We start from the raw sequence: 57671 nt of genomic DNA, 5'->3' as shown, positions 1-57671 counted from the left end.
TGTTCATTTGACAATAGTGTATTTTCTCCTTGCTTTATTGTTATATTATTCTCTAAAGCATAATCTACACATTCTTTTAATGTCCATTTTTTTTCTTGAGAAAAGCTATTAAAAGAGACAGCTGCAAATAAAACAGCACCTGCTAGTAGTTTATTAATTTTCATCATTGTTATCTTTTGATGCTTTATTCCACACTTTAATTTTATCGCCTTCTGCAACACCTTCTACTATTTCTACATTAATTCCGTCAGAAATACCTAACTCAACATATTTTTCTTCGTATGAGCCGTCGTCTTTTTTAATTTCAACATAAGGTTTTTCTGTAATTCTATTAAATTGTAATAACGCTTCTTTTATTACTAGAATACTATCCTTGCTTTCCATTTCAATTTCAGCATTTGCACTATATCCTGCTCTTATTTTTGTAGATTGTTCTACTTGTACATCTGCTTTAATAGTAAATTGTACGGCTCCGTTTTCTTCTAATCCCTTTGGAGCTACAAATGTAAGTTTTGCAGGAAACTCTTTTTCATTTATCGCTCCTAAAACTACAATAATTTCTTTGCCTTCTTCTAGTTTTCCTACTTCAGCCTCATCAACTTTTCCTTCAAAAATCATTTTGCTCATATCTGCTACTAAAGCAATTGTAGTACCTTCGTTAAAGTTGTTACTTTCTATTACTTGATCTCCTTCTCTAACAGGGATTTCTAATACAGTTCCAGATATTTGGGCTATAATGTTTGTGTTTGCAGAACTGCCTCCTGAAAGCGATCCTTGTCTTATAATTTGATAATCATTTTGTGCTTGGTTTAGAGATTCTCTTGCTTGGTTTAGAGATAGCTCACTGTTCTCAAAATCTTGTTTTGATATAACGCCTTTATCAAATAGGGTTTTGTTTCTATCATAAAGTGTTTTTGCGTTGTTGTAAGATAATTGCTCTGTTTTTATTCGACTGTTTGCACTTACCAAACTTTGTTCATTAGGCACAACTCTAATTTTTGCTATTAAATCTCCTTTTTTTACAACATCACCTTCTTCTACCATAATTTTGTCTACAATACCAGAAATTTGAGGTTTAAGTGCAATTTCTTCTTCTGGATTAAGCTTTCCAGTAGCCACTACTTTTGTCTTTATAGACGTGTAAAAAGGTTCTTCTACTTTAAATTCCTCTACTTCTTTAGAGTTGGAGTCTTTAAAGTATTTTATTACCAAAACAAATAGCACTAGTAGTACTATACCAATAATTATTTTTACTGTTTTATTCATTTTAAATTTATGATTGATTATTCTATTCTTCTCTTAATGCTTCTATAGGTTTTATACTTGTGGCTTTGAACGCTGGAATAAGCCCTATTAAAGTGCCTAAAACTACCAAAATAATAAGAGCCACAAAAACAACTGTAATAGAAACTGATGCGTTTACAATAGCTGCGTCGTCGCCTTGCCCAAAAGCAGCATCCATAGCAATAAGTATCCAGCCGCCACTTATTATTCCCATAAAACCAGCTAATAGGGTAATAAAAACGGCTTCTACTAATATTTGTCGTTTTATTTCATAAGGTGTTGCGCCTAATGCTCGCCTTACTCCTATTTCTTTGGTACGTTCTTTTACTGTTATAAGTAATATATTGCCTATAGCAAATACACCTGCTATAAGTGTTGCTATACCTACAAACCAAGTTAAAAATTGCATTCCTGTTAAGAAACCTGTCATTTTAGCAAATTCGTTTCCTAAATTAAAACTTCCAAAAGCTCGGTTATCTTTAGGGTGAATACGGTTTAAGTTTTTAAGTAATAATTTAGAATCTTCTTCTATTTGTTTTATATCAAAATCTGGTTTTCCTGTTATCATCATCCAGCCTATACGATCACCTTGATTGTATATTTGTTGGAATGTTGTAAATGGAATATGCATATCTGATGATGGTCCCATATTCATATTACCATCTTCAAAAATACCAATAACCAAAAAGTTCATTTCATTGATTTGAATGAGCTCTCCCATGGCTTGCTCATCTTTTTCAAAAAGTTGTTTATAGACATTTTCAGAAATAACAACTACTTTTCTGTTATTATCGATATCATTTTGATTTATAAATCGCCCATGGATAAGCTTTTTCTTTTGTACTTTATCTAGAAGAGGATAATCACCATTGATACCAAATGTTCCTGATAAAAAATTGCGAACTACAGTTGCCTGGTTTTGATTTCTAGGCACGACAAACTCAATTCCTTCTATATTCTCTTCTACTTTTCTGGCATCAGACAATGATAACATTACTTGTTTTCCTTCTTGAAAACCTTTGAATGGTTTACTTGTATTTTGCCCCCAAATAAAAACACTATTTGTTGCAAAATCTCCAAAAAGTCTATTAAATGCATTCTCTAAACCTCGAGCAGAGCCTAATAAACCTATAAGCAATAAAATGCCCCACCAAACGCCTACCATAGTAAGTATAGAACGAAGTTTGTTTTTGCTTAAACTATCAAAAACCTCTTGCCAGGTATCTCTATCTGTTAAAAATTTAAACATATTAGTCGTCTCTTAATGCTACAATAGGTTTTATTTGTGATGCTTTTTTTGCTGGTAAATATCCTGCTATAGAACCTGCTAAAATTAATGTGATAGTTGCACCTATTATCAATGAAGGTTTTACGCTTGGATCTTTTATAAAATATGTTTCTAGCATAGGTCCTGCCCATTCTAAAATACCCATTCCTACTAATAAACCAACATAACCAGCTATGGCAGTAATAAGAATAGATTCTATTAAAATTATAGAAATTATAGATTTTGGCGTAGCACCTAATGCTTTACGAATACCGATTTCTTTAGTACGCTCTTTTACTATAAAAATCATAATGTTACTTATTCCTACAACACCTGCTATTAGTGTACCAAAACCTATGATTAAAATTATAATTCCTAAAGCTCCTGTCATTTGTCCAACATTTTTGTTGGCTTCAGCCATGTTTTGAATTCTTATAGCTCTTTGATCTGAAGAAGCCACATCAAAACGGTCTTTCATTTTATTGGTAATGGTTCTACCAAAACTAATGGCTTCGTCATAATCCATTTCAGGATTATAGGTCAAGTTAATTTGATCTATATAGTCATTATTACCATAAATACGCTGCGCAGTAGATACCGGCATGTAAATTAAACGCTCTTCGTTATCGTTTCCTTCATCAGTGAATATACCTACAACTTTATATTGAATGCCATTAAGGTTTATATACTTTCCTAAAGCTGTTGTTTTAAGAAATAAGTCTTCTTCAACCAATCGGCCAATAACTACAACTTTAGATTTTTCATCTATATCACGCTGATTGATATAACGTCCTTCTTTTATAGAGGTCATTTCTAGATATTGATGATCTGGATGAACGGCTCTTACAGAGTAGCTATTTTTTTCGTTTCTAAATGTTGCAGTAACATTTCTATAAATTCGTGCTGTGATGTATTGTACTTTATCTGAAAACTCTTCCTTTACATAGTCATAGTCTTCATTTTTAAACTGAATACGTCTGCCTGCTTGTAATCCTTTATGTGCCTTTGCTGTTCTGCCTGCGTAAATAAAAATTGCATTATTAGCATCATCATTAAAGGCGTCAGAAAACGTGTTTTCTAAACCTTTGGCTAAACCAAATAGTATTGCAAATAATAAAATAGCAAACGCCACTGTAAATCCTGATAATAGACTTCGTGTTCTATTTTTATTTATACTTTGAAATATTTCACGCCAAAGATCTAAATCAAACATATTGTTCTGCTCTTACTTGTTCTACAAAAGCATCTTCCATAATAACACCATCTTTTAAACGAACAACTCGCTTACACATGCTTGCTATATCTTCTTCGTGAGTTACCATGAGTATGGTTTTACCTTCATCATTTAATTGCTGAATAAACGCCATAATTTCATGAGACGTTTTAGTATCTAAAGCACCTGTAGGCTCATCTGCTAATAATAATTTAGGATTTGCTGCTAAAGCTCTAGCAATTGCAACACGTTGTTTTTGACCTCCTGATAACTCATTAGGTAAATGGTGTGCCCAATCTTTTAGACCTACTTTTTCTAAATGAAACAATGCCTTTTCTTGTCTTTCAGAACGTTTCATACCTTGATAATATAATGGTAGCGCTACGTTTTCAAGAGCGTTTTTATAGTTTATAAGATTAAATGATTGAAATATAAATCCTAGAAATTTATTTCTATAAATGGCTGCTTTCTTTTCAGTAAGGTTTTTAATAGGAACTTCGTCTAGAATGTAATCGCCTTCATCTGCTTCGTCTAGCATTCCTATAATATTTAGCAATGTAGATTTTCCAGAACCAGAAGATCCCATAATTGCAACCATTTCTCCTTCTTTTACAGAAAGATCAATACCTTTTAATACATGCAAACTAGAATCTCCTATTGGGTAAGATTTATGTAGTTTTCGGATGTTTAACATACCAAATATTTTGATTGATTGTTTAGTCTTATACACATTAGACTATAAACAGCCTAGAATGTTACAATAAAAATAAATAATATTTATTGAGAGGTGTTTTTATAAGTGTTAAACATTTAATAAAGTACATTACTGTTTTTCAAACTGAACGCCTATTTTCATCATTGGATTTGCGTAGTAATAACTTGTTTTACCAAAGGCTTTCCATTTCATTTTTCTTGTCATATGTGTCCATAATTGCCCTCTGTAACTTGACCAAGTAAGTGCTTCCTCATTATAAGTTACAACCAAGTTTGGCGCAGTGAGATACATAGTTTTTTTAGGCTGATTAGGTTTTGGATTTATTGCCTCTATACAAGCACAAATTCCTGAATTGGAAAACGGAATATAAGTCTCATTAAGATTTATAGTTACCTTCTGGTTTTTATTTTTTGGCTTTATGATACTATCAAAACTTGACAGTGGCTTATCTGGAATGTTTTTGGCTTTATTAAATTCATAAAATTTAATTCTATAATATGTAGGAAACATATCATAACCTTCTCTAGGTTTTTTCTTTTTAAGATCAAAAGAAACCCATGATAGCTTGCCTTTTTTACCTTCTTTGTTTTCTATATACAAGCATCGCTCATAACCATAAGGCACAGAAGATCTAAATTTTATTTTACTACGATTAACTCCTAAAGTTTTTACTGATGTATAGGTCTTTTTTTTATTGGAAATAAGAACTTCATCTAAAATAGATTGCGATTCTAAAAGTATAATCTTTACAAAGCTTTGATTAATTAGAGAGTTTACTGGAATTTTTTTAGTCTGGTATCCTAATTGAGAAACAAATATTGTATCACCTAAATGTTTACTAACATTAAAATTAAAAACTCCTAAACTATCAGCCGATGTGCCTATGTTTTTATTCAGAATACTTACATTAGAATATGGTAATGGCTCATTATTTACAGCTGTGATTCGTCCAGAAATGTTTTGTGCTTGTATATTGTTTAGTACAACTAACCCAAAGAAAACACAAAACAGATATTTCATTATTTTTTTTTGGTTCTAAATTTTCTGTAAATAAAAAAACCTATTCCACCTACTAAAATATAGGGTATTGCCATAAGGTAAATAATACCATCATTAATTCCTTTTGCTGTGGCTTGCCCTTCTTCACTTTCTAAAACAGCACGACACATAGCACACTGCGCATTGGCACTAACAAAACTTATTACTGTAAAAACAAGAACTAATATATTTCGCTTTAAATTATACATAGTAAGGAGAGATCATAACATAAACAATTACACCTGTGGTAGCAACATACAACCACAACGGGAATGCTATACGTGCTATTTTTTTATGACGCTCAAAGTTTTTAGTTATTGCACGCACATAAGTAATTAACACAAAAGGTATAATAATGATGGATAACAAAATGTGTGTTATCAGAATAAAATAATACATGTATTTTACAATACCTTCGCCTCCAAATTTTGTTGAATCACTAGTCATATGATAAGCTACATACATAGCTAAAAAAGCAACTGAAAGCATAATGGCAAATTTCATTAGCTTTTCATGAAGTGCTTGTTTTTTTGTTTTTATTGCCCAAAAAGCTATAATTAACACTATTGCTGTGATTGCATTAATGGTTGCATAAATAGGAGGCAAAAATGTTAAAGGCTCAACATTAGGGATTTTAATTCCAAATAATACAGCTACTACAATAGGTATTAGTACTGACAATACAACAATCCATTTATTGTATTTTTTTTCGTCTTGAAGTGTCTCCTGATTATTCATTTAATAGTTTTTTTATGTCTTCTTTTAGCATGGTAATTTCTTCTTTTTGACCGTCTTCATCAACCTTTTCTTCTTGACTAATAACACCAGAATAGAAAATTTTAGGATTATCAAAGTTGTCTTTTCTTGATCTTATGAAACCATTTTTATCAATAAGTGCAAAATTTCCAGAATGCTCAAAACCACCATCAATGTTTTCATTTTCGCCTACATAGATATTAAATCCTTGATTAGCTAATTTGTAAATAGCTTCTTCATCTCCTGTCATTAAATGCCAATTAGGATTTGTAATACCATATTGGTCTGCATAAGCCTTTAAAACCTCGGTTGTATCATAATCCGGATTGATTGTAAAAGATGCAACACCAAAATTTTCGAACTCTTTAAAAGCATTTTGAATTTGTACTAAATTCTTATTCATTTTAGGACAAATTGTTGGGCATGTTGTAAAAAAGAATTCAACAACATAAACTTTACCTAAATAATCTTTTTCGGTAATTGTCTTTCCGTTTTGATCTGTAAAAGTAAAGGCTGGCACTTTTTTAGGTTCCCCGTTTATTTTAATAAACTCTAAAGCAGAATCATCGCTAAAGTTATTATCTTGACCTTGGCTCATTCTATCGTTACGAGTAATGTCATTGTTTTTTACTCTATCAATAATTTTTGGAATAAAAATAATTCCAAATACTAATATGATAAATGCAATGCCTACGTATGAATAATTTGTTTTATCGCTCATGATGTGTTTTTAAATCGTTTGCTCTTCTGGTATTTGAGTCAAAATTCCCTTTACGTTTTTGTCTATATTCTGTAAATAAAACGCGCATATCTTCACTCATTTTATTTTTAAGTTCGGCTACTTCTATACAATTATATGAATATAATGGATATATAGCTGCTTGCTTTTCTATCTCCTTATCTGTACGATCATCTAGACGACCTCTCTGGTTTAATTCCTTATCAATTATAAAAACATTACTTGAAGAAAGATTGTCATCTAGTTTAAAATTAGCATTTAAACTATTAAAAAAAGCCTGAATAGATTGCCCATCTGCAAATGCAAATTGCCAATACTCTAATGCCTCGTACTTCATTATTTCTTGCTTTAAACTTGCTAATTGATGTTTTGCCTCATTAGGTAAAACAACAACTATTTTAAAGGTTTTAAAACCTTTAAACTTATCGTAAACTAGTTCTTTAAGGTTTAAGGCTTCGGTAAGTCTGGATTTTGGATTACTACCAAAAAAGCTTAATACGGTTAAGTGATTTTCTAAATTTACAGGCAAGCCTTCTTCTGTTGAAAAATTAACAAGCTCGCTAACTTGAGGTTTTACAACATCTAGCGCATTGTAATTATGCTTTGCTGGATATAGAAACAATAAAAATGTAACTGGAAGAAAAAACAAAATTCCTAGTATCAGATTTCTTTTTACTTGTTTTGATATCATGTAAGTATATTTTTATTTACATATAAATAAACACTATATGTTTTGCTTTTTAAGAACAGCATAAAGTGTTTGTTATTGATATGCAAAAATAAAAAAAGGCGGTTTAAAAAACCGCCTTTTTTATCTATTTAACGTTGTTCTATTATTAAAACCCGTGTTGTTTTATGTATCCGTTTTCATAAACGCTCTGTACATAACCACCTTCTTGTAATAATATGAAAACTAGGTAACAAATTAAGAATACAGCTGTCCATACAACAACGCGTCTTAATCCTGCTGTTTCATCTCTCATGTGCATAAAATCCCAAGTGATATAATATGCTTTTACTATTGTTAAGATTATAAAAATCCAATTAAGAATTTTCATTCCAATAAAGTGCTCATTTAAAGCTTCAGGCTTATAGATACCTAAAACTACTTCAATCGCTGTGATAATAGAAAGTAAAATTAATACTCCCCAAATTTTTTGTTGATTAGATTTGAATTTAACTAATCCTCTAAATATTTCTAATTTATGTGCGTCTGCCATTTTGAATGATATTATCTAATTAATTAAACTAGGTAGAAGAATGTAAATACAAATACCCAAACTAAATCTACAAAGTGCCAATAAAGACCTACTTTCTCAACCATTTCGTAGCTTTTTCTTCTTTCGTAAGTTCCAATTATTACGTTAAAGAAAATAATAATGTTTAACACGACTCCTGAAAGTACGTGGAATCCGTGAAATCCTGTGATGAAGAAAAAGAAGTCTGCAAATAAAGGAGAACCATACTCATTATGTTGTAAGTTAGCTCCTTCAACAATAACAGCTCCATGATTTTTAAGTTCTTTAATAGATTCTTCTCTTGAAAGTACTGTTTTATGACCTTCTTCATTAAGCAACTGTGTTCTTACTAAAACATTTTCATTTGCAACAACACCGTTTATAACCTCATCTACAGTATAAGCTGGCAATTCAGTTTCACCAACAAACCAAATACCATTTTTACGCTCGTGAGTTGTTCTTTCTTTATGCTCAATTAATGCTACATCTCTTAATGCGACTCTATGTCCATCTGTATCTACCAATTGAAGAATGTTTCCTCCTTTTGTTTCAATAGCACCATAATCTCCTTTAATAAATGTTGCCCATTCCCAAGCTTGAGAACCAACAAATATTACACCACCAATAATGGTTAAGAACATATACAAGGTTACTTTAGCCTTGTTCATATGATGACCTGCATCAACAGCAAGTACCATAGTTACAGATGACATAATAAGTATAAATGTCATAAACGCTACGTAAATCATAGGTAATTCTTGCCCATGTAAAAACGGAACGTGAGTAAACACTTCATCAGCTATAGGCCAATAGTCAATAAATTTAAATCTTGAAAACCCGTAGGCAGCTAAAAACCCAGAAAACGTTAAAGCATCAGAAACGATGAAAAACCACATCATCATTTTTCCATAACTCGCCTTTAAAGGCTCGTTTCCTCCACCCCAAGTTTTACCTTCTGTACCAGTATTTACAACTGTAGTATCCATATGTTTGGTTTAGTTATTAAAAGTTGCACAAAAATAATCATTTTATTTTTCTAAAGAAATATCCCTTGCTAAATTTTAAAGACTCTAAATAAGATATCGCTTTAGTTGATTATTTTATAATATTATTTATTTAAAAAAGTATAAAAAGAAAAATAAGTATAACCACAGAATATCAACAAAATGCCAAAATGTTGCAGCTAGTTCAAACCCTAACATGTTTTCTGCTGTGTATTTATTTCTAAAATGGTTTATAACTACTACTAACAAGCAAATTAAACCAACTACAACGTGCAATATATGCACAATTGCAATAAGATAAATGTAAGACATTGTTACATTACTTGTTGGGCCTGTAAAATTATATCCTGCTTTGATGATATCTCTAAATCCAGAAAACTGGTTGTAAATAAAAATAATTCCTAAAGCAAAAGTAACTAGCAACATACTCGTTGCTAATGGTCTATTGTTATTTTTTAAAGCATATTTTGCTACAAGTAGTGTTACACTACTTACAAGCATAATAACAACACTTATCATAAACGCTTCAGGCATTTCAAAATCGCTTAACCAATCTGGTCTGGTGCTACTTACAACAAACGCACTTGTCCAGCCTGCAAATGACATTACTAATGAAATAATGCCAAACCAAAGCATCATTTTTTTTGCTCTACCTGTTTTTTCTTGTATTGTTCCTTGGGTTAAATCCATGGTTTTTATCTTAAAAATTTATCTAATACGTATACTATTTGAAGTAATGTGATGTAAGAAACACTAGCCAGCATAAGTTGTCGTGCTGCTACAACAGTCATTTTTTTGTATAATTGAATTGCGTAATATAACATACCTAACCCTAGCAAAAACACAACAATAGCAGATATTGGCGTTAAATATAATCGGCCTGTAAAACCAAATACTGGTACAATTGAGACTAAAATTGTCCAAACAGTATACATGATTGTTTGTACGGCTGTACCTTTGTCTTGCTTTCCTGTTGGCAACATAAAAAAGCCACCTTTCTTATAATCGTCAAACAAAAACCAACCTATGGCCCAAAAATGAGGAAATTGCCAAAAAAACTGAATTGCAAACAAAGTGCCTGGCTCAATACCAAAATCATTTGTTGCGGCAACCCAACCTAACATAAATGGAATTGCTCCTGGAATAGCTCCAACAAAAACAGCTAGTGGTGTTTTAGTTTTTAACGGTGTATAAGCACATGTATATAAAAATATAGAAATAGCACCAAACATAGCTGTTTTAGGGTTAATAACATACAAAATAGCTATCCCTAAAATTGTAAAAACACAAGCAATTACAAATGCTGTAGATACTGACATACGCCCAGAAGGAATAGGTCTGTTTTTTGTACGTTTCATTAACGCATCAAGATCTTTTTCTATAATTTGATTGAAAGCATTAGAGGCTCCTACCATAAAATAGCCGCCAAGTGCAAGCAATAATAAAGTCTGATAGTTTACTGTTTCAATACCTAGTAAATATCCAGCTAACGATGAAAACACGACACTTACAGACAAGCGAATTTTTGTAATTTCTTTGAAGTCTGAAATTAGTGATGGTCTTGCTGTTGAAGTAATTGTTTTACCCAAAGTGATATCTTGCTTTATCGCTGATTATATTGCGACTGCAAAGATACTTTGAAAAGTTAATTCTACAAATCAAAATACCAATTAAATAAATCGGTACGGATTCCAAAATTAAACCAAACCGTATTAGATTTAAAGGTTGATACTGTTTGCGCTTCAGGATTAAAGTCTCTAAAAGTTACATCAGCAAAGATTCTTAAGTTTGTTGCTGGGTTTATAACATAACCTGCTTGTAAGTTTCCAAAAAAAGTGGTTGTATTATTACCTTGACCAATAACTACACCTGTATCATAAGGTCTCTCATTATAATTACGGTAAATATCTCCACCGTAACTAAAGTCGTCTAAACCGTCATTAAAATCAAAACCACGCTCGCCAACAACAAGTTTTGCATTACCAAACCAACGTTTATAATGATAACGTCCTATAAGGATAAACTCACTAAAGTTTGCCCCCCAAAGATGCGCCATAGATTGGTTATTATGCCCATAGTTTAAAAAAGTAGTATTATGAGAGTATGTATAAGGTCTTACACGGTTATACTCTGCTTGAAGCATTAAATTTTTTAGTTTAAAAGCATTATAATATTTTATTCCTAATTGGTACCCGTTTTTATTTTTCCAACTTTTATTTCCTGAAGATACATCACTCAACGAAAATTCGTCCAAAATAAACTGCCCATAAACATTAATGTTATCATTTATTTTATATTTCGCTGAAAGCCCCATAATAGCATTTCCTGAATCTTGGCCTGTTTCAAACTCTATTGCTCGGTAAAATATAATAGGATTAATATAATTGATATCAAAACCTCTATTAGCTGTTTTAGCCCAAATAACAGATTCAAAAAAACCAATATTTAATCGTTTGGTAGCATTCCAACTTAAAAAGTGTGTTGCCATATACTTACTTAAGTAAGCCCCGTTTATATCAGTAGCACTTGGTCTTACGTCTTTAAGCCACATCCATGTATTGGTATATTTTATTTTCCAAAAGGTGGTGTTCAGTTTTAAAAAAGGCGAAGGACTTGCTACATCACTAACAAATAAGGACCTATAACCATCGCCAATAAAGTTTTTACCGTGACCAAACTGTACGTTAAAAAACGATACTGGTGTGTAAGATAGATAAGCTTCAGCTACTGGATAATCAAAGGCATCTGTATTAAATCGTTTTGCAATACCTCTGCCCGGCACAATACCTGCTTCATCAACGGCTTTTATTGATTCAGCATATTGATTATAGTATTCAGGAAAGCGGCCTTGACTTTCAAAAACCGATGCATAAAAATTAAATTTCTTTCCTAAACCTCCTTGAATATTTACGCCTCGAGTATTATTATATGTTGTTCCAAAACTTGCATCAGTGTCTTTTCCTACTTCAAAATCAAAAATAGGGTCTATTGCAAACCAATAATGTTTAGCCTCAACACGTACCAAGCGTTCGTTCCATAATTTTCTTGACACAAAAGAATCTGATCCTTTTTTTAACGAATCTTTTTCTGCTTTGAAATCATAATATCTTGAAACATCTTCATAAACATAAGGCTTTGAAGCTGTATGGCTATTAGTACCAACTAAATTTACGCTTCGGTCAAATCTAGAATAATAACTGTGTGTAAACGGAATATTTAGCTGACTTTCATATTCTTTTCTTGAGTACGGCTTCAACTTTTTATTTACACTATCATACTCGGTTTTTGAAGCTTTCTCTAACGCTGTTAGTTCATTAGGATCTGCTGGTGATTTTGACAAATCTTGGGTTGTAACAGCTTGGTTTACCAACGGAATTTTAATAGGAATAGAATATTGCTTAAATGTTGGGTTACCGTTATAAGTTGCAGGCTTTATTTTAGGCAATTCATCAAAAACACGTTTAGCTTCTTCTTTAAGCGATTCGTATACAGCATCAACATAAATAACTCTAAAATTTCCTTCTTTATCAACTTCAAAAAGCACAACGACATCGCCTTTATAGTTTTCTGAAGTTACCGTTTCAGGAACATTAAACGTATTAAATATATGTGTGAAAATTTTATTATCGAAACATGATTGCAACATCTCAATATCTACATTTTCACACTCGGAAAATGTTGGTGGTTTTTCGTATAAAAAATTGGTTTGTGCTAAAAAACTATATTGAATAAATAGAAAGCTTATTATTACAAATTTCTTCATGTTGATACGTATGAATTTGAATGTTGAAAGATACTATTTTTTTAATAACAGCCATATAAAAAGCCGTTATCTAAATACTTAATAACGGCTTATAAAAAATAACATTATGTAATAGCTTTAATTTCGCACATCAAACCGAATTGGTAATGCATAAAGTACTTCTACATTTTTTTCACCATGTTTTCCTGGTGTCATTTGAGGTAGTTTTTCTATAACCTTGTTTGCTTCTTTTTCTAATTGTGGATGTGGTGCTCTAGACTTTATATCTACTACGTGTCCGTTTTTATCAATTTTAAAAAGCACATTGATTCTTTGAATTCCTGAAAGCCCCAAATCTTGTGCTAAATCAGTATTAAATTTTTTTTGAACGAATTTTGACATTTTTTGAGACAAGCATTCGCGTCGTTCTTCATTTGATATTGCATATTCGCAACCAGGAAAAATTGGCACTTGTTCTACTAGCATAACATTCATAGGAGGTAGATCTACCGGTGGTTCGTAAACAGTAACACTTCCTGGGTCGAGAACTGGTTCATCTGAAGTTGTTTGTGGAAAAATCTCGGATTCCTCTTGAGAATCATCATCATTGTCAACAACGTCTGGTGTTAGATAGGGATCATAACTACGCTTTGTTTCCTGTTGTTTTTCAGGTTGCTCTTCATAAACCGCATACGTTTCATTATAAACATAAAGATCTTCTTGTGGAAGGTCATGAATAACTTCTGCTGCGTAAGTTTTTGTTTTAAATGTCATTTGAAACAACCCATAGGTTACAAACAGAGACAGTATTAGTCCTATTTGAAAATAGAGCGTTGAGTTTTTTTGTAAATTTGCATCATGCTTTTGTGGCTTTTTTGTACGAGACTCATTTTGGCGAATGAGCTCGTGATTCTTTTTAATAGAATTCATAATAATATAGTTTAAATGTTAATATTATTATAAAATCACAATAAGCATACCAAAAAAGAAATCCCGTTATAAAGTTTATAACGGGATTTTAATTTTTTACAAAAACGTGAGTATTTACTGCACTTGGAATTTAATTGGTAAGTAGTAAGGTACTCTTACAGCTTTACCTCTTTGCATTCCAGGTTTCATTTTAGGTAGCATATTTACTACACGTTGTGCTTCTTGCTCTAATTTTGGGTGTGGAGCTCTTGACTTAACATCTACAATGTTTCCGTTTTTATCAATTTTAAAGAATACACTAATTTTTTGTACTCCTGATAGTCCTAAATCTTGAGCTAAATCTGTATTAAACTTTCTAGCGATAAACTTATTTATCTTTTCGTTCATACATGCTTTTTTAGCATTGTTATCTCCTTTTTCACATCCAGGAAAAACTGGTACATTTTCAATAATTGCAAAAGGTACTTCAACGTCTTCTTCTACTTCTTCTACTTCTACTTCTTCTACTTCTACAATTTCTTCTTCTTGACTTGTTTCTGTAGATTCTATAACTGTTTCTTCCACTTCTTCTTCGTCTTCAACAACCTCAATAACTTCTGGTGCTGCTGGTGGCGGTGGTGGCGGTGGTGGTGTTTGAAGTGTTTCAGTAATTGGAACTTCTTCTTCTAATTCTTCATCTAGGTTTAATTTACCTATATCTACAGTTACTTTGTCATAGGTTTTATAATTTATAGCATAGTTTGCTAAAAATAACATTAATGCAAGACCAATTGCAAAAAACAGTGAACTGTTTCTACCTACATTTGCTTTAGGATTTTTTTTAGGTTCCATATTATTCTTTTTTTCCTGATTGCTAAAATAACCATTTATCTGGCAAAAAAGCAAACGATTATTATTTTTTAACTTCTGTTTTTATTTTATATAACAGTATTATAACTGCTATAAGTACTCCTACTGTGTTTGATAGGATGTCAAAAACATCAAAAACTCTTGTGCTTGTGAATACTTCTTGTAATACCTCAACTATTATACCAAAAATTATTGCTGCTACACTAACGTAAGCTAAAGCTTTTATTGGCTTTAGTTTAAACTGCTTTTTTATAGTGTAATACCATAGTGAGGTTAAAATGGTATAGGATAAAAAATGAAAAATTTTATCACTATATGATGGTGCTACATCGTCTACGCTATCAAAATCAATAGTGATTAGGCAAAGTGTTGTGAGCACAATGGTATATCCTATTGAAATGAGTAACGCAGATTTATTATGCACCTATCAAATCTTTATAATCACTTGCAGACATTAAGTTATCAAACTCTGAAGTATCAGAACACTTTACTTTTATCATCCAGCCATCTCCATAAGGGTCTGAATTTACTTTTTCTGGTTCGTCTTCTAGAGATTCGTTAAACTCTATTATTTCACCAGATACTGGTAAAAATAAATCTGACACGGTTTTTACGGCTTCTACTGTACCAAAAATCTCTTCTGCATCTAGTGTTTCGTCTACTGTTTCGACTTCTACATAAACAATATCTCCTAGTTCGCTTTGAGCAAAATCAGTAATACCTATTGTTGCTACATCACCATCTATCTTAACCCATTCGTGGTCTTTTGTGTACTTTAAATCTGCTGGAATATTCATTAGTTGTATTTATTAATTTCTGTTCACAAATGTATTTATTCAATTTATAAATTCAAACAAATAATACTAACTGTTTTATAATTTGTGATTCCTTTTTACTTATTAGAAAAATTAATTCCCAAAATTATAACGCAAGGTTATTCCTGAACGTATTGTTGTTTGAGGAAATGCTGTTGAAATGGCATACTCTGAAAAAGCGTAATCAAAATAGAAAAGCGCTGTTAAACTCTTACTGAATGAGTAATCGGCAGAGAATTTGGCAGACCATATTGTTTGTCCAGATGTTATTTGGTTATTGTCTACATCTAAATATCTAATGATTGTTTTGTTATCACGACGAGAAACATCTGCTTTCATGTTTATATCACTAACAATAGTTTTTCTTGGTCCAGCTAATTTTGATTTAATTTTTACGTCTTTCACTCTATATCCTAGTCCTAAAATATATTCGTTACCTTGAACTTCTGTCATTAAATTGTTGTCAAAACTTAATGATAATAATCTGTCTTTTTTCATTTCTGCAAGGATCTTGATTGAGTTATTCATCTCCATATCTATTCGCAGAAGTGGGCTAAACATTTCAGATAAGTTTATGTTACTGTATAGAGTTTCGTTTTTATAATTACCGCCTTGGTTTATGGCGTTTAGTGGCTGATCATCATAAGCTACACTAAAATCTATTGGTTTATAATCTAAATTTGACCTGTATTGATTTATAGTGTAATTAGAACGATAACCATGAACTAATGAAAAACGCTTAAACCTATCTTTAAACCATTTTAAGTTCATTAACCCTGTATACTTAATATCCCAGTTTGGTATTGGGATATCTCGTAATGCAGATAATTTTACCTTACCGGCATCTTGTCCTGAATATGCTGCTAAAAATGCAGGTAATAAAACAGACTGACTTGTTTTTCCAAATCCTTTTGGAAATCCGTTAACGTCATTGTTTTCAAAATTGTTAGGGTTATTTAAATCAATACCTCTTTCTTGTGCTAGTCTACGAGCTACTAAAAGTCTGTTTTCTTTAAACTCATTAAAGGCCTTTGATTGCGCTTCATCACTACTACTAAATGCTGTTTTTATTAAAACAGTAGAGATGTTGAAGTTTCCGTAAGTATTAGGTGTTAATGATTCGTACTCATATTCACCATTGAAATTATTTACACGATAGTTTTCGGTATAGTTTTCAGAATAAACTCTGTTTCCTACTAAATCTATTTGTAAATCATTAAGCGGTTCAACATTTGCTGAAAAGTCTAATTGTTTGGTTCTATTTGTTGTGTATTGCTCATTAAATTCTGGGTATAATGTCAACCATCCTTTTCTTGCAGCTTCTTCTCTTACATCTCTTTGACTACCAAATGTAAACCCTGTAGTTGGTTTTAATGTTCCTATAAAGCCTGGCGATTGTGTGTATCCAGGTAAATAGGTTCCGTTTGTTTCAGAATAGTTTAACTGAATTCGCTTAACACTCGTTAATAAATCTATACCTGCATTTAAGAACTTGGCACCTGTATTTTTTGATTTTTTAGGGGCAGCATCTTTATTGTCTTCAGCTCCAGGAGGCATTGTTTTAGAGTTACGTCTAGCTGCTAGAGAAGCAGTTCCACCTCTTCTTATGTTTTTCTTTTTAAGACCTATATAATTATACAACTTACTCATATTTAAAGTTGTATTAATGTTATGCTGATTTGCGTTTGAAATTGTATTTCCTAAATCGTATGTTTTACCATCTACTTCTAAATCACCGAATAAATCTGAACCTTTTTGCCATTGAAATTCTCCACTATAAGAATAAGTAGCATTTATAAAGTTAAATGTTGGTATCTTATTTATTGGAATTTCATAGTTAATTCCTAATTGTTGATATTGACTATTTGGGTCTCCAAAATCAAAAAATCCGTCCCAAATGTCTAGTTCAGGGTCTTGCTTTCCGTTTATAACATCATCTATAAAATAGTTTCTAACAATATTATTATTTGATGCTGTAAAGTTTAATTGCAAAGATTTTGTTAGGTTATAGTTTAGTGTGTAACCAAAATCAAAAGTATAGTTACGTCTAAAAAGTTCTTCAAGTGCAATGTTTGCTCCTGTTAAATCTGTGTCTCTAAATTTTTGCTTATTATACTGCCTGTTAAAGTTTGTTGTAATTGTGAAGTTAGACGGCAATAAGTTAAGATTAAAATCTTTTAATAGTTTCCAGTATTTACCAGTAAATAATGAATCATTTTTCTTAAAAGGCTCAATATTTACAGGCTCAAAATTATGTGCATAGTTTACTCCCGCTCTTAAGCTCTTGTCTACAGAGTTTTCAATTTCAAAATCTCTATGCTCTACCTTATTATAAGAATAGTTGAATGTTAAATTTTCTACATCATAGAATCTAGGTTTTGCATCTCCTGTTCTGTTTTTCTTAACTCCTATAAAGTTTATACTTTTTCGTTTTGTATAATCTTCTGATTGTTCTAAAATTTGATCTTCTTCAGCACTAGAGTTTGCAGCATCTAATCGAGATTCTAAAGTTAAATCTTTATAAAACTGATCATATTTTGGTGTTATTGTTTCTTCTCCTACGCCATAGTTAAAAGGAATTTGAATACCCCATTTTTTTGGTAATAATTGTCCAACATTCACATTTGTAACAACATCATATTGAACAACATCTTCTCTACTACGCTCATTAGGGCCTTGCTCTATAGTTCCAAATCCTGCTGTGCTTTGTCTACCAGTAGCACTTACTGTAGCAAAATCTGCTATGTTTGAATCCATGCTTAAAATAGCGGCCCAACCGCCTTCATTATCTAATTCAGCTAATCGTAATTCGTTATACCATAAGGTTGCACACTCTTCTGTAGTTGAAGCATTTTTAACACCTACCATTAAGGTTCTAATGTCTCCAAAGTTAGGATTACCTTTTATAGCTACACGTTGTTGTCCTATAACATAAGGTGCATATTCATTTACAGAATTTGCACTAATAACTTCGTTTACAACATCATAAAAAGTTGCATTAGGACTACTTATATTACCATCACTTATTGCTCTAGCTTTTATATCTTGAAGTACTTTTAACGGAATATTAATCTCGTTTTCAGTTGGCCATAATGCCGCACTAGAAATACCTTGAGAAACTTTTAACGGAACTTCTATTTGATAATAGTTTTGAGTTAAATCGTTACCCATTCTTATAAAACCTACTAAATCGCCATCTGCTAATCCAGGAGTTTCTCCTGGTTCTGCATGCATAAACATTCTCAATCGCTTGTATTGACGCATATCTACACTAATATTTTTGTAAACAGCTCTTGCATCATGAGATTCTAAATCGCACACATTTGCTACTAATGATTGCTCATTTTGACGAATTACAGTATTGTTATTAAACAACTCTTCTGGTGTAACTCCTGGAGGAGATTGATAGCTACCATCATTTTCAAGTGTACTAATAACTCCTATACTAAAATCTGTATTATCTAATTCAGGGTCGCCTAAATCTTCATCAAGTGTTTGTGTGTAACGTCTCCATTCGCTTCTTACTAAATCTAATGTTCCAAAACGAAAAACAGTTGCCTCTGAAAACTCTTTAAGATACATACGAGCAAAACGAATAGATCTTAAATCTGAAATACCTCCTATAGCATTGGTAAATTCGCTAACAGGGATTCTAAATTGGTACCATTTTGGGATTACTGTTTGACCATTAGGTAAAACTCTAAATTCAGAATCTTTTATATCTACAACATAAGGGTTGTTTATATTTAATGATGCTGGTGTGATATCTAACTCATACTCAAAATAACTATCTATTGTATTCATTGTATTATCACGGTTTACATCTTCTACATCTGGTTGTGTTGTTGCTCCACGATTCGTATCAGAAAAAGTATCTGGTGAATTGCCTTCTACACCATTGTATCTTTTATAACGATCAAATACATTACCAGAAGCATTTAAGAAATAAGCATAATTATCATTAGCAGGATCAGGTAATGCTGCATAATTAGGAAATGCTTGTTGTTCTTCTGCATCATCATAACCATCATAACCTACATCTTGATTTGCACGTTGTTGTCCTGTTGTATCAAAGGCATAAATCAATGATTGGTTTTGTGGGTAAACTGTTCCCCAAGATGATTGTGGTAACATAGCTGCATTTCCATCATCTGGCAAACCGTTTTCATACAGTTTTCTACCATCTTTTATAATATCTTCTGAAATATTCCCTAAATTGAATACTAATTTTCCTCCTGGATTTGCACCATTTTCTTGATATGGATCTTGTAACCAAAACTCAATATATTCAACATTGGCTTGTTCAAAATCAGTAGAGGTTAACTGTCTTGTTATACCTGCCCAAGAATTTTCTGGGTTTGTTAGTGTGTTTGAAGGAATATCAACTCCTGTTGTTTGAAAGTTATAAGGACCTCTTTCTGATGGATAATACGCTAAATCTAAAGTGTATAAAACTGTTGTTTGCCCTTGAGCTATATCTTGCTGTGGAAATAATTCATTTATAAAAACACGGCTGGTAAAAAGACTTGAAATATCTTCGTTTGAAATTCCTCCAGGACTTTGATTACTGTAAAAAATTGGATCAATTGTATACCAGTTTAATAAAGCTCTTCCAAATCCGTTTTGAATTCCTAAATCATCATCTCCTGGCACACTGCCTGGAAGTAATCTTGGTCTACTTGAAAGAAACCATGATTGCGGGGATTTTAAATCAATATTATTTTGTGTTCCTTCAAAATCATCAATATATGATGTTGCTTCTCCTTGAAAATCGGTTCCTTTTGGTGCTCCTGGAGCTAGATAGGCAAATTCTCCTCTTAAAGAAATATTTGAAGGTACATCGGTATCTATATTAGGTAATTTGTTGACCATTCGTGTTAAGAAAGGCACTTCGGTAGAGTAATTACCATTTAAACCAAATATGTGGTTATTAATTGGCTCTTGACTATAATTTGCTTTTTGAGTTATTGGTCGTTCATTTAAATGTAACCATGTTGCCCCTAAAACAAAATTCTCATTAAATTTATGTTCTACATTAATTCCTGTAAAACGTTTGGTTTGTTGCCCAAAAATCGCATTGTTTTCAGTAGATACTTGAATAGGTGTATTTGAAGCTTTTAATGCTTCATCTAGTATTTGAACTGTTCCTAATTGGTAATTTACTGTATAATCTACACCTTCTACAAGTGTTCTTCCTCCTGCTGTAACATTTACTGAACCTCTTGGTACGTTAAAAGCTCCTATTGAAATACCATCACTACCTGAAGATTTGTAACGCCCTTTTATTTTAAACTTATTCTTATCTGCTTCTTCTAAAGCAGCTGTTTTAGTTTCTTTATAAAGAACATCAAACACATATTTTGCTTGGTTAGGGTTATAAGTAGCATCGTTGTTATAATCTTCAGTCCCTGTAGATAATACCTCAAATAAATATTCTCCAAAAGGTTCTGCTTTTGTGAATATTATTTTTCCGTTTTGAGGTAGCACAGTAATGCCTGAAACAAAATCAAAGAAACCATCACCACCTTGTTGCGGATCGTTATTAAAGTTTAATCTATCTAAATTAAACAGCCTTAATAATGTTGTATTCTCTATTAAATCGTCACTTGATGTTGATGGCGTAATCGGGTTACCGTTTACATCAACGCCAAAAGTTCCACCTACCGGCGAAATAAAATTTAAAGGAGATGCTTCGTTGTAAAAAATATTTAGTTTAAAATCTTCTTGACTTAATTGATATGCTCCAGTATCATAAATGTTTTTCATCATCAAATCCCAAATAGGTTGATTTACATTTGTTACTGGACTTTTAAGTAATTTAACTATTAAGCTATTGTTAGTCACAACAGGTATTGTTCCTGTTCCTCCTGTATTATCTATTCCTGTTGCGTCTACTCCATCATTTGCAAATTCTCCTACTTGGTATACTTGACCTCCCACAGTATATTGGAAAGCAACACCTAAAACTTCATCATTATTTAATCTCTGATTTAGAGAGATATAACCAAGTTGCGAGTTTAATGTATACTCTTGTCCTTCTTGTAACTTTCTGGCATTTTCTAATTTTGCATAATCAGAACCTTCATTAACGCTAGCTGATAAGCTACCAAAACCTTGTTGCGCTGTTGCTATATCTCTTATTGCTGTTGTTAGAATAGATCCTGAACCTATTCTTGTAGGGTCAAAATCATTATTGCCATTGTTTGGATAAGCATTTGGTCCTGCATTGATAAAGCCTCCAGGAATTGGGTTTAAGTAAATATTATTGGCATTAGGATCTGGATTTGATTCACCTAAATCTTGTAATGCAACAACATTTCTAACGTTTTCTGTTTGATTGCTTCTATTTGTAACCCAAACTTCAACTCTGGTTATTTGTACATTGGTATTTATAAACGGATAGTTTTCTAATGCTTTATCATAGTTATCTCTAAAATAATGCGCTAAAAAGAAGTGTCTATTCTCATCGTAATCTCTAGCAAAAAAGTCAAATTCTTCTAAAGTACCGCCACCTTGAGCTACAACAGTTCTGGTATCAGATTTTTGTTCAGAAAACACACCGGTAATAGTTGTTTTTCCAAATTGCAACTGTGCTTTTACACCAAATAAACTTTGTGCGCCTGTTATTAGAGAACTGTTAAGAGGCATACTTACGTTACCAACTTCAATTTTCTGGATAATATCATCTTCTGTTGGTGTGTATTCTAATTTTATTAAATTTTGAAAGTCAAAAGTAGATTCAGTATCATAATTGGCTGTTACTTGCAACCTAGTACCTACTTTACCTAATAAGCTCAAGCTAATTCTCTGATCAAAATCAAAAGTAAAGCTACTTCGGTTTCTTGGTGAAAATGCTGGATTATCTTGTTTTGTAAATAAAATTCCTAAATCCATTTCTACAGATCCTTGCGGAATTACCTCTATGGTATTACTACCAAAAATGGTTTCAAAAAAGCCTGAATTCACATAAAATTCTGGAAGTAAATTTTTTTGTTCTTCTTCAGCTCCTTCTTTTTTACCATCAAAAGCATCGGTTTTTTGCTTATAATATTCTTTTAATTTCTCTTTAATAACTAAATCCTGAAATTCTTCTGGTGTAAGAATAATTGGGTAGTTTATATTGAAATTACCAACGGTTTCTGTATAAATATATCTATCTGTTATTGGGTCATAAGTGTATTTAGACTCTATGCTGTTAGGGTTAGGCATTTGTAAATTACCTAAACTATGTCCTGTTTTAATGGAGTCTTGAGCTACAGGCTCTTGAGACCAAGCAATAGATGTAAGCAACAATATAAAAACAGTGAGTAAGCGTGTTTTTTTTGATATACAAAAATTATAGTTGGTTGTAGTATTCAAAATATATTATAAGTTTTTTAATGCTTGTTTTATGATTGTTTCCACGTCTGCATCTGGTTGCGTTTTTAGGATTTTATCCACAACGCGCTCTGATTGCTTTTTTTGAAAACCTAAAACATCTAAAGCAGATAACGCTTCATCTTTATTTGTATTGCTTTGCGGAGTCGAAAGTTCATCAATATCATAAACTTTCAAAATTTTATCTTTTAAATCCAAAATTACTCGTTGAGCAGTTTTAGCCCCTATTCCTTTAATAGATTGAATTAAAGCAACATTTTCTGTGGCAATACCTTCTCTTATTTCTTTTGGCGATAATGATGAAAGCATGGTTCTTGCTATACTAGCTCCAATACCGCTTACTGAAATTAATAGTCTAAAAATTTCTCGTTCACTTAATGATGAAAAACCAAATAGGGTATGTGAATCTTCTTTTACTTGAAGATGTGTAAATAACTTTATATTCTCCTGATCTGGAATTTTTGAAAAAGTATGTAAAGATATATTTAGTAAATAACCAACTCCATTACAGTCTATCGTAACATCGGTTGGGTTTTTCTCTACAAGTTTACCTTGAATGTGTGTAATCATCAACTAACTATAATTAAACCTCTCAAATGTAATAAAATTATTCACATTATTGAGGCTTACATTATTAACGTTCTTTTTTGGTGGTTTTTAAGTATTCCTTTTGCTGGGCATCTATTACAGCTATAGCAGTCATGTTTACAATTTCATCAACACTTGCTCCTAGTTGTAAAATGTGAACTGGTTTTCTCATACCCATCATAATTGGCCCTATTGAATCTGCCTTGTTTAGTTCTTTTAGTAACTTATAGGTAATATTAGCCGATTCTAAATTTGGAAAAATTAAAGTATTTACCTTTTTGCCTGCTAATTTAGAAAACGGGAATGTTGCTTGTAGCATATCGCTGTTTAGTGCAAAATCTGTTTGCAACTCACCATCTACTAATAAATTAGGGTGTCTTTTGTGTAAATAAGCAACAGCTTCACCTACTTTGGTTGCTGTTTGATTTTTTGAAGAACCAAAATTAGAATATGAAATCATAGCCATTACGGGTTCCATACCAAACATTTTCACAACTCCGGCTGTCATTTGAGCTATTTTGGTTAAGTCATTCGCAGAAGGATTTATATTTATTGCTGTATCACTTAAAAACATAGGACCTCTTTGTGTCATTAACACATTGGTAGTTGCTAATCTGCTTGAACCTTCAGCTAATCCTATTAGCTCTAACATTGGTTTTACTACAGATGGATAATTTCTTGAATATCCTGATACCAAAGCATCAGCATCACCTTGATTTACCATCATAGCTGCAAAATAGTTACGCTCTCTCATTATTTTTTGTGCAGAATATAACGTAACGCCTTTGCGCTTGCGTTGATCCCAATATACTTTAGCGTATTCGTTTTTTCTAGGCTCTTCTTCGTCTGATTTAGGATCAATAATTGGAACATCTGCATCAAACTCAATTTCTTCTTTTAAGAGCTCTATCGTTTCTCTTCTTCCTAATAAAATTGGAAAAGCAATACCTTCATCATGAGCTATTTGAGCAGCTTTTAAAACATCTAGCTGATCTGCTTCTGCAAACACCACACGTTTTGGGTTGGTTTTTGCTCTATTAAGTAAAAGTCTTACAGTTTTATTATCAGAACCTGAACGCTCTAAAAGTTCTTCTTCATATTTTTTCCAATCTGTAATTGGCTCTTGTGCAACACCGCTTTCCATAGCTGCTTTTGCAACCGCTGGTGGAATTTGAGATATTAATCTAGGATCAAATGGTTTAGGAATAATGTAGTCACTACCAAATGTTAATCGTGTTTCTCCGTAAGCTATATTTACTTGTTCTGGTACTGATTCTTTGGCTAAACGTGCTAACGCAAGTACAGCAGCCATTTTCATTTCTTCGTTTATTTTTGTTGCACGAACATCTAAAGCGCCTCTAAAAATAAACGGAAAACCTAATACGTTGTTTACTTGATTAGGATGGTCACTACGACCTGTTGCCATAATAATATCTTCTCTAGTATCTACTGCTAAATCATAGGCTATTTCTGGGTCTGGGTTTGCCATAGCAAATACAATTGGGTTATTAGCCATGGATTTTAGCATCTCTGGAGATACAATATTTGAAGTTGATAAGCCTATAAATACATCAGCATCTTTCATGGCTTCATCAAGCGTGTCAATTTTTCTATGAGTTGCGAATTCTGCTTTTTCTTTAGTTAAGGTTTCTCTGTCTTTTCTTATGACACCTTTACTATCTAGCATAACCATGTTCTCTAATGAAGCTCCACATGATTGATAAAGTCTTGAACATGAAATTGCAGCTGCTCCAGCACCACTAATAACAATTTTTACATCTTCAATTTTTTTATCAGCTAGCTCTAACGCATTGATTAATGCTGCTGCAGAAATGATAGCCGTTCCATGCTGATCATCATGCATAACAGGAATATCTAATTCCTCTTTTAATCTTCGTTCAATTTCAAAAGCTTCAGGAGCTTTAATATCTTCTAGGTTTATACCACCAAATGTTGGTGCAATATTTTTTACTGTAGCAATAAACTCTTCTATGTTTTCTGTATCAATTTCAATATCAAAAACATCTATATCTGCAAATATTTTAAAAAGAAGTCCTTTACCTTCCATTACAGGTTTTGAGGCTTCTGGACCAATATTTCCTAATCCTAAAACAGCAGTTCCGTTAGAAATTACAGCAACTAAATTTCCTTTAGTTGTATATTTATAAACGTTATTTACATTTTTTGCTATTTCTAAACAAGGTTCGGCAACGCCTGGTGAATATGCCAATGACAAGTCTCTCTGACTTGCATATTTTTTTGTAGGTACTACTTTTATTTTACCTGGTGTTGGTTTTGCATGATAAACCAATGCTTCTCTTCTCCTGCTCTGTTTACTCATAAAAATGATTTAGTATCAAATACAAATGTAGTAAACTATCAATTAATCACTATGGTTTAAAAACTTAATATTTCGTGTTAACCCAGAATACTTTGTTCGCTTTACTGCTGATTTTTTAAAGACTTTTTTAAATGTTTCTTCGGTAATTTCTTCCCAATCCTTTTTGGTCATGTCTAAAAGTTCTGGATGTGGATTGAATAATGGCTCATTATGCGGTTTTGAAAACCGGTTCCAAGGGCATACATCCTGGCATACATCACAACCAAACATCCAATCGTCTGTTTTGTTTTTAAACTCTGAAGGTATGTTGTTTTTTAACTCAATGGTTAAATACGAGATACATTTACTACCGTCTACAACATAAGGTTCTGTAATGGCTTGTGTTGGGCATGCATCTATACAGGCAGTACAACTACCGCAATGGTCTGTGGTTGGTGTATCATAATCTAATTCTAAATCTATGATTAACTCTGCAATAAAATAAAACGAGCCAACTTTTTGTGTTAATAGGTTGCTGTGTTTTCCTATCCAGCCCAAACCACTTTTTGCGGCCCAAGCTTTGTCTAAAACTGGGGCTGAATCTACAAAAGCACGACCGTGAACATCGCCAATTTCATCTTGAATAAATTGCAATAGATGCTTTAACTTATCTTTTATTACAAAATGATAATCGGTTCCATAAGCATACTTTGATAGTTTGTAGCTTTCGGTGTTTTGAGTTTGTGAAGGGAAATAATTAAGTAGTAACGACACTACACTTTTAGAGCCTTCTACAAGTTTTGTTGGATCTAAACGCTTATCAAAATGGTTTTCCATATAACGCATTTCTCCATGCATATTGGCGTTTAGCCAACGTTCTAATCTTGGTGCTTCAACTTCTAGAAATTCTGCTTTACTTACACCGCATGACAGAAAACCTAGCCTTTTAGATTCCTCTTTTATAAGCTTTGTATATTTTGATTTTTGGCTATTCATTAAGCTCGAGGTTGAAACCTAACAATGGCGTTTTTAGGCTTAAGCGTTATTAATGGATTTATTTCTATTGTGTCTTTAGTTGGATGTATTTCAAATTTATACAACATTTCAGAAATAGCTATAATCATTTCATACATAGCAAAATTGTTTCCGATACACTTTCTTGGCCCTGCTCCAAATGGAAAGTATTGCGATGAATAATTTTTAGCCTTTTCGGGAGAAAAACGATTGGGGTTAAATTCCTCCGGGTTTTCCCACAGGTTTTTATGTTTATGAATTTCTATGATAGATAATAAAATGCTACTCTCTTTTTTAAACTGATAGTTTTTAAAACTATCATCTTCTAAATTAACACGGTCAATAAAATACGCAGGCGGATACAACCTTAAAGTTTCTTCAACAACCTGTTTTGAGTAAGAAGACATAGAAATAGCAGACATTATATCGGTATCATGTTGCTCTAATACTTGTTTGTATTGTTGTGCTACTTTTTTTTGCCAGTCAGGATGTTGCGCTAATAATTGCACTGAAAAACTTAAAGCGTTTGCTGTTGTTTCATGACCTGCTACAAACAAAACTAATATTTCATCTATTAACTGCTCATCACTCATTTGTGAGCCGTCATCATAACGTGTTTGCAGGAGCATATCTAACAAATCGTTATACACAGTTGAAGAATTCCTACGCTTATCAATAATAGCTTGTAAAATATCTCTAGAAGCTTTTGTTCGCGACAAATGCTTTTCTATAATCCCGAAATGTTTAAAATACCACGACAAGTAAGGTTGCCTTAATTCCTTGACTAACATCTCTTGATTTTCTTCGGTTACATCTTGAAGTAGTTTTATTTCACTTTCAGATGCTGCATTGCTAAACAATGCTTTTACAACAACTTTAAACGCTAAATTGCTAAACATTGGTAAAACGTCAATGTCTTTATTAGGCTGAATACGTTTTAACTCATCAATAATGGTTTCTTTAATAACCGTTAGTAAATGCTCAATGTGTTTTTTATGAAATGCTGGTTGAATAAGTTTTCGTTGGGTTCGCCAATGGTTACCTTCAGCGGTAAGAAGCCCTTTTCCTAAATACTTAGCAAGGTCTTTAGTTTGAATTGGTGATTTTTTATAATTTTTCCAGTTTTTTTGTAATACATATTCTGCTAATGCTGCATCTCTAGAGAATATTGCATAGCTTTTGGAACCTATATTTAATTTAAAAGTATCGCCATAACGCTCAAAGTTTTTATGATGAAATGGCAATGGGTTATTAAGTATAGATACTGCTTGTCTTAAAAAAGTAAAGGTTGAAACTTCTGGTATGTTTTTTACAACACTCATTTAAAATAAACCTCCTTGAGTACCACCTTTTATTCGACCAAGATGCTTGTAAGCTTGTTCTGTAACTTCTCTTCCTCTAGGCGTGCGTAAAATAAATCCTTGTTGAATAAGAAAAGGTTCATAAACTTCTTCAATAGTTTCGGCACTTTCGCTAACAGCTGTTGCTAGTGTTGTAATACCAACAGGACCTCCTTTAAACTTATCTATTATTGTTAAAAGTATTTTATTATCCATCTCATCAAGGCCATGCGCATCAACATTAAGAGCTTCAAGAGCAAACTTGGCTATCTTAATATCTATACGTCCATTTCCTTTTATTTGAGCAAAGTCACGAACACGACGTAATAAAGCATTAGCTATTCTTGGTGTTCCTCTACTTCTTCCTGCAATTTCAACTGCAGCTTCCATAGATATTGGTACATTTAATATAGAAGCACTACGTTGCACAATAGTAGTTAGCAACTCTGTATTGTAATATTGTAATCTACTTTGAATCCCAAAACGTGCTCGCATTGGTGATGTTAATAAACCAGATCTTGTAGTAGCTCCTACTAAAGTAAAAGGGTTTAAATTGATTTGAACGGTTCTAGCATTTGGCCCAGATTCAATCATAATATCTATTTTGTAATCCTCCATAGCTGAGTAAAGATATTCTTCAACTATAGGGCTTAATCTGTGAATCTCATCTATAAAAAGAACATCTCTTTCATCTAAATTTGTTAGTAGACCTGCTAAATCTCCTGGTTTATCTAATACTGGACCTGATGTTATTTTAATACCTACATTAAGTTCACTAGCTAGAATATGTGCTAGTGTTGTTTTTCCTAATCCTGGAGGCCCATGAAATAATGTATGATCTAAAGCTTCATCACGAAGATTTGCAGCTTTAACAAACACCTGAAGATTTTCTAAAACTTGATCTTGACCTGTAAAGTCATTAAATGACAATGGCCTTAATCTTTTTTCGACATCTACCTCTTCTGGCGTATAATTATGATTTGTAGGGTCTAGATTTTCGTTCATAAAAACAAAGATAAAGAAAAAGCCTTTCCGTAGTGGAAAGGCTTTTGAATATTATTATAATAAAGAATTTTAATGTTGTAATTCTTCTTCTCCTTCTTTTAAAGGTACATCTTGAGGAACAAAATCTACATCATGTCCTGGTTTACTATAATCATAAGCCCAACGGTGTACATGAGGAATTTCTCCAGGCCAGTTACCATGAATATGCTCAACTGGTGTAGTCCACTCTAAAGTTGTAGATTTCCAAGGGTTCTTTGTTGCTCTCTTACCGTAGAACATGCTAACAAAGAAGTTGTATAAAAATACAACTTGGAAAACCGCTCCTACTATAGCAAATACAGTAATAACTACGTTTACATTTGCTAAATCGTCAAATAATGGAAATGCTGAATTTGTATAATAACGTCTTGGTAATCCTGCCATTCCAATAAAGTGCATTGGGAAGAATACACCATAAGCACAAATTGCAGTTACCCAGAAGTGAATATAACCAAGATTTTTGTTCATCATGCGTCCAAACATTTTTGGATACCAATGGTAAATTCCAGCAAACATACCGTATAGTGCAGATATACCCATTACTAAATGGAAGTGAGCAATAACGAAATATGTATCGTGAACGTTAATATCTAAAGCACTATCACCTAAAATAATTCCTGTTAATCCTCCTGTTATAAATGTAGATACGAAACCTATAGAGAATAACATGGCGGTGTTCATTTGCAGATTACCTTTCCAAATTGTTGTTATCCAGTTAAAGGCTTTTACCGCAGATGGAATTGCAATTAATAATGTTGTAAAAGTAAATACAGATCCTAAAAATGGATTCATACCTGAAACAAACATATGGTGACCCCAAACAATTGTTGATAAAAATGCAATTGCTAAAACAGATGCAATCATAGCACGGTAACCAAAAATAGGTTTACGTGAGTTTGACGCCATAATTTCTGATACCATACCCATTGCAGGTAGAATAACGATATATACTTCAGGGTGACCTAAAAACCAAAATAAATGTTCAAATAAAACTGGAGATCCTCCTTGGTAGTGTAATACTTCTCCTTGAATGAAAATATCTGATAAGAAGAATGATGTCCCGAAACTTCTATCCATGATAAGTAATAACGCAGCAGATAATAATACTGGGAATGATACTATACCAATAATAGCTGTTACAAAGAATGTCCAAATTGTTAAAGGTAGTCTTGTCATAGACATTCCCTTTGTTCTTAAGTTTATTACAGTTACTACGTAGTTAAGAGAACCTAAAAGTGATGAGGCAATGAATATAGCCATAGATACTAACCATAATGTCATACCCATACCAGAACCTCCTTGTGCCATTGGTAAAGCAGATAAAGGCGGATAAATTGTCCAACCTGCAGCAGCAGGTCCAGCTTCTACAAACAATGAGATAATCATTATAACACTAGATAAGAAAAACAACCAGTAAGATACCATGTTAAGGAATCCAGATGCCATATCTCTTGCTCCAATTTGTAACGGAATCAATAAGTTACTAAATGTACCACTTAATCCAGCAGTTAATACAAAGAATACCATTATAGTACCGTGTATTGTAACTAATGCTAAATAAATATCGGCATCCATTACACCATCTGGAGCCCACTTACCTAAAAGAGCTTCAAATAATACGTTAGGTTCTTCTGGCCATGCAATTTGCATACGAAACATAATAGACATTAAAACACCTATAACTCCCATAATAGTACCTGTAATAAGATACTGTTTAGAAATCATTTTGTGATCTTGACTAAAAATGTATTTAGTTATAAATGTTTCTTTATGATGATGTCCGTGGTCGTCGTGTGCGTGTGTATCTGCGTGTGTTGACATAATCTAATATATAATACTTTTAAAAAACCGTTATTAATTACTTAAGTAAAGAATCTTTGAATTCTTTTTGTTCTTTCATCCAAGCTTCAAACTCTTCTTGAGTTTCAACTACTATTTTCATTTGCATGTTATAGTGAGATTTTCCACATATTTTATTACAAAGTAATACGTAGTCAAATTCGTAGCGATCTAATGGAGCTTCTCCTTTTGTAGCTAGCTCTTTGCTTTTTTCTACTCTAATTTCATTAATATGTTGAACTTTCTCTATAATTTGAGGAGTTTGTCTCATATCTGCTGTAGTAACAGTAGGTGTAAATCCAAACTGCGTTATCATACCTGGTACACAGTTCATTTGTGCTCTAAAGTGAGGCATATAAGCAGAGTGTAACACATCTTGAGATCTCATTTTGAATAACACTGGTCTTCCTACAGGCAAGTGAAGTTCTTTAGTGATAACATCATCTTGAGCGTTAGGATCAGATTCATCAACCCCTAATATGTTTGCATTGTCAAGATTTATTAGTCTTACGTTTGCTTTTCCTAAAGTATTGTCTTCTCCTGCATATCTTGCTGTCCAACTAAATTGTTGTGCATATAATTCTACAACAATTGGATCTTCATCTTGGTCTATATTCATAATACTTGTCCAAGTAAATAATCCATAAATTATTAAACCTGCTAAAACAATTACTGGTATAATTGTCCAGATAGCTTCTAATGTATTGTTATCAGCATAGAATAATGCTTTTTTTCCTTTTTCACCTCTGTATTTGTAAGCAAAATAATGAAGTAAAAATTGTGTAATTGTTTGAACTATAAATATGATAACTAATGATATAATCATTAAGTTGTCTATTTGAGGTCCGTGTTCTGAAGCAGAGTTAGATAATAATGGTAAATCACCCCATTTAACAAAACATACAATGGTTATAATGTATATGAAAGCTAGGAATCCTAGCATTAAATAGGCGTTTAATTTATTATCGTAGTCGGTTGCTACCGAGCTATCACTTGATGAGCCCACTTGAGCTAAATCAAATATTTTTACCATTTGCCAAATGGCAACAGCTATGAAAAGTACTATTATAATTGTTAAAAAAGCTGTCATTGTCTTTTCTCTTCTTTAATTAATTTTTAATAATGAAAATGTTCACTCTCTTTAATAAATGGGTTTCCTTTTGCTAGTAAAGGGGCTTTTGTTAATGCTGTAAATACTATAAAGATAAACAAGCCTGCAAATAACAAAATTGAACTAATTTCAGGAATTCCAATAAACCATCTATCTCCTACAGTTGCAGGCATTATCATATTAAAGACATCTATATAGTGACCAAATAAGATAACAATTCCTGCCATAACAATAAACCATGGCACACGCTTATAATCACTATTCATTAATACTAATAATGGGAATATGAAGTTTAATGCTACCATACCTAAAAATGGTAATTGGTAATCATTGAATCTTGTAACAAAATATGTTACCTCTTCTGGAATATTTGAATACCATATTAACATAAATTGAGAGAACCATAAGTATGTCCAGAAAATACTAATAGCGAACATAAACTTTCCTAAATCATGAATATGACTATCGTTTACAAACTCTAAATAACCTCTAGATTTTAAGTAGATAGTTGTTAATGCAATAACTGTGATACCACTTACAAACATACTTGCAAATACATACCATCCAAAAAGTGTACTAAACCAGTGAGGATCTACACTCATAATCCAATCCCATGACATCATAGATTCCGTATAAATATAGAATACTAAAAATGCTGCAGATATACGGAAGTTCTTTTTAAAGTTGCTGTTGTCATTTACATCGGCATTATCTTGAGCGATTGAAAATTTACGAGAAAAATGTCTGTATAAAGCCCAACCTGTAATAAAAATCAAACCTCTTATTGCAAAACCAGTTATGTTTAACCATCCTGATTTTCCTTGTATTAACTCATCATGAGCTACTACTTCTGGATCCATCCATATGAATATATTGTAATGACCTATAGTACCTGATGCAACTGCAATAGCTAATACAATAATTGCTCCTGGTAACATGTACGCAGTAATAGCTTCCATAACTCTAAATAAAACAGGAGACCATCCTGCTTGTGCTGCATATTGAATGGCATAAAAAGCAAGTACACCTAATGCTATCATAAAAAAGAAGAAAGCAGCTACATATAATGCAGACCAAGGTCTGTTTGCTATTTGATGCTGTACGTGTTCAACATGTTTTTTATGTTCATCAACATGTGTTTCAGCTGAATCATTATGATTATTTGCTTCGTGTGAATTTGTTACTGCGTGTTCTTCATGACTTGTTGAAGCGTGAGCAGTGTCTTCTCCGTGTCCACCACCATGATGAGATGCTTCAGCTGCAAGAATGGTTTCTACGTCTTCAAAAGATTTATGAGATGTCATAAAACCATAAATAACACCTATTGCTCCAATGATCATTAATGCAATAGAAAGTGTCTTTAATTTATTTGAGAATGTGTACATATCTATAATATAATCTTTATCTATCTTACTTTTCTAGTTTCGTTTTCAAATCTAAAACGTAAGCTACTACTTGCCAACGCTCTTCTTCATTTAACTGATTTGCATAAGAACCCATAGCATTTTTTCCATAATAAATTACGTGATAAATACTTCCTTCTGTAATGGCTCTTCCTACGTCATCATAGCTTGGTATACCAAGTATTTTTTCTCTCTTTACAAGATTACCTTGTCCATCTCCTTTTGTTCCATGACAGATAGCACAATAAATATTGTAAAGCTCTTTACCTCTTTCTAAATCAATTTCGTTAGAGTCTAACGGGTTTAGTAGTGTTGCTTTAGCAAGTTCAAATCCTTCTGTTGTGTTTTCTATTTCGTAAGGTGTAAAACCTCTTGGAATAGTACCATCAACAGGAAGTTGAGCTTCTACACCGTTTTTAAATGCTTCAGATTCTGAATATGTTTCATAACCAACTGGTTCATACATATTAGGCATGAATTGATAGTTTGGTCTTGAGTCTTTTTTACATGACACAACCGCTACTAATACTAATGCTATAAATGAAATTTTAATTAAGCTTTTCATATTAATGTGCTTCTTCTTTATCTACAATATTAATTTCTACTGCTCCAGTTTCTTTAAGTAAGCTTTCTAGTTCACTTTCATTATTATGAACAGCTATTTCCATTAAGAAATGATCATCTGTTGTTCTAGGGTCTGGATTTTCTGCCTTTTTAAATGGCCACATTCTACTACGTAAATAAAATGTTATTACCATTAAGTGAGCCGCGAAAAATACTGTAAGCTCGAACATAATAGGTACAAATGATGGCATGTTTTCTATATAACTAAAGCTTGGTTTACCTCCTATGTTTTGAGGCCAATCTTCAATCATGATAAAGTTCATCATTGTAACAGCAACTGTTAAACCTACGCAACCATATAAGAAAGCTGTTATAGCTATACGTGTTGGTGCTAATCCCATTGCTTTATCTAATCCGTGTACTGGAAAAGGTGTGTATACCTCTTCTATATGATGTTTAGCAGCTTTTACTTTCTTAACTGCAGCCATTAGTACATCATCGTCAGTATAAATAGCGTGTATTACTTTTGATACTTCCATTATCTACGCTTGATTTATTAATGATTTTGCTTGTCCTGACCAATCATCACGTTCAGCTCTTCCTGGGAAAGAACCTGTAATTTCGTCTAACAAGTCATATTCTTTTTTGGTCATCTTACTTACTTGTATAAATGTGTATATACCTATGCTATTTAAGGCTTCTTCCATTTTTGGTCCTACTCCATTTATCTTTTTTAAGTCATCAGCTGTTTGTGTTGTAGAATCAAATGTTCCTATACTAGCTAACAAGCTGTTTACTTTTTCAGAGTTATCTACTTTAGATGTAGTCTCGGTTTTTTTAATTGCAGCACCTGAAGTTCTTGCATCAGCTCCTGTACCTACTAAACTATCACCTCTTTCTCTAATATTTTTATAACGTTCTCCTGAAGATTTTAAAATTGTTTTTACTTCAGCTTGAGCTATTACAGGGAATGTTCTTGAGTACAATAAGAATAGTACAAAGAAGAATCCTATAGTACCTATAAAAATACCTATATCTACAAATGTTGGTGAGAACATAGTCCATGAAGATGGTAAGTAATCTCTATGTAATGATGTTACAATAATTACAAAACGCTCAAACCACATACCTATATTTACTACAATAGAAATAAAGAATGAGAACATAATACTTGTACGTAGCTTTTTGAACCACATAAACTGCGGAGAGAATACGTTACAAGACATCATCATCCAATATGCCCAAGCGTAAGGTCCTGTTGCTCTGTTTAAGAACGCATATTGTTCATATTCTACTCCAGAATACCATGCAATAAACAGCTCTGTTATATAAGCTACACCTACTATAGAACCTGTAATCATAACTACAATGTTCATTAGCTCTATATGTTGTACAGTAATATAATCTTCTAGGTTACACACTTTTCTCATTATAATAAGAAGTGTATTTACCATGGCAAATCCAGAGAAAATCGCACCTGCAACGAAATAAGGAGGGAAAATTGTAGTATGCCATCCTGGTATAACTGAAGTTGCGAAGTCAAAAGATACAATAGTATGTACAGAAAGTACAAGTGGTGTTGCTAAACCTGCTAATACTAATGATACTTCTTCAAAACGTTGCCAATCTTTTGCTCTACCTGTCCAACCAAAACTTATTAAAGAATAAATTTTCTTTTGGAAAGGTTTAACTGCTCTATCACGAATCATTGCAAAATCAGGTAATAAACCAGTCCACCAGAAAACTAATGATACTGATAAGTACGTTGAAATCGCAAATACATCCCAAAGTAATGGTGAGTTAAAGTTAACCCATAGTGAACCAAACTGGTTTGGAATAGGTAATACCCAATATCCTAACCAAGGACGTCCCATGTGTATGATTGGGAATAATCCTGCTTGTACTACAGAGAAAATTGTCATTGCTTCTGCAGAACGGTTAATTGCCATTCTCCATTTTTGACGGAATAAAAGAAGTACAGCAGAAATAAGTGTTCCTGCGTGACCAATACCTACCCACCAAACAAAGTTAGTGATATCCCAGGCCCAACCTACGGTTTTATTTAAACCCCAAGTACCAATACCTGTTGATACGGTATATAATATACATCCAATTCCCCAAAGAAAAGCTACCAGTGAAATTCCAAAAACTATCCACCACTGCTTATTTGCTTTACCTTCAATTGGTCTTGCTACATCCACAGTAACGTCGTGGTATGATTTTTCGCCTGTAACTAAAGGTCTTCTAATAGGTGCTTCGTAATGAGACGCCATAATTTGTTTATAATTGTTTCTTAATAATTCTTTTGTTAAGCTTCGGTTGTATTTCTAACTTTAGTTTGATATACAACATTTGGTTTTGTTCCAACGTGTTCTAATAAGTGATATGCTCTATCATCATCTTTTAAATGTGAAACCTTACTTTCTTTATTGTTAATGTCACCAAAAATCATTGCCCCACTACTACAAGCAGCTGAACATGCTGTTTGGAATTCATCTTTACCTACTTCTCTACCATCACGTTTAGCATCAAGCACTGTTTTTTGAGTCATTTGAATACACATTGAACATTTTTCCATAACTCCTCTTGAACGCACTACAACATCAGGGTTTAGAACCATACGTCCTAAATCATCATTCATATGGTAATCAAACTCATCATTTTCACTATATAAGAACCAGTTAAAACGTCTTACTTTATAAGGACAGTTGTTAGCACAATATCTTGTACCTACACAACGGTTATATGCCATATGGTTTTGACCTTGACGTCCGTGTGAAGTTGCTGCAACAGGGCAAACAGTTTCACAAGGTGCGTGGTTACAATGTTGACACATTACTGGTTGGAAAGCTACTTGAGGATTATCTGCTGGATGCTCCATTTCGCCAAAACCACCAAGTGAACCTTTGTCACCCCAAAGTCCTGAAAACTCATCTTTCTTCACATCATCTTCAGCAAAAGTATCTTCTGAAGAATAATATCTATCTATACGTAACCAGTGCATATCACGGCTACGTCTTACTTCTTCTTTACCTACAACAGGAACGTTGTTTTCTGCATGACATGCTATAACACAAGCCCCACATCCAGTACAAGCATTTAAATCTATTGAAAGGTTAAAGTGATGTCCAATTGAACGATCAAATTCATCCCAAAGATCAACATCTGGAGATGTCACAGGTGTTTCTTCATGATCTAAAGACACAACTGGTATAGCATTCCAGTGATTTTTATCTTTGGTATTAAATATTTCTAATGTTGTTTCCTTTACAATATCTCCACGTCCCATTAGGGTGTTGTGTAACTGAACACAAGCAAATTCGTGCATTCCAGATGCTGGAGATACACTTACGCTCTGAACTGTATTAAAGTCTTGGTACAGTGTGTAAGCATTTACACCTGTTTTCATCTCATCTTTTATACCTTGTGTTCTACCATATCCAAATGATAATCCTACAGATCCTTTGGCTTGACCTGGCTGAATAAGTACAGGAACATTTTTTAATGTTTTTCCGTTTACAGTAACATCAGCATAGCTTCCGTCTAATGCGCCAGTTGCTACATGCTCATTTTTAAGTCCGATTGCATCTGCATCAGCTTTAGATACTGTTAAATAGTTATCCCAAGACACTCTAGATATTGGATCTGGGAATTCTTGTAACCATGGGTTGTTAGCTTGTTGACCATCTCCCATTCCTACTTTAGAGTAAAGCACTAACTCTAATCCTTGTACTGCTGTAGAAGATGCTAATGCTCTAGCTGCTTCACCTCCAGAAGGTGCCGAAATTGACGTAGTCTCTTCTGAAGTTTCTTCAGATTTTTTAAGACCTAAACCTTCAGCAACATCTTCTATAATTCCTCCTACTAAAGTTTTGTCATCACTCTCTGAAGCTGTACTAGTGCTTGATGTTGTAAATCCTTCAGCTACAAAAACACCATCATGTAATGCTTTGTTAAAAGATCCTCCACCTAAAACACTTTGGTTCCATGTTTGTTTTATGTAGTCATGATAAGACATGCTACTACCATTCCACTTAAGCAATGCTTCTTGGAATTGTCTTGTATCAAATAATGGGCGAATTGTAGGTTGCATTAATGCAAAGTGCCCTTTCTTGATTTCAACATCACCCCAAGATTCTAAATAATGTGGTGCTGCTGCAATATATTGTGTTTCAGAAGCTGTTTCATCTGCTTTCAATGAAAAATCAATAGATAGCTCTGTGTTTTTTAATCCTTCAGCAAAATCTGCTGCATTTGGTAATGTATATAATGGGTTAACACCACTCATGATGATACCACCTACATTTCCAGCTTTCATATCAGCAACTAATTTAGCAACTGCTTTATCGTTACCTTGTCTTGTTTTAATAGGCGATGAAGCATCAAAGGCTTTACTGTTTAAGTAACTATTTATTTCAAGAGCAACTGTTTGCGCGTTTACATCTTGAATTCCTGTTACAACAACACCTTTACTTCCTGCCTTTTTAAGACGAGATGCAGCTTTTTGAACTGCCTCATCAACATGTGCTGGTAACTCACCAGAAACAGAACCTCCTACTATATAACTATATAGTTTAGCTAAAGCTACTTTTTGCTGACTTGGCGTTAATGGCACTCTTTTATCAGCATTTGCTCCAGAAAGGGACATGTTAGACTCAAACTGTGTATGATGAGACATTACTCCATTTTTAGGAATACGTCCTTTTGCATACCCAGAATCAAATCCACCACCTTGCCAATCTCCTAAAAAGTCAGCTCCAACAGAAACTATGGTCGTTGCTTTTTCAAAATTGTAACTAGCAAGACCACGTGTACCATATTTAGCTTGGTACGCATCCAAAGCTGCTGATTCAGACACAGCATCGTAAACTACATGACGTACATTACCATACTTTGCTTTGAATTCAGAAATCAACTTGCTTGTTGATGGACTTGCAAATGTTTGCGTTAGCAATACAATTTGTTTTCCTGCTGTTTTTAAGTCTGTTAATTTTTGATTTGTTTCAATATCAAATGCACTCCAAGAAATCGCATTCCCTTCTTTCATTGGACCTTGAACCCTCATGCTGTCGTACAATCCTAAAACAGATGCATTAACTCTAGCATTAGCACTACCGTGAGTAGTTGCCAAAGTATTATTCTCTATTTTAATTGGACGTCCTTCTCGAGTTTTCACTAAAACACTTGCAAAATCATATCCATTAGCAATTGTAGTTGCGTAGTAGTTTGCCACACCAGGAATAATTTCTGTAGGCTGAACCACATAAGGAATAGACTTAATTACTGGTCCTTCACAGGCAGCTAAAGAAGCTGCAGCTGTACTAAAACCAACATACTTTAAGAAATCACGACGTGTTGTTTTAGAACCTTCTAACGACTCTTTATCACCTAAAAACTCGTCAGTTGGAATTTCTTGAACAAATTCGTTTTGTTTTAGCGTCTCAACAATAGAGCTATTCTCGTTAAGCTCTTCAACACTTTTCCAGTATTTCTTGTTTGATGACATATTATATAATTGAATTACTTCTTAATAAATTAATAATGACATTTACCACATTCCAATCCACCCATTTGAGCAGCTGTTAATTGGTCTACACCATACTTTTTAGATAACTCTTCGTGAATCCTAGTATAGTATTCGTTGTCTTTTACTTTTACGTTTGTTTCTCTGTGACAGTTAACACACCAACCCATTGTTAATGGCGCATGTTGCTCAACTATTTCCATTTCTTGAATAGGACCATGACATGTTTGACACTCTACACCAGCAACAGTAACGTGTTGTGAGTGATTAAAATAAACAAAGTCTGGGAGGTTGTGTATACGAACCCATTTAACCGGTTGAGAATTTCCTGTGAATTTTTGATCAGCATCACTCCATCCTGCAGCTGCATATAATTTTTGAATTTCACCATCATAAAATTCTTTAGAATACTCTGGAGACGTTTCACCATTATACTCATAAATTGATTTATGACAATTCATACATACATTTAATGACGGAATTCCCGATGTTTTACTTACTCTAGCAGAAGAGTGGCAATACTTACAGTCTATGCCATTATCACCAGCGTGGATTTTATGAGAAAAATGAATTGGCTGAACTGGTTGATATCCTTGGTCTACACCAACTTGCATTAAATACCCATAAACAAAATAAGCACTTGTCAACATTAAGAAAATTACAGTAACTAATACTAAAAATTGATTTTTCGCAAATGCTTTCCAAAGCGGTAATCTTTTATCTTCAACTGGCAACTCAACACCTTTAGCTTCAGCAAAACGCTTTAATGTACGTGTTACCAAAATAAGAGCCATTGCTAATAAAGCAAATAACAACGCTAGCGCACCTAAAATAAGCTCATTAGACCCAGCACCAGAGTTTGCACTTGTTGCCTGACCAGCTACAGCTCCTTCAGGTTTTGGAGCAACCGCAGGTTCTTCAGCAGTATAAGCTAAAATATCATCAATATCTTTCTCTGATAACTGAGGAAAAGCAGTCATTGCAGAACCACCATACTCATCAAATATTTTGTTTCCGTATTCATCACCTGCCTTTATCATAGACGAACTATTATGAACCCAATCATAAATCCACTGTCTATCAAGGCCAGCTTCTTCTAACCTTGACTCCACTTTACGAAGCGCAGGCCCAGTCATTTTCTTGTCAAGCTTATGACAAGAAGCACAGTTGGCATTAAATAATGATTTTCCATTTGCGGGATCTCCTTCTTGAGCAAAAAGAGAAGTTGAAATTGTTAGCAAAAAAAGAACACTTAACTGAAGTACTTTCCTACTTAACTTACGGTGATTCACCTGTTTCATATTATTGGTTGAATTAACTTCTAAACTTTGGTATGATTTTTTCATCTAATAAAATAAAAAAACACAGTTATAAAATCTCTCGCAAAAGTAACACTTATAGTCGATTTTAGAAATGTTAGATATGTGTTAATTTATAATTTAGAGGAATTCTAAATAACAATTTAGTACAAATTTAAGTTTATAAGACATACATTTGCATTAAATCCTATTGAAAATGATAATATTGAGACAAAAATTCACGAAGTTTTTTGCTTTTGCTGCACTAATGTTCTACTGCGGTAGTTATGCTCAAAATGGAAGCTTATCTATTAATCAAGATCAGAAAATAGATAAATTACTTGCTATTAAAAAAGATATTAACACTTCTGAAAACGGTTCTGACCGATATAAAATTCAGATTTTTTCTGGAAATAGAGATGGCGCTAATACTGCCATAAGGAGTTTTAAAGATGCATTTTCTAAATGGAAAGCTACTGATGTTTATGAAACACCTAACTATAAGGTTTGGGTTGGGAATTTTAGAAGCCGTTTAGAAGCAGATAGAGCTTTAGTTGAAATACAAAAAAAATTTCCAAATGCTTTTAGGTTTAAGCCCAAAAAGGAAAAAGAAATTGAATAAAAAAAGCGGCAACAGCCGCTTTTTTTATGTTATTATTCTTTAATAAGCTTTTGATAAAAGACGTTATTATCATAACTCTCTAACTTGACAATATATATTCCTGATTGGCATTTAGAAATATTTATTTCCTGTAAATTATCATTGATTTTCATTACTTCTTTTCCATTAAGTTCAAAAATTTGTACCGACTTAATATAGTTATTTTCATCTTTTAATGTAACAAAATCATTTGCAGGATTAGGATACAATGACACATTAGCTGATAACAATGCATCATCTGTATGTAAAGTAGTGTCTTGTACATCTCCAGATAGAATAGCATTACTGGTTGACAAACTACCACCACAAGCTGACTCGGTTACAGCTGTGTTTTCAACCCAAGTTCCTAATAATAAACTAGGCGGATTTGGAATTGAAGCTTCAGTGTTATAATAAATTAGATATGAACTAGAAAAATCGCCATTGCCATCATCAGCAATAAACTCCCAACGTGTAGAAACTTCATTCCAAAAAATTTGAAATTCACAAACACCTATTCCACCACAATCTTGACTTCCATCAACTGGATTGGTTATAAATATATTTCTTCCTGTAGTATCTTGACCATCATTTACGAATGTATAATTTTGATCATCAAACAAGGGATGACAGCCATTAAACTCTATTTGTGCTTGACTTGATATTCCTATTAGAATAAAAATAAAGCATATTGTAATATTCCTCATGGTATGTAATTAATTTCTACTTGGATATATTCCTTGAACACAAATAACATAACGCACTCCTAAATAAGGCTGTTTGTTATTTATTGGAGAATTCTGTCCTTGACTTGATATCATATTGCTATTCATTGTGGTTGGTGTTCCTGATGATGCATATTCTTTATCTAACAACTTTGTTCCTGCAGGAAAATTACCTGTTGGGTCTGAACTTGTACCATCTTCAACAAACGCATTAACAGCATGGCTATGTGATGGCATTTGAGCTACTGTAAGCACATTGCTTTCAACACCTCCAACTTCACCTTGAACAACTGGAGACAAGCCATTGCCATGACCAATACCTACAGGAACACGACCCCTTAAATCCGGCAATGCAAATGTTGTAACACCATCTCCTCCATAAGTTGTACCAAGTAAAGAAAATAATGCTGCATTTTGATTTATTGGCAATAATTGTCCTTCACAAGACATCCAGCCTCTTTGATTAAAGTTTACAGCTGTTAGTTTAATATCTCCTAGATAAGCATCTTGAGCCTGAATTGTGCTACTTAAGCAAATAAATAATAGTAGTGTAGTAATAGTTTTTTTCATGGTTAATAGTTTATATAATTGATTATCACTAAGGTACAATATAAAATAAAAAGAGCGGCCTGATGGGTCGCTCTTTTTTCTTTATAAAAAACTGATTATTTCAATTTCTTTTTAACTTCTACTTCTCTAAATGCTTCAATAACGTCACCTTCTTTAATGTCGTTGTAGTTCTTAATTTGCATACCACAATCATAACCTTTAGAAACTTCTTTTACATCATCTTTAAATCGTTTTAGAGACGCTAACTCTCCAGTATAAATAACTACACCATCTCTAATTAAACGCACTCCAGCATTTCTGTAAATTTTACCTGAAGTAACCATACATCCTGCAATACTACCAATTTTAGATACTTTGAATATTTCTCTAATCTCTGCATTACCTGTAATTTCCTCTTTAAGCTCTGGAGAAAGCATTCCTTCCATAGCGTCTTTAAGGTCATTTATAGCGTCATAAATAATAGAGTATGTTCTGATATCTATTTCTTCTTTATCAGCTATTTGACGTGCATTACCCATTGGTCTCACATTAAATCCGATAATAATAGCATCTGATGCTGATGCTAATAAGACATCACTTTCTGTAATTGGCCCAACACCTTTATGGATGATATTTACTTGTATTTCTTCAGTTGATAATTTTTGGAATGAATCTGTAAGTGCTTCAACAGATCCGTCCACATCACCTTTAAGAATTATATTCAACTCTTGGAAATCACCTAAAGCAATACGACGACCAATTTCGTCTAATGTAATATGACGTTGAGTACGTACTGATTGCTCTCGCTGTAATTGTGTGCGTTTTGCTGCAATTTGTTTTGCTTCACGCTCGTCTTCAAATACATTAAATTTATCACCTGCTTGTGGCGCACCGTCTAATCCTAAAATTGATACTGGTGTAGATGGTCCTGCTTCTTCAATATCTTTACCTCTTTCGTCATGCATAGCTTTTACCTTACCACTATTTTTACCTGCTAAAACATAATCTCCTATACGTAATGTTCCAGCTTGAACTAAAATAGTAGATACATATCCGCGTCCTTTATCAAGATAAGCTTCAACAACAGTTCCTTGTGCTGATTTATTTGGGTTTGCTTTAAGCTCTAATAATTCAGCTTCTAGCAACACTTTTTCTAATAATTCTTTAACACCTGTTCCTTGTTTTGCTGATATATCTTGAGATTGAATTTTACCACCCCAATCTTCTACTAATAAATTCATATTAGCAAGACCTTCTTTAATTTTATCAGGATTTGCAGTTGGTCTATCTATCTTGTTTATTGCAAATACAATTGGTACGCCTGCTGCTTGAGCATGAGAAATCGCTTCTTTTGTTTGTGGCATGATATCATCATCAGCTGCAATTACAATAATAGCAATATCTGTTATTTGCGCACCACGTGCACGCATTGCAGTAAAGGCTTCGTGACCTGGTGTATCTAAAAATGCGATTTTTTGACCGTCTTCTAATTGTACGCCATAGGCTCCGATGTGTTGGGTAATTCCACCTGATTCTCCTGCAATTACATTCTCTTCACGAATGTAATCTAAAAGTGATGTTTTACCGTGATCAACATGTCCCATTACAGTTACAATAGGAGCTCTTTCTACTAAATCTTCTGGCTTATCTTCAACCTCTTCTATAGACTCTTCAATATCAGCGGTTACAAATTCTACTTCATAGCCAAATTCTTCAGCTACAATAGACAGGGTTTCTGCATCAAGACGTTGATTCATAGTAACCATCATACCTAGCGACATACATGCTGATATAATTTGTGTTACAGAAACATCCATCATGGTAGCTACCTCACTAGCTGTAACAAACTCTGTCACTTTAAGAATCTTGCTTTCTGCTGCTTGACTCTGTAAGTCTTTTTCAGTTTGTTCTCTGTGCTGGTCTCTTTTCTCTCTACGGTATTTTGCTCCTTTTCCTTTGTTAGATTTACCTTGAAGTTTTTCAAGTGTTTCTCTTACTTGTTTTTGTACTTCTTCTTCGCTTGGTTCTTCTTTAACAATATTACGTCTTCCTTTTCCTGAACCAGGTTTTCCTTTAAACCTGTTATTGTTTCCAGAATTTCCACCTCCTGTATTGTTAGGTCCTCCAGCTTTACTTATACGACGACGTTTTCTCTTGTTATTAGAGTCTTTATCGTCTTTTTTCTTTTCTTCTTTTTTCTTTTTAGGCTTATTAAATTGAGATAAATCAATTTTGTCTCCTGCAATTTTTGGCCCTGTTAACTTTTGATATTTTGTTTTAAGGGTTTCTTCTTCAGGCGGCTTTTCTTCTGTTTTAGGTGTTTCCTTTTTAGGGGTAACAACCTCTTTTTTAGGCGTTTCTTTTACGGTAGTTTTTGCAGAATCGTTTTTCTTTTCTTTCGGTTCTACTTTTTCCTCTTTTTTAACGTCCTTTTCTGGCTGATTAGTTTGGCTTAAAGTTTCTTTTTCAGTCTCTTTTGGAGCGTCCTTCTTTTTAGAGTCCAAGTTTATTTTACCAACTTGTTTTGGTCCAGAAATAGATTTTTTGGCTTTTATAACTTCAGCTTCTTTTGCTTCGGCTTCTTTTCTTGCCTTTTCTTTTTGTTTTTCTTTCTCTTCAAGTTCGCGCTCGCGTTGTACTCTAAGGGCTTCTTTTTCTTTATGCTTGGCCTCACTAACTTCTTTAGACGCCATTTTTTTGCTAGCATCTGTTTGAAATTCATCAGAAAGTGTTTCATACACTTCTTGAGTGATTTTTGTAGTTGGTCGCTTCTCTATTTCGATGCCTTTTGAATCTAAAAATTCAACAGCACGATCTAAAGAAATATTGAGCTCTCTTAATACTTTATTTAATCTAATTGTTTCAGCCATAAATTGCCTTTAATATAACCTAAAATCTATTTATTCTTCAAATTCTTCTTTAAGAATTCTTATAACCTCATTAATTGTTTCTTCTTCTAAATCTGTTCTCTTAACTAAATCATCAACATCTTGCTCTAATACGCTTTTTGCTGTATCTAAACCTACTTTGCTGAATTCTGCAATAATCCAAGGTTCTATTTCGTCTGAGAACTCTGTTAACTCTACATCTTCTTCTGCTCCTTCTCTAAACACATCTATTTCATAACCGGTTAATTGACCTGCTAATCGTATGTTGTGTCCGCCTCTACCTATTGCTTTACTTACTTCTTCTGGCTTAAGTATTGCTTCGGCACGTTTATTTTCTTCATCTATTTTTATAGATGTTACTCTTGCTGGGCTTAATGCTCTTGTTATGTATAGTTGTAAGTTGTTTGTAAAGTTAATTACATCTATATTTTCGTTTCCTAATTCTCTAACGATACCATGTATTCTAGATCCTTTCATACCTACACAGGCTCCTACTGGGTCTATTCTATCGTCATAAGAATCTACTGCTACTTTTGCTTTTTCGCCTGGAATTCTTACTACTTTCTTTACTGTTATTAAACCATCAAAAACTTCTGGTATTTCTTGTTCAAATAGTTTTTCTAAAAACACTGGAGATGTTCTAGACATGATAATAGCTGGCTTATTTCCTTTTAGCTCAACGCTTTCTATAACTCCTCTTACATTATCTCCTTTTCTAAAAAAGTCTGATGGTATTTGTTTGTCTTTAGGTAAAACTATCTCATTTCCTTCGTCATCTAATAAAATAATTGCTCTATGACGAATATGGTGTACTTCTGCAGTGTAAATATCTCCTATTAAGTCTTTAAACTGCTTGTATATGTTTGTATTATCGTGTTCGTGAATTTTAGAAATAAGGTTTTGTCTTAATGCTAAAATTGAACGACGTCCTAAATCTATTAATTTTACTTCTTCAGATACATCTTCACCAACTTCAAAGTCTGGTTCTATTTTTCTAGCTTCACTTAAAGATATTTCTTGATTAGGTTCTTCTACTTCTCCATCTGCTACAACAACACGGTTTCTCCAAATTTCTAAATCGCCTTTATCTGGATTTATAATGATATCAAAATTATCATCATCTCCAAATTTCTTTTTCAATGCATTTCTAAATACATCCTCTAAAATCGCCATTAATGTTACACGATCTATTAGTTTGTCGTCTTTAAACTCTGAAAAAGATTCAATTAACGCAAGATTTTCCATGCTCTTCTAAATTAAAATTTAATCATAACTTTTGCTTCTACAATATTTTCATAAGCTATTTCAGCTTGTTTCTCTACAGTTACTTTCCCTTTACCTACTGGTTTAGGTTCGCGAGATTTCCACTGTAATACAATTTCATTTTCTGTTGCGTTTAAAAGATTTCCATTTATAACATTATCTGAAGTTTTTACCTCTAAAGTTCTTCCTATGTTTTTAACAAACTGCCTTTTATTGGTTAGTGGTGAAGCTGCTCCTGCTGATGCAACTTCTAACGAGAAGTCTTGTTCTTCTCTATCTAGATTATGCTCTACAGCTCTGCTTATAAATACACAATCGTCAACGGTTACTCCGTTGTCACCATCAATAATAACTTTTATGCTATTGTCACCACCAACAGTCATTTCAATAAGAAATAAATCCTGTCTTTCTTCTAGTGCTTGACTTAATAATTTTTCTACAGTTGTTCTAAACATTTCTTGGTATAAAAAGAGGGGACTTTTCGTCCCCTCATTTAATCTTTTTTCTTACAACGCTGCAAATATACAACTTTTATATTGATTTACATAATGATTGAAATGTCATTTTTTATTCTTAAATTTAAGAATCGGACTTATTACTTAACAGATTACCTATATTTTATGAAAAAAATACTTGTTCCTACAGACTTTTCTAAAGAAGCTGAAAACGCTTTACAAGTTGCTGCACAGTTAGCAAAAAAACACAATTCAGAAATTTATTTACTTCATATGCTTGAGCTACCATTAGATCAAGTTGACATGTTAAGCCAACATAGCGAACTTCCTGAAGCTATGTTTTTTATGAAGTTAGCTCATCAAAAATTTGAAGAGACAATGTCTCAAGACTACCTTAATGATGTTATAGTTCACGAAACTGTAGATTTTAATCAGACTTTTACAGGCATTTCTAATACGTGTAAAGAGCATGATATAGATTTGATTATTATGGGGTCTCATGGCGTTAGCGGTATTAAAGAAATATTTATTGGTTCTAATACCGAAAAAGTTGTTCGCTCATCTGACATACCTGTTTTAGTGATAAAAAATCACCATGATGCTTTTGAAATAAATAATTTTGTTTTTGCTTCAGATTTTAAAAATGATAACAAAGAAACTTACAAACAAGCATCTCAATTAGCGTCATTATTTAACGCTAAAATTCATTTACTTTTAGTAAATACCGCAGGCAATTTTATAACAACATCAAAAGCAAATAGTAGAATTTTAGATTTTATTAAAGATACAGATTTCAAAAATTACACTATAAATATTTATAATGATGAAAGTGTAGAGAAAGGGATTTTGAATTTTTCTCATGAACTAAACGCAGATTTAATTGGCATTAGCACACATGGCAGACAAGGTATAGCTCACTTTTTTAACGGAAGTATTAGTGAAGATTTAGTGAACCACGCAAAACGCCCCGTAATTACCTTTAAGATATAACCTAAAAGTGATATAAATAAAAAACCTCCTAAAATAGGAGGTTTTTTTGTTGGCCTACTAGGGCTCGAACCTAGACTCTTCTGGACCAAAACCAGACGTGTTGCCAGTTACACCATAGGCCATCGCTTTATTGCGGTTGCAAATTTATAACAAAGTTTTATTTTGACAAACATTTTTTAAAGAAAAATATTTTTCAATACTTAACGTTTCCTTAAAAAGACCTTTCATTACATAATTATTGTTAAATTCGCTTCGGTTTTAAAACACAGAATACATGACACATATTAGCTTTAAAAAATGGAATACCATTTTAGGTTGGTTAGCCTTTTTAATTGCTTTAATAACATATAGCTTAACCGTTGAGCCAACCGTAAGCTTCTGGGACGCCGGAGAATACATCCTTACCTCCTCTAAATTACAAGTAGGACATCCTCCTGGGGCTCCATTATTTCAAATGTTTGGCGCCTTCTTTTCTATGTTTGCACTAGACCCAAGTCAAATAGGTTTGGTTATGAATATGATGAGTGCTGTTTCAAGTGCATTCACTATTTTATTTATGTTTTGGACCATTACATTATTACTAAAAAGATTAGTTTCAAAAGACAATACCCTTTCTGAATCTCAAAAAATAGCCGTTTTAGGTAGTGGTTTAGTAGGTAGTTTAGCCTTTACTTTTACAGATTCATTTTGGTTTAACGCCGTTGAAACCGAAGTGTATGCTATGGCAACACTTATTATGTCTGTATTATTTTATTTAGGCTTACGCTGGGAACAAGACATGCACAAGCCTCGCGGTAATAAATGGCTTATTTTAATTGCTTTTATTATAGGACTCTCATTTGGAGTTCACTTTATGGGGTTATTAACTATTCCTGCAATTGGATTAATCTATTATTTTAAAAACTATAAAGAAATAACCGTAAAAAACTTCATTATAGCCAATGCTATTTCTGTAGCTATTTTATTATTTGTTTTTAAATTATTAGCACCAAACATTCTACGCTTTTTTAGTAGTTTAGAAATATTCTTTGTAAACACTATTGGTTTACCATTTAACTCTGGAACCATCATTGCGGGACTTATTATTGTTGCTTTTGTATATTTTGGATTAAAATATACTAGAGAGAAGCAATACAAGCATCTTAATACGACTTTACTTTGTATCACGTTTATCGTAATCGGGTTTTCTTCTTGGATGATGCTTCCTATTCGCGCTAATGCTAATGTGGTAATTAATGAGAATGACCCTTCTGATGCTAGAGAACTTTTAGCGTATTATAATTTAGAACAGTATCCTGAAACACATTTATTTTATGGACCACAGTTTACAGATCAATATTCAGGGTTAGATGAAATAGAGCCTTATGTTGATGATAAACCTAATTATGAAAAAGACGATAAAAGTGGTAAATATGTCATTATAAACGATTGGAAAAACGCCAAGCAAAATTATAATCACAAACACTCGTCAATTCTTCCACGTATGTGGAGCCCTGAAAACGCAGAAAACTATATGATATTTACCGGGTTTTTAGATTTTAATCTAAAACCAGAATATCAAATGGAAAATAGGCTTCGTAAAACTGTTTCAGATTTTAAAAACGATGTTGTTCAAGGCCTTGTTGATTATGAAGACTACAATAGATTTTTAAAGCAGTTTGGCCAATACATTGATGTTGAAAAACCTACATTAGGAAGCAACATTTCTTATATGCTAGAATACCAATTAGGCTATATGTACTGGCGCTATTTTATGTGGAACTTTGTAGGACGTCAAGATGACATTCAAGGAAAACTTGACAATCACGGAAATTGGTTAAGTGGCATTAAATTTATTGATGAGTGGCATTTAGGCTTGTCACAAGACAACTTACCTAGCGATGTAAAAAACAACAAAGCAAGAAACACCTATTACTTTTTACCATTTATTCTTGGATTAATAGGACTGTTTTTCTTGTTTAATACAGACAAAAAACGATTTTGGGTAATGTTGGTGTTTTTCCTTTTCACAGGATTAGCCATACAAGTATACACCAATGTAAGACCTTTTGAACCAAGAGAACGTGACTATTCGGTGGTAGGTTCATTTTATGTATTTGCCTTATGGATTGGATTTGGTGCTTATGCCATTTTTGATTTCTTAAAAACACGTATTCAATCAAAGTTTTTACCAATAGGCATTACTTTGGCTTGCCTAGTTTTAGTTCCTGGTATTCTTGCTGCAAACAATTGGGATGACCACGATAGATCTAACAAGAAAACAGCTTTAGCTATGGCTAAAATGTATTTAGATTCTTGTGCTGAAAATGGTATTCTTTTCTCTATTGGAGACAATGACACCTTTGCCCTTTGGTACGCTCAAGAAATTGAAGAATATCGTCGTGATGTTCGTATTGTTAATACAAGCTTATTTCAAACAGATTGGTACATTGATCAAATGAAACGTAAAGCATACGAAAGCGATCCAATTCCTTCGCAACTTACACATGATCAATACAAATTTGGTACTCGTGATTACATCATGAAAAAAACATATTATCTTGATGCCAGAGGAAACCCAAGACCAACTATAAACACAGACACTTTATTTATCAAAGACTTTTTGGATTTTGTAACTAGCGAAAATCCAAAAACAAAGTTTAAGTACATATTAGAATTACAAGGTGAAGACCCTAGTTTTTATCCGTTGCAATTTCAAAAGGCTAATTATTTCCCTGTTGAACATGTTAGAATACCTGTAAACAAGGAAAATGCTATAAAATATGGTATTGTAAAAGAAAAAGACTCGGCTAAAATTGTTGATTATTTAGATATAACTATTGATGATAGCGCATTGTACAAAAATCGTTTATTAATGCTAGATATCGTTGCCAACAACGATTGGAAACGTCCTATTTATTTTACAGGAGGCGCATTTGGTAATGATGATTACATCTGGATGAAAGACTACTTACAGCTAGACGGAATGACCTACAAACTTGTTCCTATAAAAACACCTGTAGACAGAGCTAATCCATTTGATATGGGTCGTGTTGACAGTGATTTAATGTATGATAAAGTAACTAAATGGGATTGGGGAAATAGTGGCGATCCAGACTTATATCACGATACAGAAACGCGTAAAAACTCTATTACATACCGTGGTAATTTAGCACGACTTATAGAGCAACTCATTAACGAAGATAAGCCTAAAAAAGCCGAAGAGATAGCTGATATAGCCATGAAAAACATGCCTGTTAATTACTATGGATATTACACCCTTTTAGAACCTTACATCAATGCTTATTACGAAGTAGATGCCCAAGAAAAAGCTAGAAAGCTCTTTAAAGAAGTTTCTAAAAAATATCAAGAAACACTAACCTATTATAGCTCGCTAACTGTAGATAAACAATATGAGGTTATTGAAGACATTATTACAGACATTGAGCGTTACAAAGGGCTTGTTGATGTAGTAAAAGAGTACGATAAAGAAATGGCTATAACAGAAACCAAAACGTTTACTAACTATTTAAACTTGTTTAATCATTTTTATCAAGATGAACCAAGCTATCGAGACAGACCAACTGAACCAGATTTAGCTCCAGAAACTAAAATAGATAGTTTGCTAATTGAAGAATAATGAGTTTAACAACACCTGTTAAAATACCAAAACTAATAAAAGGCATGTTCCCAAAATACATTTGGAACATGCCTTTAAACATAGATAAAACAATTTATCTAACCTTTGATGACGGCCCAACTCCTGAAATTACTGATTGGACTTTAAAAACGCTTAAGCAATATAATGCTAAAGCGACTTTTTTTTGCATAGGAAATAACGTTGAAAAACATCCAGAGATTTTTAACCGTATTCTAAAAGACGGACATACTGTAGGAAACCACACGCACAATCACATAAAAGGCTGGAAAACAAAAACGAAAGACTACCTTAAAAATATAGAGAAAGCCCAAAAGGCTTTTGCTTTACATTTAGAAAGCAACGAACATCAAGTATCGCGACTATTTAGACCACCGTATGGTCAAATAACACCCAAACAAGGAAAAGATATTTTAAAAAAAGGGTACCAAGTAATTATGTGGGAAATTATATCTATAGACTGGGATAAAAACATAGCCCCAGAAACCTGTTTGAACAACGTAACAAACACCGCTAAAAACGGAAGTGTCATTGTGTTTCATGATAGTGTTAAAGCATCAAAAAATATGATGTACGCACTTCCTAAAGTTTTAGAATATTATAGTAAAAAAGGTTATGCCTTTAAAGCTATCACAAGTACTCCTGAATAATACCTATAAGCGTATTAGCATCTTGTTCACCACTATGACGCCATTTCATTTCGCCATTTTTATAAATAATTAATGTTGGTAAACCTTTTACACGAAGTGCTTCTGCTAGTTCTTTGTTTTTGTCAACATCAATTTTTATAACCTTGGCTTTATCTCCAAGTGCAGCAGCTACATCTCGCAACACAGCATGCATTTCTTTTGATTGCTCATTCCATTCTGTAAAAAAATCTAACAGAACAGGAATATTTACATCTATTAAATCTCCAAATTTTGACATACTTTAAAGTTTTAAGCCAAATGTAGTAATACAAACCTACGCATTTATTTATTATTCTTATTTGACAGCCTAATTATACCCATCTAGCAATGTGCTATTTATAAAAATACGCAATTTCTTAATAATAAAATAGGTTGAAGAGCAACTAAACGTTTTTAGTTGCTTTTTTTAGTTCAATAACAGTAATTTCTGGCCATATACCAACACGTCCTGGGAATGCGTGATAGCCAAATCCTCGATTTACATTTATATAACGACCAAACTCCTTATACAATCCTGCCCATTGTTTATATACATATTGCGACGGACTCCATTTAAAAAAGCCTGGTATCTCAATACCCATTTGCAAACCATGAGTATGTCCGCTTAAGGTAAGCTGGTAATTAAAATCGTCTTTTTTCACCTTATATTCCCAATGAGAAGGATCATGCGACATTAAAATCTTAAAATCATTCTGGCTAACTCCTTTGGTTGCAACCTCAAGATCTCCAGCTTGATTAAAACCTTTTCCCCAGTTCTCAACACCAATTAAAGCTAGCTTTTGGCCATCTTTTTCAATATATCGATGTTCATTTAACAATAAGTCAAAACCTATTTTAGGATGAATATCTTTAACTGCTTCAAAATTTTTAATCTTATCTACACGATGTTCCCAATCAACATAATCACCATAATCATGATTTCCTAGCACAGAAAATTTACCATAAGGCGCCTTTAACACTTTAAAAACATCAATCCAATCATCCATTTCAGACGCAACATTGTTTACAATATCACCTGTAAAAAGCATTAAATCAGATTTTTGCTCATTAATTAAATCTACACCATACTGTATTTTTTCTTTATTAGTAAAACTACCGGAATGAATATCAGTTATTTGCGTTATAGTAAATCCATCAAAAGCTTCTGGTAAATCATCAAATTCTAATTGATATTTTAAAACCTTATAGTTGTATCGTCCTTGAATAATACCATAAATGAATCCTGCAAACGGAATAGCAGCAAGCCCTAAGGCTAATTTAGCCACAAAAGCACGCCTACTAGCCAGAGGCATGGTTTCTCCTGGCATAAAAAACGATATCAGTTTTTGAATAATTCGCACAACGTCTTCTCCAAACATCATTAAAATTAGTACCGCTTTAGGAATTAATATAGTCAACATAAACCCAACAGCATACTGAAATTGTAATGTTTGCCCCATACTTCTTGGGGTTGAAAAAATAACGTAAATTAAATTGATATATACCAAAGCAGAAACTCCCAACCAAACCCAACGTATAACGCGGCTTTTGGTTACTGTTTTTAAAGCTTGAAATGCATAAATTTCTGCTATAAGAATAATAACAGATAGTATGATTAGTCTAATAACCCAACGAGACATAAAGTATGTTTATCATGCAACAAAGATAACTGTTAAAAACTCAAGGTCTTTTAACATCTTGTTAAAGTTGATTCAAAGTTTTAATTTTAAGATTGCTTAATGAGGCTGATTGTGTTTTAAACACAATGCGTTTTTCTTCATTTGGCAACAAGTCAAAATAGTTGTCGGAAAAGCGTCCTTTTTCATTACAAAATAAAAACACATCTTTTTGAAGCGCTTTACTTTGCAAAACAATTTCAAAACCTTCATCTACTTTAAGTATTTTTTTCTGAATAGTTTCTTTTACTAAATTCAAATCTTTAGGTTTCTCCAAATAAAAGTATGATTTATAATCTTTAAATTCAGTAACAATTACCACGTCATTAAATGCTATATTTTTGTTTTTTAAAGGAATCTCATATATCAAGTTACTTGAGTTTTCTGGCACATCAATTACCGAAGCGCTTTCCCAAATTTTAGTACCGTAAAAGTCCATAATCTTAACAGAAAAAACACCTGAAAGCGATTTATAATTATCATTTACAACAAACAAATTAAGATCATCTCCTTCTAATTTTGAAGAAATCAATACATTTTCAAAACTACGTTTTGCCTTGTAATGCAAGGCTTTCCAGTTTCCAAAAAAATCAATACTAGACCACGAAACAGCAGGCCAACAATCGTTTAGCTGCCAATACAATGTTCCCATATTATAAGGCTTTTCACGGCGTTGCGCCTCAATACCTTTGGTAATACCATAAGCTTGCAACAACTGACTCACATACACATAGTCTTCTGCATTATCAGGAACAGGAAAATCCCGTTGCATATAGGCATCGATGATTTGAAATCCTCTAGAGTGCTTTTGATGATTTTTAAATGCTTTTGAAGTAATGTTTAGCGTATCATTTTGATTGATATAATTAATCACTTCATAACTTGGAAAACTTTGAAAGCCAAACTCACTCATAAATCGTGGCACATGTGTTTCTAAATGCTCAAACGGATAACCATCATGCCAAATCCACCAATCGTGGGCATCGCCTTCAAACTCATATTTTGGGTTACCACGACCAAACTTTGGCGAACTTTCCCAATAATTGGTGCTTGAAAACTGCTTGACTACTCTTGGCAAAATAGAATCAAAAACCTTTAAATAATTTTCCCAAATCTCACTTTTTTCGGCTTCACTTCTATCGGCTTGCCAGCCCCAACGATGCCAACCTTCAGAGCTTTCATTATTACCACACCATAACGCCATAGATGGATGGTTTCGCAAACGCTTAACATTATCAATAGCCTCCTGCTGTATATTTTCTAAAAATGCATCATCACCTGGATACATCGCACATGCAAACATGAAATCTTGCCAAACCAAAATGCCTTTTTCATCACATAAATCATAAAACACATCATTCTCATAAATGCCGCCACCCCAAACACGAAGCATATTCATATTAGCATCAACAACATCATTCAACAACTGCTCATAATGCTTGTTAGTGACTTGACTTTGAAAACTATGCTGTGGAATGTAATTGGCTCCCTTGGCATATACCGGAACATCATTAACCTTAAAATAAAACAATTCGCCCAAGCTATCTTTTTCAGTAACCAAATCAATCGTTCGTAAACCTACTTTTTTAGAAACACTATCTAAAATAGCTTCTCCGTCTTTTACAACCACTTTTACATCATACAAATAAGGCTTTCCTAAATTATGAGGCCACCAACGCTTTGGATTTTTGATATTAAATTCAAATTGAGCAATATCCTTATGGCTCATACTGCCAGAATCGACTAATAAATCATTTAGATATAAATCATAATCAAAATTTGCAATGGATGTTCTTAAATCAAAACTGGCATTAAGCTTAGCTATTGAGTCATTCAGTTGTAATTGTTTAATATAAATTCCTTTTATTTTAAAATCATCCCAAGTCTGTAATTTCACATCTCGCCAAATCCCACTTACATTGAGTTTTGGTCCCCAATCCCAACCGTATTGAAATTGTGCTTTTCTGGTAAAAATTCTGTTTCCTTCTGGTAATGTGTAATGCAATTTTGATTTAGCTTCCGCTTCATGCTTTGAGGTGTTTTCAAATAGAATTCGCAAGTTATTTTTAGCTTTTAAAAACGGCTTAACATCTACCGAAAACTCACGAAATGCATTATTGGTTCTTAAGATAAGACTATCATTTAAAAACACAGATGCATACGTATCTAAACCTTCAAAATTCAACACTATGTGCTTTCGCTTTAAAGTTTCAGGAGTAACTTTAAAATTGGTTTTATATTCCCAATTGGTTTGTGAAACCCATTGCACATCCTCTTCATGATTACCAATAAATGGGTCTGGAATTTTATTGTGTTGCAACAAATCTGAAAACACATTTCCAGGAACAGTAGCTGGCAACCAATTGGTAGTATTTTCAGCTTTAAATTGCCAATTAGAGTTTAAAGAAATGGTTTCTGGCACATGGTTTTTATCTTGACAACCATGCAAAACCATAAAGGCAAAAATAGCCAAAGAACATTTTAAGAAATTACTCATCGTAAACTAAATATGCTGAAACCATCCAATAATTAATTTTATCATCTTCCAAGGCTTGTGCTTCAGGAATTGCAAACTCAAAAATATGCGTTCCTTTTTCTAGGTTTCCAAGAGAAATCACCTCAGGTTTCACATCGCTTCCAGGACACCAATTTGATCTTGAGTAGTCTGATGAAGCAATACGTTCTTCTATTTCTTCACCTTTCCAAGTAGCTTTTTCCATCCAAACACCTGAAGTTGGATTAAAACGCCTGAAGCTAGCGCAATCGTCACGCCAAGGAACAAATTGTTTAATAACCGAATCGTTGAGTTTAATGATATTTTCTTTTTTGGTAAACTCATCACCTTCTGCATGTCCGCCATGACCAGTAGTTATGTAATACAACGTGGCATTTTTCAGGATTTTATCTGTTGGAATTTCAATTTTTAAATTACCTCTTGAAAAAGCATCATAAAATTTTTGATCTGCAGCATATTTTGCTGTATTAACTACAGGGATAACACCTTGTTTCTTTTTTGTATGATTAGGAATGGTGCTTTCTTCAAAATGTAAATTAACCGAAATGTTATACCCTTCTTTAGTCCACGTATCAATAAAAACACCTATGTAAACTTCATTTTCAAGAAGTGGCAATAACTGGGTAATATCTTGCTGCCATGTTACTTGTTCT

46 protein-coding genes and 1 tRNA gene (2 of these 47 running past the window's edge) are annotated in these 57671 nt (G+C 33.0%); 4 read left to right on the top strand and 43 right to left on the bottom strand.

Features of this window, described 5'->3' with window-relative positions:
- The 33 genes from ACN5J3_RS02655 to ACN5J3_RS02495 form a co-directional block, all read right to left on the bottom strand.
- A protein-coding gene (locus ACN5J3_RS02655) for a TolC family protein (protein ID WP_418510675.1) crosses the window boundary here: on the bottom strand, positions 1-167 show its start. It extends 1174 nt beyond the left edge of the window; only the first 167 of its 1341 coding nucleotides appear in the window; its start codon is at positions 165-167; the stop codon falls past the left edge of the window.
- The gene (locus ACN5J3_RS02650) at positions 154-1266 is read right to left on the bottom strand and encodes an efflux RND transporter periplasmic adaptor subunit (RefSeq protein WP_418510674.1); all 1113 of its coding nucleotides are present in this window, start codon (positions 1264-1266) and stop codon (positions 154-156) included. The genes ACN5J3_RS02655 and ACN5J3_RS02650 overlap by 14 nt, the downstream gene beginning before the upstream one ends.
- A gap of 22 nt (positions 1267-1288) precedes the next feature.
- On the bottom strand, positions 1289-2533 hold the full coding sequence (locus ACN5J3_RS02645; protein WP_418510673.1) for an ABC transporter permease: 1245 nt from the start codon (positions 2531-2533) through the stop codon (positions 1289-1291).
- A 1-nt stretch (position 2534) separates the two neighbouring features.
- On the bottom strand, positions 2535-3764 hold the full coding sequence (locus ACN5J3_RS02640) for an ABC transporter permease (protein ID WP_418509087.1): 1230 nt from the start codon (positions 3762-3764) through the stop codon (positions 2535-2537).
- A complete protein-coding gene (locus tag ACN5J3_RS02635) occupies positions 3757-4458 on the bottom strand; it encodes an ABC transporter ATP-binding protein (protein WP_344727848.1) in 702 nt (233 codons plus the stop codon). Before ACN5J3_RS02635 ends, ACN5J3_RS02640 begins: the two co-directional genes overlap by 8 nt.
- 129 nt (positions 4459-4587) lie before the next feature.
- Entirely contained in the window at positions 4588-5499 is a 912-nt protein-coding gene (locus tag ACN5J3_RS02630; RefSeq protein WP_418510672.1) for a carboxypeptidase-like regulatory domain-containing protein, read from the bottom strand.
- Complete coding sequence (locus ACN5J3_RS02625) at positions 5499-5726, bottom strand: hypothetical protein (protein WP_344727840.1); 228 nt, start codon at positions 5724-5726, stop codon at positions 5499-5501. The genes ACN5J3_RS02630 and ACN5J3_RS02625 overlap by 1 nt, the downstream gene beginning before the upstream one ends.
- The gene (locus ACN5J3_RS02620; protein WP_418510671.1) at positions 5719-6255 is read right to left on the bottom strand and encodes a DUF420 domain-containing protein; all 537 of its coding nucleotides are present in this window, start codon (positions 6253-6255) and stop codon (positions 5719-5721) included. The genes ACN5J3_RS02625 and ACN5J3_RS02620 overlap by 8 nt, the downstream gene beginning before the upstream one ends.
- On the bottom strand, positions 6248-6994 hold the full coding sequence (locus ACN5J3_RS02615; RefSeq protein WP_418510670.1) for an SCO family protein: 747 nt from the start codon (positions 6992-6994) through the stop codon (positions 6248-6250). Before ACN5J3_RS02615 ends, ACN5J3_RS02620 begins: the two co-directional genes overlap by 8 nt.
- Complete coding sequence (locus ACN5J3_RS02610; protein WP_418510669.1) at positions 6984-7703, bottom strand: hypothetical protein; 720 nt, start codon at positions 7701-7703, stop codon at positions 6984-6986. Before ACN5J3_RS02610 ends, ACN5J3_RS02615 begins: the two co-directional genes overlap by 11 nt.
- 145 nt (positions 7704-7848) lie before the next feature.
- Positions 7849-8232 carry a cytochrome C oxidase subunit IV family protein gene (locus tag ACN5J3_RS02605; RefSeq protein WP_418509081.1) on the bottom strand — a complete coding sequence of 128 codons (384 nt, stop codon included), beginning with the start codon at positions 8230-8232 and terminating at the stop codon, positions 7849-7851.
- Between the two features lie 23 nt (positions 8233-8255).
- Entirely contained in the window at positions 8256-9236 is a 981-nt protein-coding gene (locus ACN5J3_RS02600; RefSeq protein ID WP_418510668.1) for a cytochrome c oxidase subunit 3, read from the bottom strand.
- A gap of 126 nt (positions 9237-9362) precedes the next feature.
- On the bottom strand, positions 9363-9944 hold the full coding sequence (locus ACN5J3_RS02595) for a cytochrome c oxidase subunit 3 (protein WP_418510667.1): 582 nt from the start codon (positions 9942-9944) through the stop codon (positions 9363-9365).
- A gap of 5 nt (positions 9945-9949) precedes the next feature.
- Positions 9950-10843: a heme o synthase gene (cyoE, locus tag ACN5J3_RS02590; protein WP_418510666.1), complete on the bottom strand. Its 894-nt coding sequence runs from the start codon at positions 10841-10843 to the stop codon at positions 9950-9952.
- 62 nt (positions 10844-10905) lie between these two features.
- The gene (locus ACN5J3_RS02585; protein ID WP_418510665.1) at positions 10906-13017 is read right to left on the bottom strand and encodes a gliding motility protein RemB; all 2112 of its coding nucleotides are present in this window, start codon (positions 13015-13017) and stop codon (positions 10906-10908) included.
- A 117-nt stretch (positions 13018-13134) separates the two neighbouring features.
- Entirely contained in the window at positions 13135-13926 is a 792-nt protein-coding gene (locus ACN5J3_RS02580; RefSeq protein WP_418510664.1) for an energy transducer TonB, read from the bottom strand.
- A gap of 114 nt (positions 13927-14040) precedes the next feature.
- Positions 14041-14757, bottom strand: coding sequence for an energy transducer TonB (locus ACN5J3_RS02575; RefSeq protein WP_418509075.1), 717 nt, complete (start codon positions 14755-14757; stop codon positions 14041-14043).
- A gap of 61 nt (positions 14758-14818) precedes the next feature.
- Positions 14819-15199 carry a VanZ family protein gene (locus ACN5J3_RS02570; protein ID WP_418509074.1) on the bottom strand — a complete coding sequence of 127 codons (381 nt, stop codon included), beginning with the start codon at positions 15197-15199 and terminating at the stop codon, positions 14819-14821.
- Complete coding sequence (gene gcvH, locus ACN5J3_RS02565) at positions 15192-15572, bottom strand: glycine cleavage system protein GcvH (protein ID WP_418509073.1); 381 nt, start codon at positions 15570-15572, stop codon at positions 15192-15194. Before gcvH ends, ACN5J3_RS02570 begins: the two co-directional genes overlap by 8 nt.
- A gap of 111 nt (positions 15573-15683) precedes the next feature.
- On the bottom strand, positions 15684-22949 hold the full coding sequence (gene sprA, locus ACN5J3_RS02560; RefSeq protein ID WP_418510663.1) for a cell surface protein SprA: 7266 nt from the start codon (positions 22947-22949) through the stop codon (positions 15684-15686).
- Positions 22950-22955: 6 nt separating this feature from the next.
- Positions 22956-23537, bottom strand: a complete 582-nt coding sequence (gene ruvA / locus ACN5J3_RS02555) for a Holliday junction branch migration protein RuvA (protein ID WP_418510662.1) — start codon at positions 23535-23537, stop codon at positions 22956-22958.
- A gap of 64 nt (positions 23538-23601) precedes the next feature.
- On the bottom strand, positions 23602-25896 hold the full coding sequence (locus ACN5J3_RS02550; RefSeq protein ID WP_418509070.1) for an NADP-dependent malic enzyme: 2295 nt from the start codon (positions 25894-25896) through the stop codon (positions 23602-23604).
- 42 nt (positions 25897-25938) lie between these two features.
- Positions 25939-26871: a tRNA epoxyqueuosine(34) reductase QueG gene (queG, locus tag ACN5J3_RS02545; protein WP_418510661.1), complete on the bottom strand. Its 933-nt coding sequence runs from the start codon at positions 26869-26871 to the stop codon at positions 25939-25941.
- Positions 26871-28211, bottom strand: a complete 1341-nt coding sequence (locus ACN5J3_RS02540) for a cytochrome P450 (RefSeq protein WP_418510660.1) — start codon at positions 28209-28211, stop codon at positions 26871-26873. Before ACN5J3_RS02540 ends, queG begins: the two co-directional genes overlap by 1 nt.
- The gene (gene ruvB / locus ACN5J3_RS02535) at positions 28212-29234 is read right to left on the bottom strand and encodes a Holliday junction branch migration DNA helicase RuvB (RefSeq protein WP_418509067.1); all 1023 of its coding nucleotides are present in this window, start codon (positions 29232-29234) and stop codon (positions 28212-28214) included.
- Between the two features lie 69 nt (positions 29235-29303).
- A complete protein-coding gene (locus ACN5J3_RS02530) occupies positions 29304-31094 on the bottom strand; it encodes a cytochrome c oxidase subunit I (RefSeq protein WP_418509066.1) in 1791 nt (596 codons plus the stop codon).
- Positions 31095-31131: 37 nt separating this feature from the next.
- Positions 31132-32202 carry a cytochrome c oxidase subunit II gene (locus ACN5J3_RS02525; protein WP_418509065.1) on the bottom strand — a complete coding sequence of 357 codons (1071 nt, stop codon included), beginning with the start codon at positions 32200-32202 and terminating at the stop codon, positions 31132-31134.
- A gap of 26 nt (positions 32203-32228) precedes the next feature.
- Positions 32229-33608, bottom strand: coding sequence for a quinol:cytochrome C oxidoreductase (locus ACN5J3_RS02520; protein WP_418510659.1), 1380 nt, complete (start codon positions 33606-33608; stop codon positions 32229-32231).
- A 25-nt stretch (positions 33609-33633) separates the two neighbouring features.
- Positions 33634-34191, bottom strand: coding sequence for a c-type cytochrome (locus ACN5J3_RS02515; protein WP_418509063.1), 558 nt, complete (start codon positions 34189-34191; stop codon positions 33634-33636).
- A gap of 1 nt (position 34192) precedes the next feature.
- On the bottom strand, positions 34193-34729 hold the full coding sequence (locus tag ACN5J3_RS02510; protein WP_344727742.1) for a DUF3341 domain-containing protein: 537 nt from the start codon (positions 34727-34729) through the stop codon (positions 34193-34195).
- Between the two features lie 3 nt (positions 34730-34732).
- Positions 34733-36463 (bottom strand): NrfD/PsrC family molybdoenzyme membrane anchor subunit, encoded by a 1731-nt coding sequence (gene nrfD / locus ACN5J3_RS02505; protein WP_418509062.1) that lies wholly within the window; start codon positions 36461-36463, stop codon positions 34733-34735.
- Positions 36464-36498: 35 nt separating this feature from the next.
- Positions 36499-39696 carry a TAT-variant-translocated molybdopterin oxidoreductase gene (locus ACN5J3_RS02500; protein WP_418510658.1) on the bottom strand — a complete coding sequence of 1066 codons (3198 nt, stop codon included), beginning with the start codon at positions 39694-39696 and terminating at the stop codon, positions 36499-36501.
- A gap of 29 nt (positions 39697-39725) precedes the next feature.
- Positions 39726-41015 (bottom strand): c-type cytochrome, encoded by a 1290-nt coding sequence (locus tag ACN5J3_RS02495; protein ID WP_418510823.1) that lies wholly within the window; start codon positions 41013-41015, stop codon positions 39726-39728.
- 214 nt (positions 41016-41229) lie between these two features.
- Here ACN5J3_RS02495 and ACN5J3_RS02490 point away from each other — a divergent pair, with 214 nt between their 5' ends.
- Positions 41230-41634: an SPOR domain-containing protein gene (locus tag ACN5J3_RS02490; RefSeq protein WP_418510657.1), complete on the top strand. Its 405-nt coding sequence runs from the start codon at positions 41230-41232 to the stop codon at positions 41632-41634.
- A gap of 32 nt (positions 41635-41666) precedes the next feature.
- On the opposite strand, the gene ACN5J3_RS02485 is transcribed toward ACN5J3_RS02490, so the two are convergent.
- The 5 genes from ACN5J3_RS02485 to rimP all read right to left on the bottom strand — a co-directional run bounded on the left by ACN5J3_RS02485 (position 41667) and on the right by rimP (position 47532).
- Positions 41667-42359 carry a T9SS type A sorting domain-containing protein gene (locus tag ACN5J3_RS02485; RefSeq protein ID WP_418509059.1) on the bottom strand — a complete coding sequence of 231 codons (693 nt, stop codon included), beginning with the start codon at positions 42357-42359 and terminating at the stop codon, positions 41667-41669.
- A 9-nt stretch (positions 42360-42368) separates the two neighbouring features.
- Positions 42369-42947, bottom strand: coding sequence for a phage tail protein (locus tag ACN5J3_RS02480; RefSeq protein WP_418510656.1), 579 nt, complete (start codon positions 42945-42947; stop codon positions 42369-42371).
- A 95-nt stretch (positions 42948-43042) separates the two neighbouring features.
- Complete coding sequence (infB, locus tag ACN5J3_RS02475) at positions 43043-45796, bottom strand: translation initiation factor IF-2 (RefSeq protein WP_418510655.1); 2754 nt, start codon at positions 45794-45796, stop codon at positions 43043-43045.
- A 30-nt stretch (positions 45797-45826) separates the two neighbouring features.
- Positions 45827-47059: a transcription termination factor NusA gene (nusA, locus tag ACN5J3_RS02470; RefSeq protein ID WP_418509056.1), complete on the bottom strand. Its 1233-nt coding sequence runs from the start codon at positions 47057-47059 to the stop codon at positions 45827-45829.
- 11 nt (positions 47060-47070) lie between these two features.
- Entirely contained in the window at positions 47071-47532 is a 462-nt protein-coding gene (rimP, locus tag ACN5J3_RS02465) for a ribosome assembly cofactor RimP (RefSeq protein ID WP_418510654.1), read from the bottom strand.
- A 165-nt stretch (positions 47533-47697) separates the two neighbouring features.
- Here rimP and ACN5J3_RS02460 point away from each other — a divergent pair, with 165 nt between their 5' ends.
- The gene (locus tag ACN5J3_RS02460; RefSeq protein ID WP_418510653.1) at positions 47698-48522 is read left to right on the top strand and encodes a universal stress protein; all 825 of its coding nucleotides are present in this window, start codon (positions 47698-47700) and stop codon (positions 48520-48522) included.
- 49 nt (positions 48523-48571) lie between these two features.
- On the opposite strand, the gene ACN5J3_RS02455 is transcribed toward ACN5J3_RS02460, so the two are convergent.
- A tRNA-Gln gene (locus ACN5J3_RS02455) sits at positions 48572-48644 on the bottom strand.
- A gap of 152 nt (positions 48645-48796) precedes the next feature.
- Between ACN5J3_RS02455 and ACN5J3_RS02450 the strand changes: the two genes are divergently transcribed.
- Together ACN5J3_RS02450 and ACN5J3_RS02445 are read left to right on the top strand one after the other, a co-directional pair.
- On the top strand, positions 48797-52141 hold the full coding sequence (locus ACN5J3_RS02450; protein WP_418510652.1) for a DUF2723 domain-containing protein: 3345 nt from the start codon (positions 48797-48799) through the stop codon (positions 52139-52141).
- A complete protein-coding gene (locus ACN5J3_RS02445; protein WP_418510651.1) occupies positions 52141-52809 on the top strand; it encodes a polysaccharide deacetylase family protein in 669 nt (222 codons plus the stop codon). The genes ACN5J3_RS02450 and ACN5J3_RS02445 overlap by 1 nt, the downstream gene beginning before the upstream one ends.
- On the opposite strand, the gene ACN5J3_RS02440 is transcribed toward ACN5J3_RS02445, so the two are convergent.
- The 4 genes from ACN5J3_RS02440 to ACN5J3_RS02425 all read right to left on the bottom strand — a co-directional run.
- Positions 52790-53086 carry a thioredoxin family protein gene (locus ACN5J3_RS02440; RefSeq protein WP_344727707.1) on the bottom strand — a complete coding sequence of 99 codons (297 nt, stop codon included), beginning with the start codon at positions 53084-53086 and terminating at the stop codon, positions 52790-52792. The genes ACN5J3_RS02445 and ACN5J3_RS02440 overlap by 20 nt on opposite strands.
- Before the next feature lie 145 nt (positions 53087-53231).
- A complete protein-coding gene (locus ACN5J3_RS02435; protein WP_418510650.1) occupies positions 53232-54467 on the bottom strand; it encodes a metallophosphoesterase in 1236 nt (411 codons plus the stop codon).
- Positions 54468-54528: 61 nt separating this feature from the next.
- Positions 54529-57000, bottom strand: coding sequence for a beta-mannosidase (locus tag ACN5J3_RS02430; RefSeq protein ID WP_418510649.1), 2472 nt, complete (start codon positions 56998-57000; stop codon positions 54529-54531).
- On the bottom strand, positions 56993-57671 hold the 3' portion of the coding sequence (locus tag ACN5J3_RS02425) for a PNGase F N-terminal domain-containing protein (RefSeq protein ID WP_418510648.1). Its footprint extends 518 nt past the window's final position; the window shows 679 of its 1197 coding nt (coding positions 519-1197); the start codon falls outside the window, past its right edge; its stop codon occupies positions 56993-56995. Before ACN5J3_RS02425 ends, ACN5J3_RS02430 begins: the two co-directional genes overlap by 8 nt.

The sequence above is a fragment of the Corallibacter sp. genome (assembly GCF_048381695.1).
Taxonomy (GTDB): Bacteria; Bacteroidota; Bacteroidia; order Flavobacteriales; family Flavobacteriaceae; genus Corallibacter; species Corallibacter vietnamensis.
The sequence above is the reverse complement of the archived record's forward strand: the minus strand, read 5'-3'. Positions and strand labels throughout refer to the sequence as shown.

Coding starts and splice junctions, on each gene's coding strand:
- rimP (WP_418510654.1), bottom strand. CDS start 47,532: ATGTTTAGAACAACTGTAGAAAAATTATTAAGTCAAGCACTAGAAGAA.
- ACN5J3_RS02445 (WP_418510651.1), top strand. CDS start 52,141: ATGAGTTTAACAACACCTGTTAAAATACCAAAACTAATAAAAGGCATG.
- ACN5J3_RS02620 (WP_418510671.1), bottom strand. CDS start 6,255: ATGAATAATCAGGAGACACTTCAAGACGAAAAAAAATACAATAAATGG.
- nrfD (WP_418509062.1), bottom strand. CDS start 36,463: ATGGCGTCTCATTACGAAGCACCTATTAGAAGACCTTTAGTTACAGGC.
- ACN5J3_RS02605 (WP_418509081.1), bottom strand. CDS start 8,232: ATGGCAGACGCACATAAATTAGAAATATTTAGAGGATTAGTTAAATTC.
- ACN5J3_RS02530 (WP_418509066.1), bottom strand. CDS start 31,094: ATGTCAACACACGCAGATACACACGCACACGACGACCACGGACATCAT.
- ruvB (WP_418509067.1), bottom strand. CDS start 29,234: ATGAACGAAAATCTAGACCCTACAAATCATAATTATACGCCAGAAGAG.
- ACN5J3_RS02540 (WP_418510660.1), bottom strand. CDS start 28,211: ATGAGTGTTGTAAAAAACATACCAGAAGTTTCAACCTTTACTTTTTTA.
- ACN5J3_RS02515 (WP_418509063.1), bottom strand. CDS start 34,191: ATGAAAAGCTTAATTAAAATTTCATTTATAGCATTAGTATTAGTAGCG.
- ACN5J3_RS02510 (WP_344727742.1), bottom strand. CDS start 34,729: ATGGAAGTATCAAAAGTAATACACGCTATTTATACTGACGATGATGTA.
- ACN5J3_RS02460 (WP_418510653.1), top strand. CDS start 47,698: ATGAAAAAAATACTTGTTCCTACAGACTTTTCTAAAGAAGCTGAAAAC.
- ACN5J3_RS02640 (WP_418509087.1), bottom strand. CDS start 3,764: ATGTTTGATTTAGATCTTTGGCGTGAAATATTTCAAAGTATAAATAAA.
- ACN5J3_RS02630 (WP_418510672.1), bottom strand. CDS start 5,499: ATGAAATATCTGTTTTGTGTTTTCTTTGGGTTAGTTGTACTAAACAAT.
- queG (WP_418510661.1), bottom strand. CDS start 26,871: ATGAATAGCCAAAAATCAAAATATACAAAGCTTATAAAAGAGGAATCT.
- ACN5J3_RS02480 (WP_418510656.1), bottom strand. CDS start 42,947: ATGAAAAAAACTATTACTACACTACTATTATTTATTTGCTTAAGTAGC.
- ACN5J3_RS02645 (WP_418510673.1), bottom strand. CDS start 2,533: ATGTTTAAATTTTTAACAGATAGAGATACCTGGCAAGAGGTTTTTGAT.
- ACN5J3_RS02490 (WP_418510657.1), top strand. CDS start 41,230: ATGATAATATTGAGACAAAAATTCACGAAGTTTTTTGCTTTTGCTGCA.
- ACN5J3_RS02435 (WP_418510650.1), bottom strand. CDS start 54,467: ATGTCTCGTTGGGTTATTAGACTAATCATACTATCTGTTATTATTCTT.
- ACN5J3_RS02580 (WP_418510664.1), bottom strand. CDS start 13,926: ATGAATTCTATTAAAAAGAATCACGAGCTCATTCGCCAAAATGAGTCT.
- ACN5J3_RS02600 (WP_418510668.1), bottom strand. CDS start 9,236: ATGGATACTACAGTTGTAAATACTGGTACAGAAGGTAAAACTTGGGGT.
- ACN5J3_RS02520 (WP_418510659.1), bottom strand. CDS start 33,608: ATGTACACATTCTCAAATAAATTAAAGACACTTTCTATTGCATTAATG.
- ACN5J3_RS02585 (WP_418510665.1), bottom strand. CDS start 13,017: ATGAAGAAATTTGTAATAATAAGCTTTCTATTTATTCAATATAGTTTT.
- ACN5J3_RS02440 (WP_344727707.1), bottom strand. CDS start 53,086: ATGTCAAAATTTGGAGATTTAATAGATGTAAATATTCCTGTTCTGTTA.
- ACN5J3_RS02575 (WP_418509075.1), bottom strand. CDS start 14,757: ATGGAACCTAAAAAAAATCCTAAAGCAAATGTAGGTAGAAACAGTTCA.
- ACN5J3_RS02485 (WP_418509059.1), bottom strand. CDS start 42,359: ATGAGGAATATTACAATATGCTTTATTTTTATTCTAATAGGAATATCA.
- ACN5J3_RS02550 (WP_418509070.1), bottom strand. CDS start 25,896: ATGAGTAAACAGAGCAGGAGAAGAGAAGCATTGGTTTATCATGCAAAA.
- ACN5J3_RS02635 (WP_344727848.1), bottom strand. CDS start 4,458: ATGTTAAACATCCGAAAACTACATAAATCTTACCCAATAGGAGATTCT.
- gcvH (WP_418509073.1), bottom strand. CDS start 15,572: ATGAATATTCCAGCAGATTTAAAGTACACAAAAGACCACGAATGGGTT.
- ACN5J3_RS02595 (WP_418510667.1), bottom strand. CDS start 9,944: ATGGATTTAACCCAAGGAACAATACAAGAAAAAACAGGTAGAGCAAAA.
- ACN5J3_RS02450 (WP_418510652.1), top strand. CDS start 48,797: ATGACACATATTAGCTTTAAAAAATGGAATACCATTTTAGGTTGGTTA.
- infB (WP_418510655.1), bottom strand. CDS start 45,796: ATGGCTGAAACAATTAGATTAAATAAAGTATTAAGAGAGCTCAATATT.
- ACN5J3_RS02430 (WP_418510649.1), bottom strand. CDS start 57,000: ATGAGTAATTTCTTAAAATGTTCTTTGGCTATTTTTGCCTTTATGGTT.
- nusA (WP_418509056.1), bottom strand. CDS start 47,059: ATGGAAAATCTTGCGTTAATTGAATCTTTTTCAGAGTTTAAAGACGAC.
- ACN5J3_RS02525 (WP_418509065.1), bottom strand. CDS start 32,202: ATGACAGCTTTTTTAACAATTATAATAGTACTTTTCATAGCTGTTGCC.
- ACN5J3_RS02650 (WP_418510674.1), bottom strand. CDS start 1,266: ATGAATAAAACAGTAAAAATAATTATTGGTATAGTACTACTAGTGCTA.
- ruvA (WP_418510662.1), bottom strand. CDS start 23,537: ATGATTACACACATTCAAGGTAAACTTGTAGAGAAAAACCCAACCGAT.
- ACN5J3_RS02610 (WP_418510669.1), bottom strand. CDS start 7,703: ATGATATCAAAACAAGTAAAAAGAAATCTGATACTAGGAATTTTGTTT.
- ACN5J3_RS02495 (WP_418510823.1), bottom strand. CDS start 41,015: ATGAAACAGGTGAATCACCGTAAGTTAAGTAGGAAAGTACTTCAGTTA.
- ACN5J3_RS02625 (WP_344727840.1), bottom strand. CDS start 5,726: ATGTATAATTTAAAGCGAAATATATTAGTTCTTGTTTTTACAGTAATA.
- ACN5J3_RS02615 (WP_418510670.1), bottom strand. CDS start 6,994: ATGAGCGATAAAACAAATTATTCATACGTAGGCATTGCATTTATCATA.
- ACN5J3_RS02500 (WP_418510658.1), bottom strand. CDS start 39,696: ATGTCATCAAACAAGAAATACTGGAAAAGTGTTGAAGAGCTTAACGAG.